At 72.5% G+C, this 55268-nt stretch carries 53 protein-coding genes, 1 pseudogene and 1 riboswitch (2 of these 55 running past the window's edge); of the genes and pseudogenes, 28 read left to right on the plus strand and 26 right to left on the minus strand.

The window, feature by feature from the left end; translation table 11 throughout:
• Together cdgB and ACZ7LV_RS20800 are read left to right on the plus strand one after the other, a co-directional pair.
• Window positions 1-370 carry the final stretch of a diguanylate cyclase CdgB gene (gene cdgB, locus ACZ7LV_RS20795; protein ID WP_471941147.1) on the plus strand. The gene continues 1292 nt to the left of window position 1, outside the view, so only the last 370 of its 1662 coding nucleotides appear in the window; its start codon lies beyond the left edge, outside the window; it ends in the stop codon at window positions 368-370.
• A gap of 120 nt (window positions 371-490) precedes the next feature.
• Window positions 491-1432, plus strand: coding sequence for a CBM35 domain-containing protein (locus ACZ7LV_RS20800; RefSeq protein ID WP_471941149.1), 942 nt, complete (start codon window positions 491-493; stop codon window positions 1430-1432).
• 13 nt (window positions 1433-1445) lie between these two features.
• On the opposite strand, the gene ACZ7LV_RS20805 is transcribed toward ACZ7LV_RS20800, so the two are convergent.
• From ACZ7LV_RS20805 to ACZ7LV_RS20815, 3 genes are all read right to left on the minus strand, one after another.
• Window positions 1446-2375 (minus strand): 1-phosphofructokinase family hexose kinase, encoded by a 930-nt coding sequence (locus tag ACZ7LV_RS20805; protein ID WP_471941150.1) that lies wholly within the window; start codon window positions 2373-2375, stop codon window positions 1446-1448.
• Between the two features lie 127 nt (window positions 2376-2502).
• Window positions 2503-3714 (minus strand): N-acetylglucosamine-6-phosphate deacetylase, encoded by a 1212-nt coding sequence (gene nagA / locus ACZ7LV_RS20810; protein ID WP_471941152.1) that lies wholly within the window; start codon window positions 3712-3714, stop codon window positions 2503-2505.
• Window positions 3714-4658 carry an ROK family protein gene (locus ACZ7LV_RS20815; RefSeq protein WP_471941154.1) on the minus strand — a complete coding sequence of 315 codons (945 nt, stop codon included), beginning with the start codon at window positions 4656-4658 and terminating at the stop codon, window positions 3714-3716. Before ACZ7LV_RS20815 ends, nagA begins: the two co-directional genes overlap by 1 nt.
• A gap of 148 nt (window positions 4659-4806) precedes the next feature.
• Here ACZ7LV_RS20815 and ACZ7LV_RS20820 point away from each other — a divergent pair, with 148 nt between their 5' ends.
• The 3 genes from ACZ7LV_RS20820 to otsB are packed head-to-tail and all read left to right on the plus strand — an operon-like array spanning window position 4807 to window position 7206.
• Complete coding sequence (locus tag ACZ7LV_RS20820) at window positions 4807-6045, plus strand: ABC transporter substrate-binding protein (RefSeq protein ID WP_471941156.1); 1239 nt, start codon at window positions 4807-4809, stop codon at window positions 6043-6045.
• A gap of 35 nt (window positions 6046-6080) precedes the next feature.
• Window positions 6081-6314 (plus strand): DUF3263 domain-containing protein, encoded by a 234-nt coding sequence (locus ACZ7LV_RS20825; protein ID WP_471941158.1) that lies wholly within the window; start codon window positions 6081-6083, stop codon window positions 6312-6314.
• A gap of 31 nt (window positions 6315-6345) precedes the next feature.
• Window positions 6346-7206 (plus strand): trehalose-phosphatase, encoded by an 861-nt coding sequence (gene otsB / locus ACZ7LV_RS20830; RefSeq protein ID WP_471941159.1) that lies wholly within the window; start codon window positions 6346-6348, stop codon window positions 7204-7206.
• Window positions 7207-7252: 46 nt separating this feature from the next.
• Here the strand turns inward: otsB and ACZ7LV_RS20835 are convergent, their stop codons facing one another.
• Complete coding sequence (locus tag ACZ7LV_RS20835; RefSeq protein WP_471941161.1) at window positions 7253-8653, minus strand: alpha,alpha-trehalose-phosphate synthase (UDP-forming); 1401 nt, start codon at window positions 8651-8653, stop codon at window positions 7253-7255.
• Window positions 8654-8736: 83 nt separating this feature from the next.
• Window positions 8737-9681, minus strand: coding sequence for a glucosyl-3-phosphoglycerate synthase (locus tag ACZ7LV_RS20840; RefSeq protein ID WP_471941163.1), 945 nt, complete (start codon window positions 9679-9681; stop codon window positions 8737-8739).
• Between the two features lie 172 nt (window positions 9682-9853).
• A riboswitch (SAM riboswitch) is annotated at window positions 9854-10009 on the plus strand.
• 18 nt (window positions 10010-10027) lie between these two features.
• Here ACZ7LV_RS20840 and thrC point away from each other — a divergent pair.
• The 4 genes from thrC (at window position 10028) to groL (ending at window position 14242) form a co-directional block, all read left to right on the plus strand.
• Window positions 10028-11317 (plus strand): threonine synthase, encoded by a 1290-nt coding sequence (gene thrC, locus ACZ7LV_RS20845; protein ID WP_471941165.1) that lies wholly within the window; start codon window positions 10028-10030, stop codon window positions 11315-11317.
• Between the two features lie 48 nt (window positions 11318-11365).
• Window positions 11366-11641 carry a MoaD/ThiS family protein gene (locus ACZ7LV_RS20850; RefSeq protein ID WP_471941167.1) on the plus strand — a complete coding sequence of 92 codons (276 nt, stop codon included), beginning with the start codon at window positions 11366-11368 and terminating at the stop codon, window positions 11639-11641.
• 454 nt (window positions 11642-12095) lie between these two features.
• Window positions 12096-12299: a cold-shock protein gene (locus tag ACZ7LV_RS20855; RefSeq protein ID WP_219092312.1), complete on the plus strand. Its 204-nt coding sequence runs from the start codon at window positions 12096-12098 to the stop codon at window positions 12297-12299.
• A 320-nt stretch (window positions 12300-12619) separates the two neighbouring features.
• Window positions 12620-14242 (plus strand): chaperonin GroEL, encoded by a 1623-nt coding sequence (gene groL / locus ACZ7LV_RS20860; protein WP_471941168.1) that lies wholly within the window; start codon window positions 12620-12622, stop codon window positions 14240-14242.
• Window positions 14243-14321: 79 nt separating this feature from the next.
• Here the strand turns inward: groL and ACZ7LV_RS20865 are convergent, their stop codons facing one another.
• Window positions 14322-14525, minus strand: coding sequence for a hypothetical protein (locus tag ACZ7LV_RS20865; protein ID WP_471941170.1), 204 nt, complete (start codon window positions 14523-14525; stop codon window positions 14322-14324).
• Between the two features lie 240 nt (window positions 14526-14765).
• On the opposite strand from ACZ7LV_RS20865, the gene ACZ7LV_RS20870 reads away from it, so the two are divergent.
• A complete protein-coding gene (locus ACZ7LV_RS20870) occupies window positions 14766-15896 on the plus strand; it encodes an NADH:flavin oxidoreductase (RefSeq protein ID WP_471941171.1) in 1131 nt (376 codons plus the stop codon).
• Window positions 15897-16108: 212 nt separating this feature from the next.
• A complete protein-coding gene (locus tag ACZ7LV_RS20875; protein ID WP_471941172.1) occupies window positions 16109-17593 on the plus strand; it encodes an MFS transporter in 1485 nt (494 codons plus the stop codon).
• Between the two features lie 10 nt (window positions 17594-17603).
• On the opposite strand, the gene ACZ7LV_RS20880 is transcribed toward ACZ7LV_RS20875, so the two are convergent.
• The 3 genes from ACZ7LV_RS20880 to ACZ7LV_RS20890 form a co-directional block, all read right to left on the minus strand.
• Window positions 17604-18173 carry a hypothetical protein gene (locus tag ACZ7LV_RS20880; protein WP_471941174.1) on the minus strand — a complete coding sequence of 190 codons (570 nt, stop codon included), beginning with the start codon at window positions 18171-18173 and terminating at the stop codon, window positions 17604-17606.
• Window positions 18174-18306: 133 nt separating this feature from the next.
• Complete coding sequence (gene murQ, locus ACZ7LV_RS20885) at window positions 18307-19242, minus strand: N-acetylmuramic acid 6-phosphate etherase (protein WP_471941175.1); 936 nt, start codon at window positions 19240-19242, stop codon at window positions 18307-18309.
• Window positions 19243-19330: 88 nt separating this feature from the next.
• Window positions 19331-20305, minus strand: a complete 975-nt coding sequence (locus ACZ7LV_RS20890) for a MurR/RpiR family transcriptional regulator (protein ID WP_471941177.1) — start codon at window positions 20303-20305, stop codon at window positions 19331-19333.
• A 55-nt stretch (window positions 20306-20360) separates the two neighbouring features.
• Between ACZ7LV_RS20890 and ACZ7LV_RS20895 the strand changes: the two genes are divergently transcribed.
• Both ACZ7LV_RS20895 and ACZ7LV_RS20900 read left to right on the plus strand, forming a co-directional pair.
• Window positions 20361-20744, plus strand: coding sequence for a hypothetical protein (locus ACZ7LV_RS20895; protein ID WP_401682320.1), 384 nt, complete (start codon window positions 20361-20363; stop codon window positions 20742-20744).
• On the plus strand, window positions 20741-21001 hold the full coding sequence (locus ACZ7LV_RS20900) for a DUF4031 domain-containing protein (protein ID WP_471941178.1): 261 nt from the start codon (window positions 20741-20743) through the stop codon (window positions 20999-21001). Before ACZ7LV_RS20895 ends, ACZ7LV_RS20900 begins: the two co-directional genes overlap by 4 nt.
• 45 nt (window positions 21002-21046) lie before the next feature.
• Here ACZ7LV_RS20900 and ACZ7LV_RS20905 read toward each other — a convergent pair whose 3' ends face one another.
• Window positions 21047-22138, minus strand: coding sequence for a GNAT family N-acetyltransferase (locus ACZ7LV_RS20905; RefSeq protein WP_471941179.1), 1092 nt, complete (start codon window positions 22136-22138; stop codon window positions 21047-21049).
• Between the two features lie 28 nt (window positions 22139-22166).
• The gene (locus ACZ7LV_RS20910; protein ID WP_471941181.1) at window positions 22167-22811 is read right to left on the minus strand and encodes an HD domain-containing protein; all 645 of its coding nucleotides are present in this window, start codon (window positions 22809-22811) and stop codon (window positions 22167-22169) included.
• Between the two features lie 36 nt (window positions 22812-22847).
• On the opposite strand from ACZ7LV_RS20910, the gene ACZ7LV_RS20915 reads away from it, so the two are divergent.
• Together ACZ7LV_RS20915 and ACZ7LV_RS20920 are read left to right on the plus strand one after the other, a co-directional pair.
• Window positions 22848-23525, plus strand: a complete 678-nt coding sequence (locus ACZ7LV_RS20915; RefSeq protein WP_471941183.1) for a maleylpyruvate isomerase family mycothiol-dependent enzyme — start codon at window positions 22848-22850, stop codon at window positions 23523-23525.
• A gap of 132 nt (window positions 23526-23657) precedes the next feature.
• The gene (locus ACZ7LV_RS20920) at window positions 23658-24350 is read left to right on the plus strand and encodes a copper homeostasis protein CutC (RefSeq protein ID WP_471941184.1); all 693 of its coding nucleotides are present in this window, start codon (window positions 23658-23660) and stop codon (window positions 24348-24350) included.
• A 13-nt stretch (window positions 24351-24363) separates the two neighbouring features.
• On the opposite strand, the gene ACZ7LV_RS20925 is transcribed toward ACZ7LV_RS20920, so the two are convergent.
• Window positions 24364-26403 carry a HelD family protein gene (locus tag ACZ7LV_RS20925; protein ID WP_471941186.1) on the minus strand — a complete coding sequence of 680 codons (2040 nt, stop codon included), beginning with the start codon at window positions 26401-26403 and terminating at the stop codon, window positions 24364-24366.
• A 300-nt stretch (window positions 26404-26703) separates the two neighbouring features.
• Between ACZ7LV_RS20925 and ACZ7LV_RS20930 the strand changes: the two genes are divergently transcribed.
• Window positions 26704-26889, plus strand: coding sequence for a hypothetical protein (locus tag ACZ7LV_RS20930; protein WP_365451729.1), 186 nt, complete (start codon window positions 26704-26706; stop codon window positions 26887-26889).
• Between the two features lie 17 nt (window positions 26890-26906).
• Window positions 26907-27998: pseudogene (locus ACZ7LV_RS20935) on the plus strand (glycosyltransferase 87 family protein); the annotation flags it as partial.
• A 20-nt stretch (window positions 27999-28018) separates the two neighbouring features.
• Here ACZ7LV_RS20935 and ACZ7LV_RS20940 read toward each other — a convergent pair.
• The gene (locus ACZ7LV_RS20940) at window positions 28019-29662 is read right to left on the minus strand and encodes a DNA repair helicase XPB (RefSeq protein WP_471941187.1); all 1644 of its coding nucleotides are present in this window, start codon (window positions 29660-29662) and stop codon (window positions 28019-28021) included.
• Between the two features lie 59 nt (window positions 29663-29721).
• On the opposite strand from ACZ7LV_RS20940, the gene istB reads away from it, so the two are divergent.
• On the plus strand, window positions 29722-30933 hold the full coding sequence (gene istB / locus ACZ7LV_RS20945; RefSeq protein ID WP_471941189.1) for an IS21-like element helper ATPase IstB: 1212 nt from the start codon (window positions 29722-29724) through the stop codon (window positions 30931-30933).
• Here istB and ACZ7LV_RS20950 read toward each other — a convergent pair.
• The 3 genes from ACZ7LV_RS20950 to ACZ7LV_RS20960 all read right to left on the minus strand — a co-directional run bounded on the left by ACZ7LV_RS20950 (window position 30911) and on the right by ACZ7LV_RS20960 (window position 34104).
• Window positions 30911-31129, minus strand: coding sequence for a hypothetical protein (locus tag ACZ7LV_RS20950; RefSeq protein ID WP_471941191.1), 219 nt, complete (start codon window positions 31127-31129; stop codon window positions 30911-30913). The two genes, istB and ACZ7LV_RS20950, sit on opposite strands and share 23 nt — an antisense overlap.
• An 83-nt stretch (window positions 31130-31212) precedes the next feature.
• Window positions 31213-31341: a hypothetical protein gene (locus tag ACZ7LV_RS20955; RefSeq protein ID WP_365451735.1), complete on the minus strand. Its 129-nt coding sequence runs from the start codon at window positions 31339-31341 to the stop codon at window positions 31213-31215.
• Between the two features lie 198 nt (window positions 31342-31539).
• Window positions 31540-34104, minus strand: a complete 2565-nt coding sequence (locus ACZ7LV_RS20960) for a helicase C-terminal domain-containing protein (RefSeq protein WP_471941192.1) — start codon at window positions 34102-34104, stop codon at window positions 31540-31542.
• Between the two features lie 153 nt (window positions 34105-34257).
• Between ACZ7LV_RS20960 and ACZ7LV_RS20965 the strand changes: the two genes are divergently transcribed.
• Together ACZ7LV_RS20965 and ACZ7LV_RS20970 are read left to right on the plus strand one after the other, a co-directional pair.
• Window positions 34258-35262, plus strand: a complete 1005-nt coding sequence (locus tag ACZ7LV_RS20965) for a hypothetical protein (RefSeq protein ID WP_471941194.1) — start codon at window positions 34258-34260, stop codon at window positions 35260-35262.
• 285 nt (window positions 35263-35547) lie between these two features.
• A complete protein-coding gene (locus ACZ7LV_RS20970) occupies window positions 35548-36174 on the plus strand; it encodes an HAD family hydrolase (RefSeq protein ID WP_471941196.1) in 627 nt (208 codons plus the stop codon).
• On the opposite strand, the gene ACZ7LV_RS20975 is transcribed toward ACZ7LV_RS20970, so the two are convergent.
• Complete coding sequence (locus ACZ7LV_RS20975) at window positions 36150-36401, minus strand: hypothetical protein (RefSeq protein WP_471941197.1); 252 nt, start codon at window positions 36399-36401, stop codon at window positions 36150-36152. The genes ACZ7LV_RS20970 and ACZ7LV_RS20975 overlap by 25 nt on opposite strands.
• A 164-nt stretch (window positions 36402-36565) precedes the next feature.
• On the opposite strand from ACZ7LV_RS20975, the gene ACZ7LV_RS20980 reads away from it, so the two are divergent.
• Window positions 36566-36949: a cold-shock protein gene (locus tag ACZ7LV_RS20980; RefSeq protein WP_015659627.1), complete on the plus strand. Its 384-nt coding sequence runs from the start codon at window positions 36566-36568 to the stop codon at window positions 36947-36949.
• 6 nt (window positions 36950-36955) lie between these two features.
• On the opposite strand, the gene ACZ7LV_RS20985 is transcribed toward ACZ7LV_RS20980, so the two are convergent.
• From ACZ7LV_RS20985 to ACZ7LV_RS21000, 4 genes are all read right to left on the minus strand, one after another.
• Window positions 36956-37798, minus strand: coding sequence for a 1,4-dihydroxy-6-naphthoate synthase (locus tag ACZ7LV_RS20985; protein ID WP_471941199.1), 843 nt, complete (start codon window positions 37796-37798; stop codon window positions 36956-36958).
• A complete protein-coding gene (locus tag ACZ7LV_RS20990; protein ID WP_471941201.1) occupies window positions 37795-38541 on the minus strand; it encodes a futalosine hydrolase in 747 nt (248 codons plus the stop codon). The genes ACZ7LV_RS20985 and ACZ7LV_RS20990 overlap by 4 nt, the downstream gene beginning before the upstream one ends.
• Complete coding sequence (locus tag ACZ7LV_RS20995; RefSeq protein WP_401682273.1) at window positions 38511-38981, minus strand: DUF2771 domain-containing protein; 471 nt, start codon at window positions 38979-38981, stop codon at window positions 38511-38513. The genes ACZ7LV_RS20990 and ACZ7LV_RS20995 overlap by 31 nt, the downstream gene beginning before the upstream one ends.
• A 62-nt stretch (window positions 38982-39043) precedes the next feature.
• A complete protein-coding gene (locus ACZ7LV_RS21000) occupies window positions 39044-40468 on the minus strand; it encodes an MFS transporter (protein WP_471941203.1) in 1425 nt (474 codons plus the stop codon).
• A 301-nt stretch (window positions 40469-40769) separates the two neighbouring features.
• Here ACZ7LV_RS21000 and ACZ7LV_RS21005 point away from each other — a divergent pair, with 301 nt between their 5' ends.
• The 4 genes from ACZ7LV_RS21005 (at window position 40770) to ACZ7LV_RS21020 (ending at window position 47100) form a co-directional block, all read left to right on the plus strand.
• Complete coding sequence (locus ACZ7LV_RS21005; RefSeq protein ID WP_471941204.1) at window positions 40770-41696, plus strand: DUF3027 domain-containing protein; 927 nt, start codon at window positions 40770-40772, stop codon at window positions 41694-41696.
• Window positions 41697-41823: 127 nt separating this feature from the next.
• Entirely contained in the window at window positions 41824-44985 is a 3162-nt protein-coding gene (locus tag ACZ7LV_RS21010) for a sacsin N-terminal ATP-binding-like domain-containing protein (RefSeq protein ID WP_471941205.1), read from the plus strand.
• A 200-nt stretch (window positions 44986-45185) separates the two neighbouring features.
• Window positions 45186-46058 carry a calcium-binding protein gene (locus ACZ7LV_RS21015; RefSeq protein ID WP_471941206.1) on the plus strand — a complete coding sequence of 291 codons (873 nt, stop codon included), beginning with the start codon at window positions 45186-45188 and terminating at the stop codon, window positions 46056-46058.
• Between the two features lie 139 nt (window positions 46059-46197).
• Window positions 46198-47100: a hypothetical protein gene (locus ACZ7LV_RS21020; RefSeq protein ID WP_471941208.1), complete on the plus strand. Its 903-nt coding sequence runs from the start codon at window positions 46198-46200 to the stop codon at window positions 47098-47100.
• Window positions 47101-47103: 3 nt separating this feature from the next.
• Here the strand turns inward: ACZ7LV_RS21020 and ACZ7LV_RS21025 are convergent, their stop codons facing one another.
• The 3 genes from ACZ7LV_RS21025 to ACZ7LV_RS21035 form a co-directional block, all read right to left on the minus strand.
• On the minus strand, window positions 47104-49497 hold the full coding sequence (locus ACZ7LV_RS21025; RefSeq protein ID WP_471941209.1) for an HAD-IC family P-type ATPase: 2394 nt from the start codon (window positions 49495-49497) through the stop codon (window positions 47104-47106).
• Window positions 49498-49607: 110 nt separating this feature from the next.
• Window positions 49608-50465 (minus strand): class I SAM-dependent methyltransferase, encoded by an 858-nt coding sequence (locus tag ACZ7LV_RS21030; protein WP_471941211.1) that lies wholly within the window; start codon window positions 50463-50465, stop codon window positions 49608-49610.
• 195 nt (window positions 50466-50660) lie between these two features.
• Window positions 50661-50951, minus strand: a complete 291-nt coding sequence (locus tag ACZ7LV_RS21035) for a DUF2530 domain-containing protein (protein ID WP_471941212.1) — start codon at window positions 50949-50951, stop codon at window positions 50661-50663.
• A 163-nt stretch (window positions 50952-51114) separates the two neighbouring features.
• Here ACZ7LV_RS21035 and ACZ7LV_RS21040 point away from each other — a divergent pair, with 163 nt between their 5' ends.
• Entirely contained in the window at window positions 51115-52566 is a 1452-nt protein-coding gene (locus tag ACZ7LV_RS21040; protein ID WP_471941213.1) for an NCS2 family permease, read from the plus strand.
• Here ACZ7LV_RS21040 and ACZ7LV_RS21045 read toward each other — a convergent pair.
• The gene (locus tag ACZ7LV_RS21045) at window positions 52559-52747 is read right to left on the minus strand and encodes a ribbon-helix-helix protein, CopG family (RefSeq protein ID WP_471941485.1); all 189 of its coding nucleotides are present in this window, start codon (window positions 52745-52747) and stop codon (window positions 52559-52561) included. The two genes, ACZ7LV_RS21040 and ACZ7LV_RS21045, sit on opposite strands and share 8 nt — an antisense overlap.
• A 148-nt stretch (window positions 52748-52895) precedes the next feature.
• Between ACZ7LV_RS21045 and ACZ7LV_RS21050 the strand changes: the two genes are divergently transcribed.
• Complete coding sequence (locus ACZ7LV_RS21050) at window positions 52896-53333, plus strand: MarR family winged helix-turn-helix transcriptional regulator (protein ID WP_471941214.1); 438 nt, start codon at window positions 52896-52898, stop codon at window positions 53331-53333.
• Between the two features lie 27 nt (window positions 53334-53360).
• Entirely contained in the window at window positions 53361-54767 is a 1407-nt protein-coding gene (locus ACZ7LV_RS21055; RefSeq protein ID WP_471941216.1) for an MFS transporter, read from the plus strand.
• A gap of 20 nt (window positions 54768-54787) precedes the next feature.
• On the opposite strand, the gene ACZ7LV_RS21060 is transcribed toward ACZ7LV_RS21055, so the two are convergent.
• On the minus strand, window positions 54788-55268 hold the 3' portion of the coding sequence (locus tag ACZ7LV_RS21060) for a Uma2 family endonuclease (protein WP_471941217.1). The gene runs 107 nt beyond the window's last position; the window shows 481 of its 588 coding nt (coding positions 108-588); its start codon lies beyond the right edge, outside the window; it ends in the stop codon at window positions 54788-54790.

Consider the following 55268-nt stretch of genomic DNA (forward strand, 5'->3'; position numbering starts at 1 on the left):
CCTCGACGGCTTCAAGTCGATCAACGACCGCTTCGGCCACAACGCGGGCGACGCCGTACTCATCGAGGTCGCCCGGCGGCTCGGCAACGGCGTCCGGGACGGCGACACGGTCGCCCGCCTCGGCGGCGACGAGTTCGTGATCCTCGCCGACGGGCTCGGCCGGGCGGACGCCCAGGACCTGGCCGTACGGCTGCGCAACGAGATCATCCAGCCCATCCGGGCCGAGGGCCGGGCCGTACGGGTAGGGGCCAGTTTCGGCATCGGCTGGGCGCACTGCGGCATGACGGCGGACGAGGTGCTGAAATCCGCCGATGAACGGATGTACGTCGAGAAACGATCTCGTCCCAAACAACATCGACGCGCGGGATGATCCGCAGGTCGACGGGGTGATGCGACCCGGGTCACCCGTTTGGGCCACCGGGAGCGGGTAGGCTCGCCATTCTCACCACACGTACGCATCCGTTCCGCACCTGTTGAGGAGTACCAAGGGATGACGCCCGGCAACAACGGCGCGAGCACGCCCGAGGACGACGACCCGTTCGGCTACCTCTACGCCGACGGTCAGGCCAACGGCGCCCAGCCCCCGTCCGGCGGCTACGGCTACCCGAACTCGGTCAGCAGGGTGCGTACGGTCGGCGAGCGGCCGTACGCTCAGCAGGCCTACGGTCAGCCGAACGTGCCGCCGCAGCAGCCCCAGGGCGCCTACGGCCGGCCGAACGCGCACTACGCGGCACCCGAGACGTTCCCGGGCAGCGCGCAGACCACCCAGTCGCCGATGCCCGGACACGGCTCCGGCGGGGGCGGCCGCGGTCGCGGACCCAACACCAAGGGCCTGCTGATCGGCGCGATCGCCGTGGTCGCCGCGGTCGTCATCGGCATCGGCGTGGCCATGCTGGGCGGCGACGACGACAAGCAGGCCGGTGAGGACCCCGTCGCCACGCCGTCCACCTCGCAGAGCGCGGAGTCGACCCCGTCCGGCGAGAGCAGCGCCGACAGCGAGGCCGAGCTGCCGACGATCGACGCCAAGGCCCTCCAGCTCGGCGGCGGCGCCACCACGGCGTCCGACATCCAGGGCGCCAAGGCCGACGGCGGCGTCTACGTGACGGGCTTCAACGCCGTCGGAGCCTCGGTCACCTGGACCGTCAACGGCATCCCCGACTCCGGCAAGTACACCCTGTACGTCGGCTACGGCGTGCCCGGAAAGGACGCCGACGCCACCCTCACGATCAACGGCACCGCCTCGTCCGCGCCGGTCAAGATGAAGAACTACGCGAACGCCGCCGAGGGCGACTACGCCAAGGGCTGGACGCGCACGTACAACTACATCGAGCTCAACAAGGGCACGAACACCGTCAAGATCTCCTGCGAGCAGGGCAACCAGTGCGACGCCAACCTCGACCAGGTGTGGCTCGTCAAGGACTGGGTCGAGTAGCGGCCCCCGGTGCTCAGGCCGCGCTGACCTCCCCGGTCACCGCGACCCGCGCCAGCAGTTCCTCGTAGGTCCCCCGGTCGAACTCGCCCGCGACCGGGGCGCGCACCGTGGCCGTCGCGAGTGCGACCGCGCGGCCCAGCCGCTCCGGCCACGGCCGGTGCTCCACCAGCCCGGCCAGCAGGCCCGCCGTGACGGAGTCGCCGGCTCCGGTCGGGTTGCCGTGGACGCGGGTCGGTGGGGTGGCGCGCCAGGTGCCCTCCGGGGTGGCGGCCAGCAGGCCCTCCGGGCCCAGGGAGGCGACGACCGCGTGGGCGCCGCGCCGGCGGGCGGCCTGTGCGCCGCGCAACGGCTCGTGCGAGCCGGTGAGTTCGGCCAGTTCCTCGCTGTTGGGCTTGACCACGTCGGGCCGGGCGGCGACCCCGCGGCGCAGCGGCTCGCCGCTGGTGTCCAGCAGCACGGGCACGCCGGCCGCGCGGGCGGTGCGTATCAGGCCCGCGTACGCGCCGACCGGCACCCCCGGCGGCAGGCTGCCGCACAGGGCGACCGCCGAGGCCGGCGCGAGCAGGTCCTCGTAGGCCTCCTGGAAGGCGGACCACTCGGGCGGCGTGATGGCCGGGCCGGGTTCGTTGAGCTGGGTGGTGTCACCGGTGCGCTCGTCGACCACCGCGATCGTGCGCCGGGTCGCGCCGACGATCGGGACCAGCGCGTCGACCACGCCGGACGTGACCGCGAGCCGCTCCTGGACGATCCGGCCGGTGCCGCCCCCGGCGAACCCGGTGACCGTCACCTCGTGGCCGAGCGCGGCCAGCACCCGGGCCACGTTGAGGCCCTTGCCGCCCGGCCGTTCGGTGACCTCCGAGACGCGGTGGGTGGCGTGGGGCCGCAGGGACCGTACGCGGTAGGTGATGTCGAGAGCGGTGTTCAGCGTGACCGTGAGGATCACCCGTGCCGACCTCCCCCGAGGATGTGTCTCTCGTTTTCCGGAGGGTCGATCATGCCAAAGAGACGGCGGGCCGCCCAGTCCCCGGGTCGGCCACCGTCTCCCGGGCGGCTCTCTACTGGCGGAACATTCAGTCCAGTTGGGGACCGACCACCCATTCTCCGCGGCGCATCACGCCCTTGAGGTCGAAGTCCGCGTCCAGGATCACCAGGTCGGCGTCCTTGCCGGGCTCCAGGGAGCCGATCCGGTCGTCCATCCCGAGCAGCCGCGCCGGGTTGGCGGACAGGGCCCGTACGACGTCCTCGACCGGGATCCGGTCGATCGTCACCGCCCGCTTGAAGGCGCGGTCCAGGGTGAGCGTGGAGCCGGCGATGGAGCCGCCCTCGACCAGCCGGGCGACGCCCTCGCTGACCTCGACCTCCAGCGGACCCAGCATGTAGCGGCCGTCGCCGAAGCCGGCCGCGTCCATCGCGTCCGTGATGAACGCGACCCGCTCCGCGCCCGCGTGACGGAACGCCAGCTCCAGGGCGGCCGGGTGCAGATGCGTGCCGTCGTTGATCAGCTCGACCGTGACGCGCTCGTCCTCCAGCAGGGCGGCGATCGGGCCGGGGGAGCGGTGGCCGAGCGTGGGCATCGCGTTGAAGAGATGCGTGGCGACCGTGGCGCCCGCGTCGATCGCCTCGACCGTCTGCTCGTAGGTCGCGTCCGTGTGCCCCACCGCCGCGATCACGCCGTGCTCCACGAGCAGCCGTACGGAGTCGATGCCGCCCGGCAGTTCGGTGGCGAGGGTCAGCATCCTGGCCTGGCCGCGGGCCGCGTCGATCAGCTTGCGCACGTCCGCAGGCTGCGGGTCGCGCAGCAGCTCCTCCGAGTGGGCGCCCTTGCGGCAGGGCGAGATGAACGGGCCCTCGAAGTGGATGCCGGCGATCTCGCCCTGCTCGGCCAGCTCGGACAGCAGGCCGGCGCGGTGGGCGAGGAAGTCCATGTCGCCGGTGACGGTGGAGGCGACCAGGGTGGTCGTGCCGTGCAGGCGGTGGGTGCGGATGCCCTGGAGGACCTCGTCGACGGTGCCGGAGGTGAAGGAGGCTCCGCCGCCGCCGTGGTTGTGGAGGTCCACGAAGCCGGGGACGATCCAGTGGCCGGTGAGGTCGACCCCGTGGACGCCGGGTGCGGAGGTGGCGGCCACACGGGTGCCCTCGATGACCACCTGTCCGTTCTCGACGGTTCCGGTGGGAAGGACCACGTGGGCACCGGTCAGCACCAGGGGTGCTCCGGCCGTCCCGGGCTGCGGGGGCGTGGTGGCTGGTCGCGCAGTTCCCCGCGCCCCTGTGGGGGTTGCCATCAGGGTGTTGCCTCCTTGCGGTCGGTGAGGTCGAGGAGATCCCAGGCCAGCAGGCCGGCTCCCAGGCATCCCGCGGTGTCCCCGAGGGCCGCGGGGATGATCGTGGGCAGCTTCTGGAAGGTGACGCGCCGCTGGACCGCGTCGCGCAGTGGTGTGAACAAGGTTTCCCCCGCCTCCGCCAGCCCGCCACCGATGACGAGCGTGCGCGGGTCCAGCAGGGTGAGGGCGGTGACCAGGCCGTCGGCCAGGGCGTCGACGGCCTGCTGCCAGACGCGCGCGGCGCGGGGGTCGCCGGACTCGACGGCCTTCGCGCAGTCCGCGGCGTCCGCCTCGGGGGCGCCGGTCGCGGCGGCCCATGCCTCGCTGACCGCCGACGCCGAGGCGAACCGCTCCAGGCAGCCGTGCTGGCCGCAGGGGCAGGGGGTGCCGCCGGGGCGTACGACGACATGGCCGATCTCGCCCGCGAAGCCGTGCGCGCCCGACTCCACCCGGCCGTCGATGCCGATGGCGCCCGCTATCCCGGTGCCGAGCGCCACGAACAGGAAGCGGTCGGCGCCCTGTCCGGCGCCGATGCGGCCCTCGGCGAGGCCGCCGGTGCGCACGTCGTGGCCGAGGGCGACGGGCAGGCCTCCGAGCCGCTCGCTGACCAGCGCGCGCAGGGGCACGTCACGCCAGCCGAGGTTGGCCGCGTAGGCGGCGACGCCCCGCTGTTCGTCGACGATGCCGGGCACGGCGACCCCGGCGGCGACGGCGGGGGCGCCGAGGTGCCGGTCGCCGTGCTCGCGCAGCTCCGCGGCGAAGTCGAGGATGCCGTCGACGACGGCCTCGGGCCCGCGGGCGCGGCCGGTGGCGCGGCGTGCCTGGTGCAGGAGGGTGCCGTCCGCCCCGACCAGGGCGGCCTTCATCCCGGTGCCGCCCACATCGAGGGCGATGACGTGTCTCACGGGGGACAGTGTGGCCCGTGTACCCGGAAGAGGTCTAGTCCACTTGCGTGGTGTAGACCTTAATCCGTAATTCGGACGACGTGAACGACGTATGGACAGGGTGGGTTACAGCGTGCAGCGGCGGCGCAGAAAAGGAATGATCGCGGTGATGTCCGCACTGGGCATGACAGCGGTGCTGGGTGGCTGCGGCCTCACCGGAGGTTCCGACGACGTCACGCTGAGACTCGTGGCCGCGGACTACGGCGACAACGCGGCGAACAGCTCGAAGAAGTACTGGGCGCAGCTGGTCGACGCCTACGAGGCCGACCATCCCGGCGTCCGGGTCGAGGTCAGCGTCTACTCCTGGAGCGACGTCGACCGCGAGGTCAAGGAGATGGTCGACGCCGGCAAGGCGCCCGACATGGCGCAGATCGGGGCGTACGCCGACTACGCGGCCGACGATCTGCTCTACACCGCGGACGACCTGCTCTCCATACCCGTCCAGGCCGGCTTCTCCTCCGCCTTCGCGGGGGCCGGGCAGGTCAACGGGGTGCAGTACGGCATGCCGTTCGCCGCCTCCACCCGGCTGCTCTTCTACAACAAGGAGCTCTTCGAGGAGGCCGGCGTCACGCCGCCGACCACCTGGCAGGAGCTGGCCGACGCCGCCGAGGCGCTGAAGGCGGACGGTGTGAAGTACCCGTACGCGCTGCCCCTCGGCTCGGAGGAGGCGCAGGCCGAGACCATGCTGTGGCTCCTCAGCGGGGGCGGCGGCTACACCGACCCGGTCGGCCGGTACACCATCGACTCCGCGGAGAACGTCGCGACCTTCACCTGGCTGCGCGACGAACTGGTCGGCGAGCAGCTCACCGGCCCGGTCGCCCCGGACGAGCTCGACCGCGCCGACGCCTTCGCCGCCTTCGCCAAGGGCGAGGTCGGCATGCTGAACGGCCATCCGTCGCTGATGAAGATGGCCGAGAAGCGGGGCGTGCGGTACGGCATGGTGCCGTTGCCCGGCGTGGAGGGCGAGTCCAAGGCCACCATGGGCGTCGCCGACTGGATGCTCGCCTTCAATCAGAACGGCCACAAGGAACAGGTCGGCGACTTCCTCGACTTCGTCTACAGCGAGCGGAACGTCCTCGACTTCTCCCGCCGGTACGACCTGCTGCCGGTCACCAACCCCGCCTCCGAGGCGATGAGCGGGGCGGCCCAGGACCGGGACCTGAAGCCCTTCCTGGACGAGCTCGACCTCGCCGAGATCTACCCCGTGGGCAAGACGTCCTGGGCGTCGATCAGCGCGGAGGTCAAGAACCGGATCGGCACCGCCGTGGCGCCGGGCGGCAGCCCGGCGGCGATCCTCGGCCAGTTGCAGTCGACGGCCACGACGGCGGAGAGCTCGGCGACGGGGTGACGCCGCTGTCGGTGGGGGCGGCTACCGTGCGGGGCATGGACCAGGAGCAGCTCGCGCGACGGGAACAGGACATCCTCGCCCTGGAGCGCCGGGGCTTCACGGGCCCCGGCGCCAAGGAGCGCGCGATACGCGAGGAGCTCGGCCTGGCCCCGGTCCGCTACTACCAGCTGCTCAACGCCCTGCTCGACGACCCGCGCGCGCTGGCCCACGACCCGGTGACGGTCAACCGGCTGCGGCGGATACGGGAGCGGCGCCGGGCGGAGCGCTAGGGTCCGCCCGGCCGGTCGATAGGGTCGCCCCATGGGCAGCCACGAGACCGAGACCGGCAAGACTCTTCCGACGCCCGCCACCTCCGCCGGGCGGGCCGGGCTCGACGCGATCCTCGCGCGGCCCGGCAAGGCGGTGATCGCGCTCGACTTCGACGGGACCCTCGCCCCGATCGTGCCCGACCCCGAGCAGGCCCGCGCCCACCCGGACGCCGTACCGGCGCTCGCCGCCCTGGCGCCCCGGGTCGCCGCCGTCGCGGTGGTCACCGGCCGCCCGGCCGCCGTCGCCGTGCGCCACGGCGGCTTCGCGGGCGTCGCCGGTCTGGAGCACCTCGTCGTCCTCGGTCACTACGGCGCCGAGCGCTGGGACGCGGTCAGCGGCGAGGTCAGCGCCCCCGCCCCGCACCCCGGCGTCGCCGCCGTCCGTGCCGAACTGCCCGGACTGCTCGACGGGTCCGGCGTCGGACCGGGCACGTGGACCGAGGACAAGGGCCACGCGATCGCCGTCCACACCCGCCGCGCCGACGACCCGCAGGCCGCCTTCGAGGTCCTGCGCCCCGCCCTGACGGACCTCGCCACCCGGCACGGCCTGATCGTCGAGCCCGGCCGCATGGTCCTGGAACTGCGCCCGCCGGGCATGGACAAGGGCATGGCCCTGCTCGACCACGTGCGCGGACTCGGCGCCGAGTCCGTCCTCTACGCCGGAGACGACCTCGGCGACCTCCCGGCCTACGCGGCGGTCGACACCCTCCGCGCCGAGGGCACCCCGGGCCTGCTGGTCTGCAGCGGCAGCGACGAGGTGACCGAGCTGCGCGAGCGCGCGGACCTGGTGGTCGCGGGTCCGCAGGGCGTCGTGGAACTCCTCGCGGGACTCGCGACCCACCTCAAGGCGTGAGCACACCGGGCGGCAGGACCGGCGCGGTCCACGGGCCGACCGGAGCTCAGTGCCCCGACTGGTCCCGCAGGGCGTGGAGTTGGTCGAGGAACCACTGGGACGGAGGCAGCGCGGTGGCGGTCGCCGCGAGCCGCTTGGCCCGCTCGGTGCGTTCGGCAGGGCGCATCGTCAAGGCCTCGTGGAGCGCGGCGGCCGTGCCGGTGACGTCGTACGGGTTCACCTCGATCGCGTCCTCGCCCAGCTCCTCGAAGGCACCCGCCTCCCGGGACAGCACCAGCGCGCACCCCTCGTCGGAGACGACGGGCACCTCCTTGGCGACCAGGTTCATGCCGTCACGGATCGGGTTCACCAGCGCCACGTCCGCGAGCCGGTAGGCGGCCAGGGAGCGGGCGAAGTCGTCCTTCACGTGCAGCACGACCGGCGTCCAGCCCGGGGTCCCGTACCGCTCGTTGATCTCGTCGGCCACCCGCCGCACCTCGGCCGTGTAGTCGCGGTAGACGGCGAGGTCCTGCCGCGAGGGGTAGGCGAAGGCGACGTGGACCACCCGTTCACGCCATTCGGGGTGGTCGTCGAGGAGCTGCCGGTAGGCGAGCAGCCCCCGCGCGATGTTCTTGGACAGCTCCGTCCGGTCGACGCGGACGATCGTCCTGCGGCCCTCGCCGATCTCCGTGCGCAGCGCGGTCATCCGCTCCTCCACGTCGGCCTCGTGGGCGCGCTCGCGCAGGAAGTCGGCGTCGGCCCCGAGGCCGTGCACACCGATCCGGGTGTCGCCGAGCCCGCCGGCGAACGCCTCGCAGCACGCCGTGAAGGCGTCCGCCCACCGCCGGGTGAGGAAGCCGAGCCGGTCCGCGCCGAGCATGCCCCGCAGCACCTGCCCGGCGATGTCGTCCGGCAGCATCCGGAAGTACTCCGGCGGCGCCCACGGGGTGTGCGAGAAGTGGCTGATCCGCACGTCCGGCCGCAGTTCGCGCAGCATCCCCGGCACCAGCGTCAGGTGGTAGTCCTGCACCAGCACGGCCGCCCCCTCGGCGGCCTCCTCGGCCAGCGCCTTCGCGAACGACCGGTTGTACGCCTCGTACGACGCCCACTGCCGCCGGAACTCCGCGTCGAAGACCGGCTCCAGCGGCGTCTGGTACAGCATGTGGTGGACGAACCACAGCACGGAGTTGGCGATGCCGTTGTACGCGTCGGCGTGCACGTCGGCCGCGATGTCCAGCATCCGCACGCCGGACTCCCCGACACCGCGCCGCACCGCCTCGCGGTCGCCGTCGCCGAGGGCGGAGCACACCCACAGCGCCCCCGCGTCGGGACCGATCGCGGAGAGGCCGGAGACGAGCCCGCCGCCACCGCGTCTGGCGTGCAGCGAGCCGTCGTCGCGTACCTCGTACGAGACCGGGCCCCGGTTGGAGGCGACCAGTACCTGCGCGGGACCGAACGTCGAAGCCATACGCCTCAACCTAGCCCTCTCCTGATCCGCTCAAACGTACGGTTCGAGCCCGAAACGGGACCGTATACAGCCGTATCCCACGGTCAGGCCACTTTCCGGGCCGCGTACTCCGCGATCTCCACCATCGGCGGCCGCTCCTCCGTGTCCACGGAGTAGGTGCGCGGCTCGAAGCCGTCCTCCACCCGTTCGAACTGGGTGAGGCTCGGGCGGACGAGGTGGCCGCGGGCCAGCCGCAGCTGGGCCGTGCGGTAGATCGCCGCCGCCATCCGGCCCAGCGCCTGACCGTCCTGGTGCCGGTGCTTGCGCACCCCGACGTCCACCTGGGCGAGGGCGTCGAGCCCGACCAGATGCAGGGAGTCGACCAGCATGCCGAGCTCCACGCCGTACCCGACCGGGAACGGCAGCTGCTCCAGCAGCGAGCGCCGGGCCGCGTACTCGCCGCCGAGCGGCTGCACGAAGCCGGCCAGCTGCGGCCAGTGCAGGTTCAGCAGCGGACGGGCCACCAGCTCGGTCACCCGGCCGCCCTGCCCGGCCGCGCCGCCCAGGGGGCGGTCGTACATGCCCTTCACGAGGGCGATGTCCGGGTCGGTGAGCAGCGGGCCGACGATGCCCGTGACGAAGTCCGAGGTGAACTCCCTCAGGTCCGCGTCGATGAAGCAGACGATGTCGCCCCGGGTGACGAGCAGGGAGCGCCACAGCACCTCGCCCTTGCCGGGAACGGCCGGGAGGCGGGTGAGTATCGCGTCGCGATGGGCCACCCGGGCGCCCGCCGCCGCGGCCACCTCGGAGGTGCGGTCGGTCGAGCCGGAGTCGACCACGACGATCTCGTCGACCAGCGGGACCCGCTCCACGAGGTCGCGACGGATCGCGGCGACGATGTCACCGACGGTCTCCTCCTCGTCCAGCGCGGGCAGCACGACACTGATCGACTGGCCCGTGCCGCGCTTCGCGGCCAGGATCGTCTGGAGCGGGCGGTCGGCCAGCGACCAGGAGCGGGTGCTCAGCCAGCGCTCGACTTCCTCCAGCACAGTCCGGTGCTCCTCTGCGTTCTCTCGTGGGCGGACGCGTTCTCTGTGATCCATCTCGCGGTTCGGACGACTATCTCAACTGTCCTGGCCTTCGGTTACAGTCTTGAACAACGCTGGTGTCCGCCGCATGTCGGGGGTCGTCGGCGCGCACCACGGCACAACAACCACATACAGCTCATCCAGAGGGGCAGAGGGAAACGGCCCGTTGAAGCCCCGGCAACCCTCCAGTCGGTTCTCGTAGATCGTTCTCGATCGTTCCGCGAGGCTCCCGGCTAGGGAAGGTGCCAATTCCGTCTCACGGCGAGATGCGTCGTGAGGAAGATGAGGAGAAAGGGCCTCGCCTCACATGGCTGTGCAGACTGTCGAAAGCAGCACCGGCAATCCCACCGTCGATCTCGGTCCCGCCGCGGCGCTGTCCTGCCGCGAATGCGGCCACCGCGTTCCGCTCGGCCCGGTCTTCGCGTGCGAGGAGTGTTTCGGCCCGCTGGAGATCGCCTACGACTTCTCCGCGTACGACGCCGAGGAGCTCCGCAAGCGCATCGAGGCGGGTCCGTCGAACATCTGGCGTTACGCGCCGCTGCTGCCCGTCCCCGCCGACGTGGCCGGCAAGCCGAATCTGAACCCCGGCTGGACCCCGCTGGTCCAGGCCGACCGCCTCGCCGGCGAACTCGGCGTCGAGCCCGGCAAGCTGTTCGTCAAGGACGACTCCGGCAACCCGACCCACTCCTTCAAGGACCGGGTGGTCGCCCAGGCGCTGGAGGCCGCGCGTGCCTTCGGCTTCACGACCCTCTCCTGCTCCTCCACCGGCAACCTCGCCGGCGCCGTCGGTGCCGCCGCCGCCCGGGCCGGCTTCCGCTCCTGCGTGTTCATCCCGCACGACCTGGAGCAGGGCAAGGTCGTCATGGCCGCGGTCTACGGTGGCGAACTCGTCGGCATCGAGGGCAACTACGACGACGTGAACCGCTTCTGCTCCGAGCTGATCGGCGACCCGGCCGGCGAGGGCTGGGGCTTCGTCAACGTCAACCTGCGCCCGTACTACGCGGAGGGGTCCAAGACCCTGGCGTACGAGATCTGCGAGCAGCTCGGCTGGCGGCTCCCCGACCAGATCGTGGTGCCGATCGCCTCCGGCTCCCAGCTCACGAAGATCGACAAGGGGCTGCAGGAGCTGATCAGGCTCGGGCTGGTCGAGGACCGGCCCTACCGGATCTTCGGGGCGCAGGCGGAGGGCTGCTCGCCGGTGTCGACCGCCTTCAAGTCCGGGCACGACGTCGTCCGGCCGCAGAAGCCGCACACCATCGCCAAGTCGCTGGCCATCGGCAACCCGGCCGACGGGCCGTACGTGCTGGACATCGCGCGGCGCACCGGCGGCGCGGTCGAGGACGTGACGGACGAGCAGGTCGTGGACGCGATCAAGCTGCTCGCGCGGACCGAGGGGATCTTCGCGGAGACCGCGGGCGGGGTGACCGTCGGGGTGACGCGCAAGCTGGTCGAACTCGGCGTGCTGGACCCGTCGCTGACGACCGTCGTGCTGAACACCGGGGACGGCCTGAAGACGTTGGACGCGGTGGCGGGCACGGGCCTGACGGCCACCATCCGGCCCAGCCTGGAGTCGTTCCGCGAAGCCGGCCTCGTCTGACCCCCGCCCCGCCCCCTTAGGTCCGCCATCCCACCGGAGGTTTCCCCCGTGAGCGTCAGCGTCCGCATCCCCACCATCCTGCGCACCTACACCGGTGGCCAGGCCGAGGTCCCCGCCGAGGGGGCGAACCTCGGCGAGGTGATCGCCGATCTGGAGAAGAACCACACCGGCATCGCCGCCCGGGTCCTGGACGACCAGGGCAAGCTGCGGCGGTTCGTCAACGTGTACGTCAACGACGACGACGTCCGCTTCGAGCAGGGTCTGGAGACGGCCACTCCGGACGGTGCCGGCGTGTCCATCATTCCGGCGGTCGCCGGCGGCTGACCGTCCGCTGGACAGGCCCCTGCGTTACCGTGAGTAACCTCGGTTACGCGATGTTCATCGAATTGCCCCCTCCGTGAGAGAAGCGGAGGGGGCAATTCAGTGTGGTTGAGCGCGGTAGAGTTGGGGAACGCGTCGCGGCTCCACATGCCGAACGCATATGAGTTCCGGCTCCGATGCGATGAGAAGTAGCCAAAGTGTGTGGCTCTTTTGCGTCTTTCACTCCTTTTGTGGAGCCCGACTTGCCCTGAATTCGGGTGAATTCTCCCTAAATTACCGACCGTTGGCGCCCAGATTTCTCGTCCGATTGACCTGTTGCAGACGGCAGTTGGACAGATACATTCAGCCGCGGTCGACGCGTTCCGGCGCACGCCCCTCACAGCAAATGGCGGGCGAGGTCTGACCCGGATCCGCGAAGTGTGGATCTGTGCAAGGGCCAGTAATAGGGGAGTTAGGCATGGCTCAGGGCACCGTCAAATGGTTCAACGCGGAGAAGGGGTACGGCTTCATCGCGGTCGACGGTGGTGCGGACGTCTTCGTCCACTACAGCGCGATCCAGATGGACGGCTACCGGACCCTCGAAGAGGGCCAGCGGGTCGAGTTCGAGATCTCGCAGGGCCAGAAGGGCCCGCAGGCCGACATGGTTCGTCTCACCGCTTAAGCGCGCGACCACCGTATGTGACGTTTCTGTTCGAAGGGCCCGTGCCTCCCCGGGGGCGCGGGCCCTTCGGCGTGCGCGGCCGGGGGCGTGTTCGCGGGCGGCGCAGACCTCGCCCGGATCCCGGGAGGCGCTTGCACTCGGCAGGGGCGAGTGCTAATCATTGGCGTTAGCACTCTGAAGGTGAGAGTGACAAAAGAAGGACCGGGTCGGTGAGGCCGCAAGCCGGGTGGGGCAAGGAACCACAAGGCAGGCGAGCCGTCCGTCGCGGGCGCGGGCGCGGTCCGAAGGAATCACCCCCAGTCCTGGAGGGACCACTTCACATGGCCAAGATCATCGCGTTCGACGAGGAGGCGCGGCGCGGCCTCGAGCGCGGCATGAACCAGCTCGCGGACGCCGTGAAGGTGACGCTCGGCCCCAAGGGCCGCAACGTCGTCCTCGAGAAGAAGTGGGGCGCCCCCACGATCACCAACGATGGTGTCTCCATCGCCAAGGAGATCGAGCTCGAGGACCCGTACGAGAAGATCGGCGCCGAGCTGGTCAAGGAAGTCGCCAAGAAGACGGACGACGTCGCCGGCGACGGTACGACCACCGCCACCGTTCTCGCCCAGGCGCTGGTCCGTGAGGGCCTGCGCAACGTGGCCGCCGGTGCCAACCCGATGGCCCTCAAGCGCGGTATCGAGAAGGCCGTCGAGGCCGTCTCCGGCGCGCTGCTCGACCAGGCCAAGGAGGTCGAGACCAAGGAGCAGATCGCCTCCACGGCCTCCATCTCCGCCGCCGACACCCAGATCGGCGAGCTCATCGCCGAGGCGATGGACAAGGTCGGCAAGGAAGGCGTCATCACCGTCGAGGAGTCCCAGACCTTCGGTCTGGAGCTGGAGCTCACCGAGGGTATGCGCTTCGACAAGGGCTACATCTCGGCGTACTTCGCCACCGACATGGAGCGCATGGAGGCGTCGCTCGAGGACCCCTACATCCTCATCGCCAACTCCAAGGTCTCCAACGTCAAGGACCTGCTCCCGCTCCTGGAGAAGGTCATGCAGTCGGGCAAGCCGCTGCTGATCATCGCCGAGGACGTCGAGGGCGAGGCCCTGTCGACCCTGGTCGTCAACAAGATCCGTGGCACCTTCAAGTCCGTCGCCGTCAAGGCCCCGGGCTTCGGTGACCGCCGCAAGGCCATGCTCGGCGACATCGCCATCCTCACGGGCGGCGAGGTCATCTCCGAGGAGGTCGGCCTCAAGCTGGAGAACGCGTCCCTGGACCTCCTGGGCCGCGCCCGCAAGGTCGTCATCACCAAGGACGAGACCACCATCGTCGACGGTGCCGGCTCCGCCGACCAGGTCGCGGGTCGCGTCAACCAGATCCGCGCCGAGATCGAGAACAGCGACTCGGACTACGACCGCGAGAAGCTCCAGGAGCGTCTGGCGAAGCTGGCCGGCGGCGTGGCCGTCATCAAGGCCGGTGCCGCCACCGAGGTCGAGCTCAAGGAGCGCAAGCACCGCATCGAGGACGCCGTTCGCAACGCGAAGGCGGCCGTCGAGGAGGGCATCGTCGCCGGTGGTGGCGTGGCCCTGCTCCAGGCCTCCCAGGTGTTCGAGAAGCTGGAGCTCGAAGGTGACGAGGCGACCGGCGCCAACGCCGTGAAGCTCGCGCTGGAGGCCCCGCTCAAGCAGATCGCCGTCAACGGTGGTCTCGAGGGTGGCGTCGTCGTCGAGAAGGTGCGCAACCTGACGGTCGGCCACGGCCTGAACGCCGCGACCGGCGAGTACGTCGACATGATCGCCGAGGGCATCATCGACCCGGCGAAGGTGACCCGCTCTGCCCTGCAGAACGCCGCCTCCATCGCCGCGCTCTTCCTCACCACCGAGGCCGTCATCGCCGACAAGCCGGAGAAGGCCGCGGCCCCGGCCGGCGGCGGCATGCCGGGCGGTGACATGGACTTCTGATCCCTTCGAGGATCGGATCCGTCCGTCAGTACCGAGGGCGGCACCCCCTGGAAACAGGGGGTGCCGCCCTCGGGCGTTCTCAGGGCGTGGGGGCGTAGTACGAGGCGACGGCGGGCCGGCCGGTCCAGTTCGGCCCCGCCGCCGGGTCGGCACCCAGGTAGTGGAACGGCAGTCGCGTCGCCCGCCCACCGCAGTGCAGGGCCCCGCCCAGTGCGGTGAGGTCGTCGCCTCGGTCGCGACCTGGACGCCGGAACGGCCGTACGGCCTGATCACCTACGTCCACGGGCTGCACCATCGGCGACCAGCTCGGACTGCCCGCCCGCCCGGACTCCGCCCCGACGGGGGCCGGTGGGTGTCCCGGGTCACACGGGGACGCGCGGGGTGGGGCGGAATGGCAAGCGGTGGTGTGCCGTTGTCGCGGGAGTGTGCTTCTATGCATACGCATTATTCGCACGCGCATGGATCTGCTGTGCAGCACCCACGTGTGCCCGACCGCCGACCGGCAATCCCGAGGAGCCCCCACGTGACCGTCACCGCCTCCCCCCACACCTCCCGAGCGGCCCAGGTCCTCGCCCGTCCCTTCACCGTGGGCGGCCTGACCGTCCCCAACCGGATCGTGATGGCGCCGATGACCCGCAAGTTCTCACCGGGCGGCGTCCCCGGTGCGGACGTGGTGTCGTACTACGCACGGCGTGCCGGTGCGGGCGTGGGCCTGATCGTCACCGAGGGCACCTACGTAGGGCACGAGTCGGCCGGGGAGAGCGACGACGTGCCGCGCTTCCACGGCGAGGAGCAGCTCGCGGGGTGGGCGAAGGTCGCCGACGAGGTGCACGCGGCCGGCGGGAAGATCGTGCCGCAGCTGTGGCACATCGGCATGGTGCGCCGTCAGGGTCAGCCGCCGTACCCCGACGCTCCGGCCGTCGGCCCCTCGGGGGTGCGCACGGACGGCACCGAGGGCACCGGCCGGGTCATGACCCAGCGGGACCTGGACGACGTCGCCGGGGCCTTCGCCGAGGCGGCCGCCGCGGCCGAGCGGATCGGCTTCGACGGCGTCGAGCTGCACGGGGCGCACGGCTACCTCCTCGACCAGTTCCTGTGGGCCGGCACCAACCGGCGCACGGACGCCTACGGGGGCGACCCGGTGGCCCGCGTGAAGTTCGCGGCGGAGGTGGTGGCCGCCGTACGCGAGTCGGTCTCGGCGGACTTCCCGATCCTCTTCCGCTACTCGCAGTGGAAGCAGGACGCCTACGACGCGCGGCTCGCCGAGACCCCGCAGGAACTGGAGGCCCTCCTCGCCCCGCTGGTGGCGGCCGGCGTCGACGGCTTCCACGCCTCGACGCGCCGCTACTGGCTGCCGGAGTTCGAGGGCTCGGACCTCAATCTCGCCGGCTGGACCAAGAAGCTCACCGGCAAGGCCACCGTCACGGTCGGGTCGGTCGGCCTGGACGGGGAGTTCCTGAGGGCGTTCGCCGGTGAGGGGGCCGGAGTGGGCAGCATCGACAACCTGCTGGACCGGTTGGAGCGGGACGAGTTCGACCTGGTGGCCGTGGGGCGGGCGCTGCTCCAGGATCCGCTGTGGGCCCGGAAGGTGCTGGCGGGGCGGTTCGACGAGCTGACGGCGTGGGACGCGGGGGCGCTCGGCTCGCTGAGCTGAGCGGGCGCCTGCCGCGCGGCGCGCACGCGTGCGGCGACGCCTGCGTGTGCGGCGACGCCTGCGTGTGCGGCGGCGGATCAGGGGCGGTACCTGGGGTGATCCGGGTACCGCCCCTCTTTGCGTGACCTTGACCTGGTTTTCTTGAGTAAGTCAATCAACTGACTTAAGGTTGCCTAAGTCAAGTACTTCGCATGCCGTCACGGAGGCCAGCCATGCCCGACACCCCTGCCCACCCCGTCCCGACCGGGGGATCCGCCCCGCCGAGGTCGAACGCCGTGGTGGCGGTGCTGGCCTTCGCGGGAATCGTCGTGTCCCTGATGCAGACGCTGGTCATCCCGATCGTGCCGGAGCTGCCGCGGCTGCTGAACGCGTCCTCGTCGAACACCGCCTGGGCCGTCACGGCCACACTGCTCGCCGCCGCCGTGGCCACCCCCGTGATGGGCCGGCTCGGCGACATGTACGGCAAGCGGCGGTTGCTGCTGGTCAGCGTGGTGATGCTGGTGGCCGGCTCGGTGACCGCCGCCATCAGCGACACCCTCGGCCCGATGATCGTCGGCCGGGTCCTCCAGGGCCTGGCCTCGGGTGTGATCCCGCTCGGCATCAGCATCATGCGCGACGAACTCCCCGCCGAACGCCTCGGCTCCGCCACCGCTCTGATGAGCGCCTCCCTGGGCGTCGGTGGCGCCCTCGGTCTGCCCGCGGCCGCGCTGATCGCCGACAACTTCGACTGGCACACCCTGTTCTGGACCTCGGCCGTGCTGGGCGTCGTGGCCGGCGGTCTGGTGCTCGCCCTCGTCCCCGAGTCCCAGGTCCGCACCGGTGGCCGCTTCGACCTGGTCGGCGCCCTCGGCATGGCGACCGGCCTGGTCTGCCTGCTGCTCGGCATCTCCAAGGGCGCCGACTGGGGCTGGACCAGCGCCACCACCCTCGGCCTGCTCGGGGTGGCCGTCGTGGTCCTTCTCGTCTGGGGCCGGTGGGAACTGCGCGTCGGACAGCCGCTGGTCGACCTGCGCGCCACGGTCCGTCGTCAGGTCCTGGTCACGAACCTGGCCTCGGTGGCCGTCGGTTTCGCGATGTTCGCCATGTCGCTGGTCATCCCGCAGATGCTGCAACTGCCGTCGGCGACGGGCTACGGGCTCGGCCAGTCGATGCTCGCGGCGGGCCTGGTCATGGCCCCGTCCGGCCTGGTCATGATGGCCACGGCGCCGGTGTCGGCGGCCGTCTCCAAGGCGAAGGGCCCCAAGGTCACCCTGATGATCGGCGCCCTGATCGTCGCGGCGGGCTACGTCCTCAACATCGCCCTCATGGACCAGGTGTGGCACTTCGTCCTGGTCTCCTGCGTCATCGGCGCCGGCATCGGGTTCACCTACGGCTCGATGCCCGCGCTCATCATGAGCGCCGTACCGGCGTCGGAGACGGCCGCGGCGAACAGCCTCAACACGCTGATGCGGTCCATCGGTACGTCGGTGGCGAGTGCCGTCGCGGGCGTGATCCTGGCCCAGATGACGACGACGTTCGGCTCGTTCGCGCTGCCTTCGCGGGACGGATTCCGCACGGTGCTGGCGATCGGTGCCGGGGCCGCGCTCCTCGCGTTCGTGGTCGCGACCTTCCTGCCGCGTCAGATCCCCGGCGGACGCGCGTCCCTGGGAACACCCCCGGCGGCGCCGAAGCCGCTGACGGAGTCCGCCAAGGCGTGAGCGCCCTCGCTCACAGATTCCCCATCGGCTCGATGTCGACCCGTACCGGGGTGCCCCAGACCCGGAGCACCTCGTAGTCGGTGAACTCGTGCACGAGCCGGTACGCCGTCGCGGGCCGCGAACCCCGCCGCTGGGCCGCCAGATACAGCTCGGCCTCGCGGCGGTCCCGGCGCGGGGTCCCGCACAACTGCCACTCCTGCCCGTTCCACAGCTCCGGCAGCCACCGCTGCTGGGGCTGTGGCCGGTCCTCGCGCACGCCGTACCGGGACGGCGTGGACCCGGTGGCCGGGGCGGGGGCGGCGGGCCCGTTGAACTCGGCCCTGCGGGCGGTCCGGCGCCGGGTCTCGCACAGCAGGCACCGGTCGGGCGCGCTCTCGTCGACGGGCCCCGTCGGATGCTCCGCGCAGCGCGTGCTGGGAGCGGCGCCGGTGACGCTCTCCTCCAGCAGCTCCAGAGCCCGCCGCAGATCGGCCCTGACCTCGTGCAACCGCGTATCCGGGGTGTCCCCGCCGAGAGCCTCGCCGTGCTCGCCGAGCAACCGAAGAGCGCGCCCCAGGGCGGTGAGCTGAGCGTGATTCATGGGCGGTCGCCTGTGATCCTTCCCGGTGGTCCGTCCCGCATGACGCGGACCTGCGATGGTACGAGGCAAGGGTGACCGGACACGAGCCCGTGGCGTCCGCCGGGCGATCGGGCGAGGAGACCCGGACCGGGGGTCAGCGCGCCGCAGCCGTGAGCGCCGCGCGCAGGTGGCCGCCGGACTCCTCCAGAAGACGGGCCGCCGTGCCGCCGTCCACCCCGCCGGCGATCGCCAGGATGGCCGCCTTGACCTCGCCGTCGGTGGCGGCGAGGGCCTGCTCGATCTCCTCGTCCGACGCCCCCGTGGCCAGGGCGACGATACGGCGGGAGCGGGCGCGCAGCTTCTCGTTGGAGGCGCGCACGTCGACCATGAGGTTCCCGTACGTCTTGCCCAGGCGGATCATCGTGATCGTCGAGAGCATGTTCAGGACCAACTTCTGCGCCGTGCCGGCCTTCAGCCGGGTGGAGCCGGTGAGCAGTTCGGGGCCGACGACGATCTCGATGCCGTGGTCGGCGGCGGCGGCCAGGGCGCTGTGCGCGTTGCAGGAGAGGCCGACGGTCAGGGCGCCGTGCGCCCGGGCGTGCTCGACGGCGGCCACGGCGTACGGGGTGCGGCCGGAGGCGGAGATCCCGACCACGGTGTCGTCGGGGGTCAGCCGCAGCGCGTCCAGGTCCTGCCGTGCCAGCTCCCCCGAGTCCTCGGCGCCCTCGACGGAGGTGACCATGGCCTCGGGGCCGCCCGCGATCAGGCCCACGACCCTGGTGGGGTCGGTGTTGAAGGTGGGCGGGCACTCGGAGGCGTCCAGCACGCCGAGGCGGCCGGCGGTGCCGGCGCCGGCGTAGACGAGCCGGCCGCCGCGGGCCATCCGGGCGGCGATGTCGTCGATCGCCGCCGCGATCCGGGGCAGCCGCTCGGCGACGGCGGCGGGCACCAGGGTGTCCTCGCCGTTCATCAGCCGCGCGATCTCCAGGGTGGGCAGCCGGTCGATCTCGGCCAGCTCGGGCCGGAACGCCTCGGTGGTCAGGGTCTCCAACTGCGCTTGCACATCACGGGGGCCGGAGGTGGAGGTCATGGGGAAGCGGCTCTTTTCGATGTCTGGTCGGCGACTTCTCGGTAAGGGCCGGACGGGCCGGCGGAGCGCGGGCCCGGCGGGGTCGGCGTCACGCCTGCCGGGGCCCGCTGCGGTGCCGGTGGGCCAGCGCCTCGTACGACGCCGACAGCGCCGGTGCCGCCCGCTCGTACGTGCGCTGCGCCACCCCCACGAACAGGCAGTCCACGACCAGCAGCTGACTGGTCCGGGACGACATCGCCGCCGGCCGCAGCTCGCTCTCGCGGGCGGTGGAGGTCGTCAGGACGTGGTCGGCGTACTGCGTCACGGCCCCGTCCGGACGGCCGGTGATCGCCACGGTCGTGGCCCCGCCCTCGAAGGCCACCCGCAGCGGCTCGATGACGTCCGTCGTCGAGCCCGAGTGGGTGATGGCGATGGCGACGTCCCCGGCGCGCAGTTGCACGGCGTTGGTCACGGCGAGGTGCGGATCGCTGTGGGCGTGGGCTATGAGCCCTATGCGCAGCAGCTTCTGGGTGAGGTCCTGGGCGACCAGTCCGGAGGCGCCGATGCCGTACACGTCGGTGCGCCGGGCGGCGGCGAGCGCGGTGACCGCCGCGCCGAGCTGCGCGGTGTCGAGCCCGGCCGCCGTGTCGGCCAGGGTCTGCTGTTCGTCGTAGGCGAGCTTGGCGACGACGTCGGCGATAGGGTCGTCCACGGCGATGTCGGTCGTGATGGCGGGCGCGCGCCCGGACTGCTGCTGGGCGGCCAGGCCGGCGAGGGCGAGGCGCAGATCCCGGTAGCCGGGGTAGCCGAGGAGGCGGGCGGTGCGTACGACGGTCGCCTCGCTGGTGCCGGTGAGCTCGGCGAGGCCGGTGACCGTGAGGGCCGCGCAGCCGGCCGGGTCGCTCGCCACGGCCTCGGCGACGCGCTGCATGGAGCGGGTCATGGAGGGGGCCAGGGTGCGCACCTTCGCGGCGAGGGCGGCGGGCGCGGGCGGACTCGTGCGGGAAGCCGCGCCGGGCCCGGAGGCAGCGCCGGGCCGGGCCCGGCCGCCGCTGCCGAAAGTTTCCTTCACTTCACGGGTCACAGGTGAAAGATATTTTCGGCTCGGCGTTGTGGTCAAGAGTGCGCACAATGGGGGCATGGATCCCATCAGCCCCCTGGAGCAGGCGCTGCACGCCGCCCGCGCCCTCGTGCTGGCCGACCTCGTCGCGGGCCAGGTCGCCGAGGCGGACGTCGTCTCGCTGGTCGAGGAGTCCGTCGTACAGCGGCGCTGGTGGGTGGAACAGTGGCCGGACGGCGCGGAGTACGTCGCCGGGCTGATCGCCCAGGACGTGCAGGACGCCCTGCTCGACCGCTACGGGCGCTGGCCCCTGTGCCCGGTCTGCGGCTCCGGCGACCCGCACGCCCTGGACGTGGAACCCGAGCTCGGACCCGACCCGCACTGGGTGTGCCACAAGGCCGGGGTCAAGGTCGCGGCGGTCGGCTCCCTGGGGACGGGTCCGGGCGGGGCCGCCGCCTCGTGACGATCTACATCGACCCGCCGACCTGGCCCGGCCACGGACGCATGTGGTCCCACCTCGTCAGCGACCTGTCCTACGACGAGCTGCACGCGTTCGCCGAGACGCTGGGCGTCCCCCGCCGCGCCTTCGAGCGGGACCACTACGACATCCCGTCGCACCGTTACGCCGACGCGGTCACCGCCGGCGCGGTGGAGGTCAGCAGCCGGGAAGTGGTACGCCTGCTGCACGGGTCCGGACTGCGCAGGCCGAAGGGCCGGTAGAGCGTACGGGGGGGACCGTACGGCCGGCGGACCGTACGGCCGTGCTCAGTTCCGCCGCAGCTCGTAGGCGAACAGCTCGTCCTCGCCCTCGCTCACCCGGACGAACCCGGCCCGCTCCAGTACCCGTTGCGACGGCACGTTGTCCAACTCCACCAAGGCGAACAGGGACCGTACGTCCTCCCGGGCCAGGGCCCCATCCGCCAGGGCGCGCAGGGCCTCCGTGGCGTAGCCGTGGCCGCGGGCCCCCTCGGCGAGGTCGTAGCCGATCTCGGCGCGGGCGTCCTCGTCCGGAGCGCCGTGGAAGCCCATGCCGCCGATCGCGCGGCCGTCCTCGTGGCGCACCAGGACGAACAGCCCGAACTCGGGGCGGTGCACGCCCGCCTCGTACGCCTTCGCCGTCATCACCGCCGCCTCGCGGGTGCCCTCGAAGGGGCCGCCCTCGACCCACACGAACCCGCCGTCACCGCCCGCGGCGAGGTCCGCGGCGGCGAGCGGGGTGACGCCCTCCAGGGTGAGCCGGTCGGCGGGGACGACGAGGTTGTTGCTCCAGCGCCAGTCGGTGACCGGGGCGCGGCCCGGCAGGTCGCCGCGGCCGGTGGCCCACAGGAGGGTGCGCCAGGGGTCGGCGGCGGGCTGGACGTGCGGGAAGATCGTGCCGAGGACGTACGTGCACAGTCCGGCCGGCGGTTCGTGCGCGAGGCCGAGTCCCTGGGCGATGTCGTGGGTGTGGAGCAGGACCTCCGCGACGCCCATCGCGGCGAAGCCCTCGCGGTTCGCGCTGCGGAAGGGGTACGGGTGGAAGGCGCGCACCTCGCGGGGCGTGGTGCGGATCGCGGCCGTGAGCAACGCGCCCGTCGTCTCGATGACGTGCAGGACGCCCTCGTTGTCGGCGGGGTCGAGGCCGTCCTCGTCGCCGTCGAGCGTGATCTCGAACGGCACGTAGGCGTCCCGGGCGCGTCCGGCCAGTTGCCCCGCGTACGCCAGCAGACAGCTCGCCACGTGCTCGGCCGTCCTGCGGCAACTCCACGTCGTACGGCCCGCGTCGACCGCGCGCCAGTCGCGGTCCGTCGCCGTCCGCAGCACCGCGACGGCGTCCGCGACGGCCCGCTGCACCATGTCCCCACCCGTGTCTGCCATGCGGCGCAGAGTAGGCGAGGACACACCCTCAGGACGACAGGATTTCCAGCTCGGAGCCGACGTTGTAACGGGCCGTCGCCTCCCAGTGCTCCGCGCCGTGCGGGGTGCGGTACAGCCGGGGCAGGGCGAGCAGGTCGCGCAGGACGGCGGAGCGGCCCGCGCGGAAGGCGTCCGACGGGACGAAGCCGTACTCCTCGCGGACGGCGGCCGTGTAGGCGGCGTACACCGACGGGGGCGAGCCGAGGATCGCGAGATCGGCGTCGCACAGGACCTGGCCGTTGGGGTCGTCGTCGGCCGCCGCGTGCCCCGCGGTGAGGCGGACCAGGCGGGCGACCTCGGCGGTGGCCGCCTCGGCCAGGCCGGCCTCGGAAAGGGCGCGTTCGGCGAGCCGGGCCGAGCGCTCCTCGTTCTCGGAGCGGTCCGGGAGGTAGACCGCGTCGTGGAACCAGGCGGCGAGTCGGACGAGGTCGGGATCGTCGGCGTACTCCTCCAGCGCGTCGACGTGGTCGAGGACCGCGGTGAGGTGGGTCAGCGTGTGGTAGTGCCGCTGCGGTTCCTGCCAGCGGGCGATCAGGTTGTCGGCGTACGGAACCGGGTCGGGACCGCCCTCGGGGCCCCGGACGGCCTCCAGCGCTCGACGGAAGCGGACGCGAAGCGTGCTGGGTTCGGGCATACCGTCAATTGTGGCCCCAGGCCCTAGCTTGGGGGCATGACTTCAGCTGACATGCACGGCGCGGTACGGGACCCGGAGCTGCCGGGGAGGCTGTTGGTGGTGGAGCGGGATCAGCTGATCCCGTGGCTGCGAGGGCGGACGGAGGGGGACTTCGCGCGGCCCGTGGAGGCGTGTCCGGGGTGGACGGTGCGGGATGTGCTGGCGCACAGCTCGTCGGTGCTCGTGCGCGCGGTCGAGGGGCGGTTCGAGGAGGGGGTGTTCTCGCCCGAGTCGAACGACCGGGACATCGCCGAGCGCGCCGGCTGGACCGACGCGCAGGTCGTCGACGAGCTGGAGCGCGGGATGACCGAGGCGGGGCCGGTGGTCGCGCAGGCGGGCGGCGCGCTGGACGGGCTCGCACTCGGGGAGTGGGTGCACGCGGGAGACGTGCGCGCGGCGCTCGGGGAGCCGGAGGCGTACGCCGGGAAGGGGCTGCCGTACGCGCTCGAACTGCTGGCGCGCATCACGCGGGAGCGCGGGCACGTGGCGCTGCACGCCGACCTCGACGACCTGGACGAGCCGCTGCGGCTCGGCGAGGTGAGCGGGGACCGGCCGCCGGGGCGCTTCATCGGTGACGCGTCGACGCTGGTGCGGCTGTACTCGGGGCGGTCGGTGGACGCGGCCGGGTTCGAGCTGGCCGGGGTGCAGGTGGGTGAGCTGAACCTGTTCGGCTGAGCGGTGCGGCGGCGCGCCGGCTTCCGGCCGTTGTCGGCGCGACGCCGTCTCGCGGGCGCGATCCCCGCGGGCGTACCCTGATATTGGACTAGACCTGTAGCCGCTTCGGGGAATGCCCAAGAAAGGGGTGCCATGAGCACGCGTGCAGTCCTGGAGGTGATCGCCCTCGACGCCGAGGACGCGATCGCCGCCCAGGCCGGAGGCGCGGATCGCCTCGAACTGGTCACCGACATGGCGGCGGACGGACTCACGCCGTCCGTCGAGACCTTCGTCGCGATCCGGGCCGCCGTCGACATTCCGCTGCGCGTGATGCTGCGACTGGCGGACGGGTTCGCGGCCGGTGAGGTGCCGCGGCTCGTCGAGGTGGCCGGACGGATGCGGGAGGCCGGGGCCGAGGAGTTCGTGCTCGGGTTCCTCGACGCCCACGGCGGGGTGGACCTGGACGCCGTGGAGGGGGTGGTCGGCGTGCTGGAGGGATGCCGGTGGACGTTCCACCGCGCCATCGACCGGGCGGCGGACCGGGACGCGCTGCGCAAGACGCTGGACGGCCTGCCCGGCCTGGACACCTACCTGACGGCGGGGGCGGCCGCCGGCGTGGACGAGGGGCTGCCCGTGCTGCTCGCCGAGGCGGGGCGGCGCGGCGAGCCCGGGTACGAGCAGCAGATCCTGGTCGGCGGCGGCCTGCGGCTGGAGCACGTGCCGCGACTGGTGGCCGCCGGGGCCGACGCCTTCCACATCGGCGGCGCGGCCCGGCCGCACGGCTGGGAGAGCCCGGTCTCGACGGCGGCGGTCGCCGAGTGGCGGGGAGTCCTCGACGCCGGGTGACCCGTGCCGTGCCTCAGGTGAGCTGCGGTGGCAGAGGTGCCGTGTGTGTCACCGTCAGTCCCGACACGGCTCGTGTCAGGGCCACGTACAGGCGGCGCAGGCCGGTGCGTTCGTCCGGCTCGCCGTCGACCACGGCCCGGGGTTCGTCGAGGACGACGTAGTCGTACTCCAGGCCCTTGGCCAGGGAGGCGGGGACCAGGGTCAGCCGGGTCTCGTACGACGTCTCCTGGCCGGGGGCGAGGTGGTCGATCCCCGCCGCGGCGAGCGCCTGCGCGAGCGCCGGGATCCGCGCGTCCGCGGCGATCAGGCCGATGGACCCCTCGTGCCGGAGCGCCTCCGCGCAGGCCGCCACCACGTCCGCGTCGCCCCCGACCGGCCGCACCTCGAACGTCCCGGGGTTCTCCCGCACCGACGCCACCGGCGTCAGGCCGGGCGCGATGTGCGGCAGCAGCCGGGACGCGTACGCGATGACGTCCGTCGGGACCCGGAAACCGGCCGTCAGCTCCTCCACCACCGCGTCGTCCTTGCCCAGGTGCGCCAGCGCCTCCTGCCAGTTGCGCGTCGCCCACGGCGTGGTGCCCTGCGCCAGGTCGCCGAGCACGGTCGCGGAGCCGGTGGTGCAGCGGCGGCCGACCGCCCGGTACTGCATGGGGGAGAGGTCCTGCGCCTCGTCGAGGACGACATGGCCGAGGGACGGGGTCCGGTCGATGAGGTCCTTCGCCTCGTCGATCAGCACCGCGTCCGCCGCCGACCACTTCGCCGCCTTCACCGACCGCACCGCCCGCGCCCACAGGACCGTCTTGCGCTCGCCCTCGTCGAGCACCCCCCGCGCGTGCTCGGCCAGGAAGTCCGCGTCGGTCAGCAGCCGCAGCACCAGCTTCGCCGGATCCACCGCCGGCCAGATCTCCTTGACGGCCGCCTTCACCGCGCTGTTGCGGGCCACCGCGTCCTGCACCCGGTCGTCCGGCGCCTCACCCGACCGTTCCATCTGCACCAGCACGGCGTGCGCGATCCGCTGCGGCAGCGCCTCGCGTGCGGCGCCGTACCGGATGCCCCGGTCCAGCAACTCCCGCACCATCTCCTCGACCTCGTACGCCGGCACCCGCCACCGACGGGACCCGCGCACCACGACGACCGGCTCCGTGGGCATCGTCACGTGCGCGTACAGCGCCCGGCGGACGACCTCCGCCATCCGCGCGTCCCCCTTGACCAGCGCCGCCGCCGCGTCGTCCGTGCCGCGCACCTCCACGTGCGCCACCAGGTCGTCGACCGTCGCCTGCCGGGCCGACAACTCGCCCAGCGCGGGGAGTACTTGCTCGATGTAGTGGAGGAAGGAGCGGTTCGGGCCGATCACCAGGGTGCCGGTGCGGGCCAGCCGGTCGCGGTGCGCGTAGAGCAGGTAGGCCACGCGGTGCAGGCCGACCGCGGTCTTCCCGGTGCCGGGCCCGCCCTGCACGCAGACCGTGCCGCCGAGCCCGCTGCGCACGATCTCGTCCTGCTCCGGCTGGATGGTGGCGACGATGTCGCGCATCGGCCCGACACGCGGGCGCTCGATCTCCTGCTGGAGCAGCCTGCTGGCCCGCGCCGCCTCGGCCGGGTCGGACAGGTGCTCGTCCTCGTAGGCCGTCAACTCCCCGCCGGTGTAACCGAACCGGCGGCGCAGTCCGATGTCCATCGGGTCCTTCTTGGACGCCCGGTAGAACGGTTGCGAGACCGGCGCGCGCCAGTCGATCACCATCGGGTCGCCGTCCGCGTCGTGCACGTGCCGGCGGCCGACGTAGAAGCGTTCCCCACCCGCGCCCTCGGCCCGCTCCGCGCCCGGAGCGTGCAGATAGTCCAGTCGGCCGAAGAACAGCGGGGTGTGGCTGAGGTCGGCGAGGGCCTTGATGCGCTCGCCGATCTGGCGTTCCAGGATCTGGGCGTTGACCCAGTTCGCGGTGACGTCGCCGATGTCGAGCGACTCGACGTCCTCCCGCATGGCCCGCAGCGCGGCACGGGACGCGGACAGATGGGAGCGCTCACGGGCGAGCGGATCGGCGGCGGGCGTGGACACGGCGGTGCCTCCGGAGAGCTAGGGATGCGATGCGGGGTGCCCCCGGTTTCCGTCCGGGTGGCGGCGCTCCCCGAGGGAGGCGGGCAAGAGCGGAGATTCTAGGTGAGCGGCGGAGGACGGGCCAACGCATTTCTCCCGCCCGGCTCCGCGCCCTCGCACCCGCACGGCCCCTAGGGGACGGGGCCTCGCGCCTCCTCCCCCCTCGGCTCCACCGCTCCCTCTCAGGGGCTACCCCGGGGCCGCGAAGGTTCGGTCCCGAGACCGATGCCGCTTCCGGGGTGCGAAATCCACCATGGACATATGAGTGCAGCGACTTTCACCCCGGCCCCCGCCCCGCACCGCCCCTCCGGCGCGACGGCCCTCACCGGCAGTCACCGGCATCGCCTCGGCGAAGCCCTGCGTGCCGTGCGGGTGTTCGCGGGCGCCGCGTTCGATGTGGTCATCCTCGGCGAGTACGGCGAGGAGGCGGGCGTCCGCCGCAAGTGAGCGTCTAGTGTCACGACGTGACGAGACGACCACGCTCGGCAGCGCCCGTGACACTCCTGGCCGTCTCCGCGGCGGCCTTCGCCGTCCTGTGCGTCGTGCACCGCCCGGCCATGGCCGACGCCCTGGTGTACCGGGCCGAGGGCGCGGCCGTCCTGCACGGCCATGACCTCTACGGCTTCACCGTCACCCGGTGGCGCCTCCCCGCCACCTATCCGCCCTTCGCCGCACTCCTGTTCACCCCCGCCGCCTGGATCCCCGTAGCGGCTCTCAAGGTCGCCTTCCTCGCGGCGAACATGCTGCTCACCGCCTGGTTGGTGCACCTCTCCGCCCGGCTGGCCGGCCGCCCGCTGCGCCTTCCCGCCCTGTGCGCGCTCACCGCGCTCGCCCTCTGGCTGGAGCCGGTGTTCCAGACCCTGCTCTACGGCCAGATCAACCTCGCCCTCGCCTGCCTGGTCCTGTGGGACCTGACCCGACGGGCCGGCGCTCCCGGCAAGGGCGTGGCCGTGGGCATCGCCGCCGGCATCAAACTGACCCCGGCCGTCTTCCTCGCGTACCTGCTGCTGCGCGGGAGATACCGGGAGGCCGCCGCCGCGACGGCCGCCCTCGCGGCGACCGTGGCCGTCGGCGCGCTGGTGCTCCCCGCCGCCAGCGCGGACTTCTGGCTGCGCCGCCTCTACGAGACCCACCGGGTGGGCAAGCCCTGGATCATCGACAACCAGTCGCTCCAGGGCCTGCTAGCCCGCGCCCTCGGCGACCCGGCGCCGGGTTCCGCCTGGCTGGCGCCCGCGCTGGTGGTCGCAGTCGCCGCCCTGTGGCTGGTCCACCGCACGCCGGACGACCGTCACGCCCTGCTCCTGACGGCCGTCACCGCGCTGCTGGTCTCACCGATCAGCTGGTCCCACCACTGGGTGTGGTGCGTCCCCGTCATCGCCGTGCTGCTGGCCGACGGCCGCAGCCGGCTGGCCCTCGCCGTGGCCTTCCTGTTCACGGCGCGCACCATGTGGCTCGTACCGCACCACGGCGACCTGGACCTTCAGCTCCCCTGGTGGCAGCAGCCGCTGGCCTCGCCCTACCCGCTGCTGGGCCTGGCGGCGCTGACCGCGGCCGCCCTGCGCACGCTGCTGGGGCGTCAGCTCCCGGCGAGCAGTTCGTCGGCGTCCATGATCCGGTACGCGTACCCCTGCTCCGCCAGGAACCGCTGGCGGTGGGCCGCGAAGTCCTGGTCGATCGTGTCGCGGGCGACGACCGAGTAGAAGTGCGCCTGGTGGCCGTCGGCCTTCGGGCGCAGCACCCGGCCCAGCCGCTGGGCCTCCTCCTGCCGCGAGCCGAAGGTCCCGGACACCTGGATGGCGACGGTCGCCTCCGGCAGGTCGATGGAGAAGTTGGCGACCTTGGAGACGACCAGCACGCTGATCTCGCCCTCGCGGAAGGCGTCGAAGAGCTTCTCGCGCTGGGCGTTGGACGTCTCGCCCTTGATCACCGGCGCGCCGAGATGCTCCCCCAACTCGTCGAGCTGGTCGATGTACTGCCCGATGACCAGGATCTGCTGCCCGGCGAACCGGCGCACGATCGCCTCCGTCACCTTGCGCTTGGTCTGGGTGGTCGAGCAGAAGCGGTACTTCTCCTCGGGCTCCGCCGTGGCGTACGCCAGCCGCTCGGAGTCCGTGAGGTTGACCCGGACCTCCACGCAGTCCGCGGGCGCGATGTAGCCCTGCGCCTCGATCTCCTTCCACGGCGCGTCGAACCGCTTCGGCCCGATCAGCGAGAACACGTCGGACTCCCGGCCGTCCTCCCGCACCAGCGTCGCGGTCAGGCCCAGCCGCCGCCGCGCCTGGAGGTCGGCCGTGAACTTGAAGACGGGTGCGGGCAGCAGATGCACCTCGTCGTAGACGATGAGCCCCCAGTCACGGGAGTCGAACAGCTCCAGGTGCGGGTAGACACCCTTCCGCCGGGTCGTCAGCACCTGGTAGGTGGCGATGGTGACGGGCCGGATCTCCTTCTTCGTCCCGCTGTACTCGCCGATCTCCTCCTCGGTCAGCGAGGTCCGCTTCACCAGCTCGTGCTTCCACTGCCGGGCCGAGACGGTGTTGGTCACGAGGATGAGCGTGGTGGACTTCGCCTGCGCCATGGACCCGGCGCCGACCAGCGTCTTGCCGGCACCGCAGGGCAGGACGACGACCCCGGACCCGCCGTGCCAGAAGTTCTCGACGGCCTGCTTCTGGTACGGCCGCAGCGCCCAGCCGTCCTCGTCCAGCTCGATGGGGTGCGCCTCGCCGTCGACGTACCCGGCGAGGTCCTCGGCGGGCCAGCCCAGCTTCAGCAGCACCTGCTTGATCTGGCCGCGCTCGGAGGGGTGCACGGCCACGGTGTCCGGGTCGATGCGCGTGCCCACCAGCGGCGCGATCCGCTTCGAGCGCAGCACCTCCTCCAGCACCGGGCGGTCGGTGGTGGTGAGCACCAGCCCGTGCGCGGGGTGCTTGCTCAGCGTCAGGCGTCCGTAGCGGTCCATCGTCTCGGCGATGTCCACGAGCAACGCGTGCGGCACCGGGTAGCGGCTGTACTCCACCAGCGCGTCCACGACCTGTTCGGCGTCGTGGCCCGCGGCACGCGCGTTCCACAGGCCGAGCGGGGTCACGCGGTAGGTGTGGATGTGCTCCGGCGCGCGCTCCAGCTCGGCGAACGGCGCGATCACGCGACGGCAGTCGTCGGCGCGCTCGTGGTCGACCTCCAGCAGGAGGGTCTTGTCGGACTGGACGATGAGTGGACCGTTCACGTACGTGCATTCCTTCCGCGCGGGCCAAACGTCCAGTGTGCCTGATCGTTGTGCACGGCGTGCAGGACATCACCAGTGCCTCGTCCCCGCCGTCCACCACGCTCGGCTACGCGCTGTTCGCCACACGCTGGCTGCAGGCTCCGCTGTACTTCGGCCTCGTGGCCGCGCAGGGGGTGTACGTCTACAAATTCTTCAACGAACTCTGGGCCTTAATTCTCCGGTGCGTGACCGGACAGGCGACAGAGACCTACGTCATGCTCGCCGTGCTCAAGCTCGTCGACGTCGTCATGATCGCCAATCTGCTGATCATGGTGATCGTCGGCGGCTACGAGACGTTCGTGTCCCGCATCGGCCTCCAGGGCCACCGCGACCAGCCGGAATGGCTGTCCCACGTGAACTCCAACGTGCTGAAGGTCAAGCTGGCCACCGCCATCGTGGGCATCTCCTCGGTGCATCTGCTCCAGATGTTCGTGGACGTCCACCACACCCCCCGGCACTCCCTGCTGTGGGGCACGGTGATCCACATGGCGTTCATCGCCTCGGCGGCGATCCTGGCGTACATGTCGGGGCCGATGGCGGCGCAGGCCGAGCGCGCCCACCACTCCGCCCACCAGCCACCGCAGGAGCGGAGCACCGGGGGCGGACCGCCCGAGAAGGCCGTCATCCCGGCCCAGCGCGACCAGGCGCCGAGCGCCGAGGAACGGCTGCGGGCCGCCGGGTTCCCCGCCCGCCGGCTGCTCGAGGACTTCGACGCCGAGCACCTGAGGTCCTTCGACCGCGAGGCCGTGGCCCGGCTCGGCAAGCTGGACTTCGTCACCGCCCGCCGCAACGTCGTCTTCGCCGGGCCGCCCGGCACGGGCAAGACGCATCTCGCACTGGGCCTCGGGGTGCGCGCCTGCCAGGCGGGGCACCGGGTGCTGTTCGCGACCGCCGGCGAGTGGGCGGCGCGGCTGACGGGGGCGCACGCCGACGGCCGGCTCACCGACGAACTGCGCCGCCTCGACGCCTACGCGCTGCTGATCGTGGACGAGGTCGGCTACCTGCCGTTCGACCCCGACACCTCGCAGCTCTTCTTCCGGCTGGTCGCGCACCGCTACGAGCGGGGTTCGCTGATCGTGACCGCCGACCGCCCCCCGGCGCGGTGGGACGAGGTGTTCGCCGGCCCCGCCGCCCCGGCGATGGTGGACCGGCTGGCCCACCACGCCGAGATCGTCCGCCTCGACGGGGACAGCTACCGGACGCGCCGGGCTACCTCGGAATGGGCAGGGTGAGGTTGTTGACCAGCGGCTGGGCGAACACGTGCCCGTCGATGTTGACGAGCGGCTCGCCGGCCTGCGCGACGGGCAGCGGCAGCGGCGCCGCCGAGGCCTCGGGCGCGAGCGCGGCGACCAGGGCGGCCACGGTCACCACGGCGGCGGCGGAGACGGCGATGGCGGAGTGGGCGCGGGCGGGGAGCTTGGAACGCATGGGGCGGTCAAGGCCTTTCCGGAGATCTGGCGGGGCGGGCCGGGCCCGGGACGCGGGACCCGGCCCGAGGGACGCGCGGCGCGTCAGATCTGCGGCGTCTCCAGCACCAGTCCGGCGACGTCGATCGCGATGGCAGCGGCCTGGGTGGTGAGGGCGCCGAGCATCACGGCGGTGGTGGTCAGCACGGCGGCGACACGACGGGCAGCTCGCATGGGTGTTTCCTTTCGGATGTGCTCGCCCGGGTCCCCTGCGTGGGCCGGCCCGGGCTTGATCAGGACTCCCGGTGGCTGCCCGGCGCACGGCACGGCGATGCGGGAGGTTCCCCAAGCTCCCTCATGGGTGGGAAGTGTCCGGCGTGGCGTGCATGGATCGCGGCGTACCCCCGCAGGGGTGAGGGCCTAGGACAGGCCCTAGTCCTCCGCCAGTTCCGCCACGCCCGTGATCCGGTGCAGGGGATAGGTGCGGACCTCGTCCGCGGTGTGGTCGTAGGCCGTCACGAACCCGCCCTCCACCCGCACCGGGGCGATCACCCGCTGGCTGGCGGCGCCCTCGGCGTTGACGTACCCGATCCACAGGGTCTGACCGGTCAGCACGGCGGCCTGCATGGTGGCCAGGGTCTCGGCGGAGCCGGTGCGCGGCAGACCGCGGCCGGCGGCGGGCTCCGGGGACTTCCGCGGCGTCGTCGAGGCCAGGTCGCCCGCCCGGATCGCGCGGATCGCGGCGGCGAGCAGCGTCGCGTCGGGCGCGGGCGGGCCCTCGGGGACCGGCTCGGGCGGGGTGCGCGGCGGGGTGCGGTGGGCGTGCGCCCGCGTGATCAGCACGTCGCCCTCGGCGGATTCGGCGGCGGGCGCGAAGCCCATCGCGCGCAGCCCCTCCAGCAGGGCCGCCGGGTCGGCCTGCGCGGCCAGCACGGTCGGCGCGAGACGGCGCAGCCGCAGTCCGGCGGACCGCTTGTCGGCGAGGATCTCGCTCAGCATCGCGTCGTCGTCGCAGCGCACGTAGGCGGAGGCGGCGCCCACGCGCAGATGCCCGTGTCTGCGCGCCACGTCGTCGATCAGGTACGCCAGAGGCTGCGGCACCGGCGTCCGGGAGTGCTCGGTGAGGAAGGCGTGCAGGTCGGAGGCGGCGCGGCCGGCGTCCAGGGCGCGGCGTACCGAGGCGGGGGTGAAGCGGTAGACGGTCGCGCCGCCCTTGGACTCCACGTCCGCGAGCACGCCCAGCGTGTCGGCGAGGTGCCGCTGCAGGGGGCCCGGCGCCACCGCCGTCAGATCCGCCTGGAGCAGCACGTGGTCCAGCGGCTCGGGCAGCAGCGGGGCGAGCAGCCGGGCGGCCGTCGCGGAGGCGACGGACTGCTCGGCCGGGGCGAGGGGCGTCAGACGCGGGGCGGGACGGTGGTGCACGGGCAGCTTGTCGCCGGGGCCCTCGGGCTCCTCGGCGGGCGTGTGCACCGGCGCGTACGCCCCGAGCAGCGCCCGCCCGTGCGCGGAGAGCGCCCCTCGTCCGGTCACGCCCAGCAACTCGGCCTCGGACAGCGCCCACCGGGCGAGCCGCACCCGCAGGTCGGCGTCGGGGCCGGTGTCCCGCTGCGGATCACGTTGCGGGTCCCGCTGCTGGTCGCGCCGCAGCGGACGCTCCCACCGCAGTCGCGCCAGCACCGACTCGCCCGTCGGGGCCGCTCCTTCCGGCAGCTCCGCCAGCAGGCCCAGCACCCGGTGCCGCACCTCCTGGGCGGCCGAGCGGTCGAGGCCCGGACCCAGGGCGGCCAGCGCACGGTCCTTGGTGTCCCGGCCGCCCACGAGCCCGGCCGTCCGGGTCCCCGTCAGCCAGGTCTCGGCCAGCCGGACCCAGCGCGTGCCGGCGGGCTGCTCCAGCCACTCGTCGTAGGCGGGGGTCGCCGCGTACCGCTCGTCGGCCTCGCCGTCCGAGGCGATCAGGCCCGCGGCGTAGGCCAGTTCGACCCAGAACGCCGCGACCGGTTCGGACACGTCGAGCGCGACGGCGGTCCGCTTCAGGTCACGGACGCTGAGGCCGCCCGCCCGCAGTACGGCGGGGCCGCCCTCGTCCCAGTCCTTCAGCAGCTCCTCGACGGTCGCCAGCGTGGTGTACGCCTGCCCGGCCGCCGTGGCGTCCACAACCTGTGGACGGTGCGTGGCCGCCGCCTCCACGGGCGGGGCCAGCGGCTCCGGCACCCGGTGCGCCCGGCCGGCCCGCAGATGCAGGGCGACCTCGCGGGGGAGCACGACCGTGCCGGGTGCCGTCGGGAGCAGCAGCCCGCGGTCCAGCAGCCAGCGCAGCCGGGGCGCCGGATCGGCGGTGACCTGGCCGTACGGCGGGCCCCACACGAGCCGTTCCAGCACCTCCACCGAATCGGCCGGGGCCTCGTCGAGCAGCGCGGACATCCGGGTGCGGTCGGTGAACAGACCGGCGAGCGCGGCCGTCGCGGAGACGGCGTCGTGCGTGGAGGGCAGCCCGGCGGCCGTGACGAGGTCCTGGATCCGGCCCGGCGACATCCCCGCCGTCGCCTCCTGGACGGTCGGGCCCAGTCCGGTCGGGGACGGATGCTGCGGGGTCGGGGCGAGCAGTTCACGTGCCGTGCGCACCAGGCGCAGCCGGTCGTCGGGACCCCACACCAGGGCCTGTTCGCGCAGGATGGCCAGGCCGCGGGGCAGGGCGGCGGTCACGAGGGGGTCGCCGTCGTCGCCGGCCATGAGCCCGAGCAGTTCCGGGTAGGTCGCCGGGTCGGCCGCGACGGCCAGCGCCTCGGCGGTCTGGAGGGCGAAGCGGTCCAGGCGTTCCAGGGCGCGGACCACCGAGGCGCGGGTGCCGGCGCGGGTCGCGAGCTGGGTCAGGTCGGTGGGGACGGGCGTGATGAGATCGGGCCGGGCGCGCAGGAGCGCGGACAGCGAGTCGTCGTCCCGCGCGCGAAGCGCCTCCGCGAGGGAACGCGGGGCCGCCGGCTTCTCCTCGGTGCTCATCCGGTCCACGGTAGCGGGTCGGAGGTCGGCCGGGGCCGACCGCCGGTGCCCCGGCAGGTGCGGCGGCGGCCGCCCGTGGCCTCGGGCGTGCCGCCCTGCGCTACCGTCGTGCGCTACGGGGGAAACCGGCACACCCGCCCCGGAGGGGACAGCGTGGGGATCGAGAGCGACAAGGTCGTCTACGAGTATCTGAGCCGCGTCGGTGACGTGGCGCAGCAGCGGCAGCTTCCCTCCGCGACCCGGATGCGCCTGGTCTCCCAACTACGCGACGAGATCGGTCGACGCCGTGCCAGGTCCGTCGTCGACAGCCCCGCCGCCGTCCGCCGCATCCTGTCCCGCCTCGGCAGCCCGGACGACGTCGTCGACGCGGCCGGGAACGGCACGGTGGAGATCCGGGCCGCCGAGGTGCCCGAGCCGGGGGCGGGGCCGGAGGCGAAGGCCAGGGGGTTGCGCAGGGTCGTGCCGCGGCCCCGGCCCGCCGAACGGGAGGAGCCGCCCCCGGCGACCGCGGCTCCCGCCCCACCGCATCGCGCGGGCGAGGACGAACTCGGCGACAGCGCCGCCCAGCCCGACTGGTGGCGCGTGGACAGCAGCCCTTTCGGCATCGGTGACAGTGTGCCCGGGTTCACCGGGGGCGTGGAGATCCCGGAGCTGCTGAGGCCGCCGGAGAGGGAGACGGCGAAGGAGCCCGAGAAGGGGACGGGGCCTGGGAAGGGGAAGGGCGTCGTGGCGGGGCCGGTGGAGGACAGCGCGCCGGCGGCCGAGGGGGAGTCCGGCGTCGGCGGGGCCGCGGCGCGGCGACGGTTCCTGCCGTCGCCCGGGCAGTGGAACAACCCGCTTCTGCTGCTCGCCGCCGCTCTGCTGGTCGCCGGTGCGGTGCTCGGCAGTCTGCTGCCGCTCGCCGTCGGCTGGCTCATCGCGTATGCCTCGCGGCGGCTGACCAGGTGGGAGATGAAGTGGGCGGTGATGGTCCTGCCCGGTGCGGCTGTCGTCGCCGGATTCGGGTGGCTGTGGGGCAGGCTCGACGGGCGCTGGGGTGCGCCGGTCGCCGAGGGGCAGATGAACGCGGCGCTCTCGGAGACGTGGCCGTGGGTGGTGCGGGGGGCGGCGGTGGCGTCGGCGCTGTTTCTGGTGTGGCGGTCACAGCGGAAGGGGTGAGCCGGGTTTCGGTGCGGCGCCGTCGTGGCTTGTCGCGCAGTTCCCCGCGCCCCTGAGGTGGTGGGGGGTGCGGTGTGTGGTGTGGTGCGGCGCCGTCGTGGCTTGTCGCGCAGTTCCCCGCGCCCCTGAGGGAGTGGGGGGTTGCGGTCGTTGGTGTAGTGCGGCGCCGTCGTGGCTGGTCGCGCAGTTCCCCGCGCCCCTAGGGGGGCGTCCCTGGGGGCGTGTCTCGGGAGGGGGTCGTACCCCGGTCATTCGGGTGGGTGGGGGCTCGGGACAATGGGGGGCATGACCTCGCGCCCGTTCACCGTCGGCTTCGACCTCGACATGACGCTCATCGACTCCCGCCCCGGCATCCACGCCTGCTACACGGCGCTGGCCGCGCGCACGGGGACGTACATCGACGCCGATCTCGCGATCACCCGGCTGGGCCCGCCGCTGGAGGAGGAGCTGCGGCACTGGTTCCCGGCGGACGAGGTCGCCGCGATCGCCGACGTCTACCGGGCGATGTACCCGGACATCGCCATCGCCGCCACCCCGGCCATGCCCGGCGCGCACGACGCGATGGCGGCGGTACGGGCGGCCGGGGGCCGCACGGTCGTGGTCACCGCCAAGTTCGAGCCCAACGCCAAGCTGCACCTCGCCCACCTCGGCATCGAGCCCGACGCCGTGGTCGGCGACCTCTGGGCGGAGGCGAAGGCGGCGGCGCTGCGCGAGCACGGCGCGACGGTGTACGTCGGCGACCACACCGGCGACGTCCGTGGCGCCCGCGCCGCCGGAGCGCTGTCGGTGACGGTGGCGACCGGCCCGTGCGACCCCGAGGAACTGCGGCTGGCGGGCGCCGACGCCGTGCTGACCGGCCTCGGCGAGTTCCCGGACTGGCTTTCGGCCTATCTCGACGCTCCGCGCGCCTGACGTCGGCCCGCCGCGATCGCCTGGAGCATCCCCGCTCCGGCGATCAGGAAGCCGACCCCCATGAGCATGCTCAATCCGAACATGTACGTCGGAAAAGGCGTCGTACCGAGGAACAGCGGAGCCACTGTGACCAGAGTGGCCACGGCTCCGAGGAGGAAGACGACGGCACCGGCACGGATCAGTCGGTCACCGGGCCCGGTGGAATTCGGTTGGGTTTTGTCACGCACCGGACCAGGGTAGTTCCCAGCGCGAAGGAACAACCGGGCGACGTCTTGTCACCGGCCTGAAGACCATTAGCCTTGGTACCGGCGGGTCACGGACGACCCGCCCAAGTGCTATCAAGAGCCGTTTCAGAAGCAGTTTTCCGACGAGTACGAGGACGAGGACAGACGTGCCTACCGGCAAGGTCAAGTGGTTCAACAGCGAGAAGGGCTTCGGCTTTCTCTCCCGTGACGACGGCGGTGACGTCTTCGTCCATTCCTCGGTTCTCCCCGCCGGAGTCGAGACGCTCAAGCCGGGCCAGCGCGTGGAGTTCGGGGTCGTCGCCGGGCAGCGCGGCGACCAGGCCCTCTCGGTGACGATCCTGGACCCGACCCCGTCGGTCGCGGCCGCCCAGCGCAAGAAGCCGGACGAACTCGCCTCCATCGTGCAGGATCTGACCACGCTCCTGGAGAACATCACGCCGATGCTCGAAAAGGGCCGTTACCCCGACAAAACCTCCGGCAAGCAGATCGCCGGTCTGCTGCGCGCGGTCGCCGACCAGCTCGACGTATAAACGCTTCTACGGGAAATCCAGCGCATCCGGGCCGAGGGGCGGAACGAGCCCCTCGGCCGCCGCACGTGTGAGCAGACCGCGTACGGCCGCATAGCCGTCCTCACCGAGACCCGCGGTGAATTCGTTGACGTAGAGGCCGATGTGCTGCTCGGCGACGGCCGGGTCCATCTCCTGGGCGTGCGCCATGACGTACGGGCGGGACGCCTCGGGGTTCTCCCAGGCCAGGTGCACGGACGTGCGGATGGCGTCGGCGAGCCGCGTCAGCCGGTCCGCCCCCAGCGACCGCTTGGCGATGATCGCGCCCAGCGGGATCGGCAGCCCGGTGGTGCCCTCCCAGTGCTCGCCCATGTCGGCGAGCTTGTGCAGGCCGTAGTTCTGGTACGTGAAGCGCGCCTCGTGGATCACCAGGCCCGCGTCGACCTTCCCGTCCCGCACCGCCGGCATGATCTCGTGGAACGGCATGACCACGATCTCGCCGACCCCGCCGGAGAGCGTATCGGCGGCCCACAGCCGGAACAGCAGGTACGCCGTCGACCTCTCGCTCGGGACCGCGACCGTACGGCCGGTGAGGTCGGTGCCCGGCTCCCGGGTCAGCACCAGCGGGCCGCAGCCCCGGCCCAGCGCGCCGCCGCACGGCAGCAGGGTGTAGGTGTCGAGGACGTAGGGCAGCACAGCGTAGGACACCTTCAGCACGTCCAACTCGCCGCGCTCGGCCATCCCGTTGGTGATGTCGATGTCCGCGAAGCTCACGTCGAGCCCCGGCACGCCGGGGACCCGGCCGTGGGCGAGGGCGTCGAAGACGAAGGTGTCGTTGGGGCAGGGCGAGTACGCGATGTGCAGTCGGCTCATGCCGTTCTCCAACTCTCCAGTACGGGGGCGAGCTTCCCGAAGCCGTCCGAGAGCGCTGCGAGTGCCTCGCCGATCCGCCAGGCGGCGCGGTCGCGCGGGCCGACGGGGTTGGAGATCGCGCGCAGCTCCAGGACGGGCGTGCCGTGCGCGGCGGCGGCCTCGGCGACCCCGAAGCCCTCCATGGCCTCGGCGAGGGCACGCGGGTGGCGTGCCCGCAGGACGGCGGCGCGGGCGGCGGTGCCGGTCACCGTGGAGACGGTGAGGATCGCGCCGGTCCGGGCTCCGGTGGCGGTCGCCGCGTCCCGTATGAGTGCTTGCGGCGGACGGTGGGTGACGGTGCCGAATCCCAGTTCGGTGACCGGGAGGAAGCCCTCGGCGGTCTCCGCCCCCAGGTCGGCGGCGGTGATCTCGTCGGCGACGACCAGCGACCCGACGGGTGCCGGCGGGGCGAAGCCGCCCGCGATGCCGGCCGAGACGACCAGGGCGTAGGGGCGGTCGCGCAGGGCGGCGGCGGTGAGGGCGGTCGCCGTCCGGGCCGCGGCCAGGGCGGGGCCCACACCGGCGGCCAGCAGGTCCGGTCCGCCCGGGAGGCGGTGCACGGCGCCCGCGCCGGGCAGCGGGACCTCGGTGGCGGCGCCCGGGAACGCCCGTGCCACCGCGTCCCGTTCGGCGGGCACCGCGGTGGCTACGAGGATCCTTGCGGTGGACGTGGTCAGGCGTCCTTCTTCAGCTTGAACGACCACAGGCCGGTGACGTCCTGCTCGCCCTCCTTGATGGAGACCAGCGTGGAGTTGCCCTGGGCGCCGTACTGCGCGTTGAAGAACACGCTGCCCGGGATGGTCCGGTAGGTCTTGGTGCTGGCGTCGGTGAGCGGCTGGCCGTTCATCAGGATCGTCCAGCCCTGGTCCGCGATCTTCGGGTCGACCCCGAAGCGGACGGTCTCGTCGGGGTCGACGGAGATGGTCTTGATGCCGGTGTCCTTCAGGCACCCGGCCAGCTCCGTGGTCTTCAGGGCGGCACCGTCGTCGTAGCAGCTCGCCTCGGCGCTGACCGAGCTGGAACCGACGGTGATCGTCGACATGGGCGACGGCTTGTCGCACGCCGACAGGACGAGCAGTCCGGCGGAAACGGCGCCGGCGGCGGCGACGGCGCGGCGGCGTCGCACAGCGGATTGCGTGGTCATGGGCGAAGGCTATCGGGCAGGCCCGGCCGCCTCCCCATGCGGGGTACGGGGCGTGCCGTGGGTTAGGCCACTCGCGGTCGGCTGCGCCCGCCGTGACGCGCGGAGCTGAGCAGGCCGCGGACGGTGGTCAGCCAGCCGGCGGCGAGCACGACGGCGGCCACCGACATGCCGAGGGTGCCGTTCAGCGGCAGGGCGATGCCGATCGCGCCGCCCAGCACCCACGACATCTGGAGCAGGGTCTCCGAGCGGGCGAACGCCGAGGTGCGCACCGGTTCCGGCACGTCCCGCTGGATCAGCGCGTCCAGCGACAGCTTGGCCAGCGCCTGCGCGAACCCGGCCACCGCCGCCAGGCAGGCCACCAGGAAGGCGCTGAAGAACAGCGCCGCCGTGACCGCGACGGCCAGCTCCACCGCGACGACCGTCACGATGATCAGCTCCGGCGCGCGCGCCTTCAGCCACGCCCCGACCGCCGTGCCGAGCGCGTTGCCGACCCCGGCGGCGACCGCCACCATGCCCAGTGACACGGCGGCGCTCTGTCCGGCCAGCGGGTGCTCACGGAGCAGGAACGCCAGGAAGAAGATCAGGAACCCGGCCAGGCAGCGGATCGCCGCGTTGACGCCGAGGGCGTGGGTGACCGCGATGCCGACCGTGCGCAGACCCGGCCGCTTCACGGGCTTGCGGTGCGGGCCGTGCAGATGTGCCTCGTCCGCGGCGAGCAGCGCCGTGTCCTCGCCCTTCGCCGAGTCGACCGTGTGCGGCAGGGTGAAGGAGAGAACCGTTCCGGCAATGAAGATGACGAAGGCGCCGTAGAGCGGCCAGCGCGGGCCGAGCGCCTGGAGCCCCGCCCCGATCGGCGCGGCGACGCCGGTGGCCAGCAGGCCGCCGAGCGTGACCCGGGAATTGGCCTTCACCAGGGAGAACCGAGGTGGCAGCAGCCGGGGCACGACGGCGCTTCTGACCACGCCGTACGCCTTCGAGGCGACCAGCACGCCGAGCGCCGCCGGATACAGCTCGATGCCACCGGTGATCACCGCGCCCGACAGCACCAGCGCGAGCAGCGCCCGCGCCAGCATCGCGCCCGCCATCGCCGCGCGCCGGCCGTGCGGGACGCGGTCGAGCAGGGGGCCGATCACGGGGGCGAGGAGGGTGAACGGCGCCATCGTGATCGCCAGATAGAGCGCCACACGGCCGCGCGCCTCGTCGGTGGGGACCGAGAAGAAGACGGTGGAGGCGAGGGCGATCGTGATCATGACGTCGCCCGCGCCGTTCACGGCGTGCAGTTCGATCAGTTTGCCGAGGCCGGACTCGCCGGCGCCGTGCGCGTGCGTGGCCTTGCGGATTCCGCGGGCGGTGCCGGTCACCGGGAAGTGCAGAGCACGGGCGAACGAGCGGAGCCGGCCGCCCGTACGGCCCGCTCCGCCGCCTCGGTTGTGCCCCTTGACTCCGCCGGTCCCGGAGGTGCCTTGGGGCGACCTTGCGGTTGCCACGACGTTCATAGTGCCCTGAGATGGGCGTCAGTAGTGCGGTTCCGGCGCGTATGGACGCGCACTTAGTGGCGATCATGTCCCGTCGGTGTAGGCCCAGCGGCGGTGAAGGGGTAGCGTGCGTAGCGCGCCGTGGCGAACGTTCTCGGCCGCGCGCCTCTCGGCCATCCCGCAGAATGGATGACACAGGTGCGCCCGAGCGCGACAGGGCGCGGACGTCGACGCGGTCCCCAGGTCCGCTCCGTCCGGCCCGTCGCCTTCAGGCTGGCGCACCGAGCGACGGCGTAGGAGAGAAGCGATACCTGTGAGCGCAGCGACAACGCGAAGCCGCACCACCGACCGCCTGTGCGCCGAGGCAGTGGACCTAGCCCGCGCCGCGGCCGAGGAGGCCGCCGCGCCCGGGGTGGTCGGGGAGCACTCGGGTCTGGTCTCCGAGGGCGACCGCGTTGTCACGCACTTCTTCGAGTGCAAGGAACTCGGGTACCGCGGCTGGCGCTGGGCGGTGACCGTGGCACGGGCGTCTCGCGCGAAGGTGGTGACGCTGGACGAGGTGGTGCTGCTGCCCGGTCCGGACGCGCTGCTCGCGCCCGAGTGGGTGCCGTGGAGCGAGCGGCTGCGGCCCGGCGACATGGGGCCGGGCGACCTGCTCCCCACGGACGCCGAGGATCTGCGCCTGGAGCCGGGCTGGACCGGCGAGGAGGTGCCGCTGCCGAGTTCCGCGGTCTCCGAGGACATGGCCGAGCTGGTCGAGGCGGAGGACGCGGAGGTCGCCGGCGGACCCCCGGCCACCCTGCCGGCGGTGCCGACCCGGGGCTCCATCGCGGCGGTCGCGGAGGAACTGGGCATGCGGCGCGCCCGGGTGCTGTCGCGGTACGGCCTGCATGTGGCGGCCGACCGCTGGGAGGATTCGTACGGGCCGAAGACCCCGATGGCGCAGGCGGCTCCCGCCTCGTGTGTGACCTGTGGCTTCCTGGCGCCGATCGGCGGGTCGCTGGGGCAGGCCTTCGGGGTCTGCGCGAACGAGTTCTCCCCGGCCGACGGCCGGGTGGTGTCGCTGGCGTACGGGTGCGGTGGGCACTCCGAGGCCGCGGTGATGCCGAAGCCGCCGCAGCCGGCACCGCCGGTGATCGACGAGACGCGGGTGGATCCGTTCCCGCTGCGGCCCGCGCGCGACTCGGGGTCCGTGCCGGACGTCTCCGACGAGGCCACGGCGGAGCTGGGGCACTCGTAGCTCCGGGGAACCCGCCTCAGGGGCCGAGCGGGCTTGCTCCCCGGCGCCCGGCGGGCCGGGAGTCGTGCCGGTCATCGCTGTCCGTCGGGCGCGATACCTTCTCCTCACGGCGATGAGGAGAGTCAACGTGAGCAAGTTCGTGCGGCCCGCTGCCGAGGGTGCCGATCCGTTCGGGACCGCCCGGCTGCGGCGCGGTGTCCTGGACGCGTGGGCCACCAGCCCGGCCCGTTTCCGCGAGGACGCCAACGCCGAGGAGGACCTCGTCCTCGGCGGCTACCGGGACCGGCTCGTCGTCGAGCTGGCGCAGAACGCCGCCGACGCGGCCGCCCGCGCCCGCGTCCCGGGCCGGCTGCGTCTCACGCTGCGCGACGACGTCCTCGTCGCCGCCAACACCGGCGCCCCGCTGGACGCGGCCGGCGTCGAGTCGCTGGCCACCCTGCGGGCCTCCGCCAAGCGGGACACCCCCTCGATCGGCCGGTTCGGCGTCGGCTTCGCGGCCGTCCTCGCCGTCACCGACGAGCCCGCCGTCGTGGGCCGGCACGGCGGTGTCCGCTGGTCCCTCGCCGAGGCCCGCGACCTCGCCGCCGAGACGGCCCGCCACAGCCCCGGCCTGGGCGACGAGATCCGGCGCCGGGACGGCCACGTACCGCTGCTGCGGCTGCCGTTCGCCGCCGAGGGCACCGCCCCCGACCGGTACGACACCGTCGTCATCCTGCCCCTGCGCGACACGGCGGCCGCCGCTCTGGCCGAGCGCCTCCTGCAAGCCGTCGACGACTCCCTGCTGCTCTCCCTGCCGGGGCTGGAGGAGGTCGTCGTCGAGATCGGCGCCGACGCGCCCCGCACCCTGCGCCGCCGCGCCGAGGACGCGCTGACCGTCGTGGAGGACTCGCGGGACGGCACCCGCCGGTGGCGCACGGCCGCCGCGCACGGCGCGCTCACGCCCGAACTGCTGGCCGACCGGCCGGTCGAGGAGCGGCTGCGCCCGCACTGGTCGGTCACCTGGGCCGTGCCCGTGGACGGCGACGGCACCCCCGCCCGCCCGCGCACCAGCCCCGTCGTGCACGCCCCCACGCCCAGCGACGAGCCCCTGGGCGTGCCCGCGCTGCTGATCGCGTCGTTCCCGCTGGACACCACCCGGCGGCACGCGGCCCCCGGGCCGCTGACCGACTTCCTGGTCGCGAAGGCCGCCGACGCCTACGCCGAACTGCTCGCCGACTGGCGGCCGGTGACCGAGGGGATCATCGACCTCGTGCCCGGACCGCTGGGCAAGGGCGAGCTGGACGGGGCGCTGCGGCAGGCCATCCTGGAGCGGCTGCCCCGCACGTCGTTCCTGCCCCCGGCGCCGGCTCCGGCCCCGGCCGGGGCGGACGCCGACGAGGACCTGCCCGAGACGCTCCGGCCGCGCGACGCCGAGGTCGTCGAGGGCGCCGGCGCCGACACCGTGCGGGTGCTCGCGGAGGTGCTGCCCACCCTGCTGCCCGCCGGTCTGGAACGCCGGGTGGAGCTGCGGACGCTGGGCGTCGCCCGGGTCCGGCTGACCGACGCCGTCGACCGGCTGGCCGGGCTGGAGAAGGAGCCCGAATGGTGGCGGCGGCTCTACGACAGCCTCGCGGGCGTCGACCCCGACCGGCTCACCGGCCTGCCCGTGCCGCTCGCTGGGGGCACGTCCCAGGCTTTCGGCTCCGGGGGAGGCCGGACCACCATCGGGCCCCGCCACGTGCTGCTGCCCAGCCCCGGCGCGGTCAGCGTCGACCCCGCGACCCTCACCCGGCTCGGCCTCAAGGTCGCCCACCCGGACGCCGCGCACCCGCTCCTGGAGAAGCTCGGCGCGCTGCCCGCGACACCCCGCGCGGTCCTCACCACCCCGCAGGTGCGAGCCGCGGTCGCGGCCTCCCTGGAGGACGAGGGCGCGCTGTCCTGGGAGGAGGACGCGCCGGACGCCGAGGAACTGGCGGAGACCGTCCTCACGCTGGTCCGCGACGCCGGTCTGGAACCGGGGGACGAGCCGTGGCTCGGCGCCCTCGCCCTCCCGGACGAGGACGGGGAACCGGCGCCGGCCGGGGAGCTGGTCTTCCCCGGCAGCCCCTTCGCCCAGATCATGCGCGAGGGCGAGCTCGCCTACGTGGACGCGGAGTTCGCCGAGCGCTTCGGCGAGCAGCCGCTGGCCGCGTGCGGGGTGCTGGTCAACTTCACCCTGGTGCGCAGCACCGACGTCGTCCTCGACCCGGACGAACTGGAGCCCCGCGAGGGGGAGTACGCCGAGCCGGACGACGCCGGGCTGCTGGACGCGGTGGACGTCTGGTGCGAGGACATCCTCGACCGTTTCCCCGACTCCCCGGTGCCGCCGGTCGCCACCGAGCTGGTCGCGGTGCGGGACCTGGACCTCGTGGACGACGACAAGTGGCCGCAGGCCCTGGCGCTGCTCGCGCAGCCGCCGCTGCGGGACGCGCTCACCCAGCCGGTGCGGATCCTGCTGCCCGACGGCACCCATGAGGTCGTACGGCCCTACACGGCCTGGTGGTTGCGCGGGCATCCGGTGCTGGACGGCCGCCGTCCGGCGGGTCTGCTCGCCGCGGGCGGCGACCCGCTGCTGCGGGGCCTGTACGACGAGGCGGACGCGACCGGGTTCGACGACGAGCAGGTGCTGCGGGCGCTGGGCGTGCGCACCTCGGTGGCGGCCCTCTTGGACGAACCGGGCGGCGGCGCCGAGCTGCTGGACCGGCTCGCCGACCCCGAGCGGCCGGTCACCGGTGCCCAACTGCACGCCCTCTACGGGGCGCTGGCCGAGCTGGACCCCGAGCAGGTGACCCTGCCCGACGACCTGCGCGCCGTCGTCGACGGCCGGGTCGAGGTCGTGGACGCGACCGGCGCGGTGGTGGTCGACTCGCCGGACCTGCTGCCCTTCACCGAGGGCGTGCCGCTGTTGCCGGTCCCGCCGGCGCGGGCGGCCGAGCTGGCGGAGCTGTTCCAGGTGCGGCGGCTGAGCGAGTCCGTCACCGGCGAGGTCGACTCCGAGGGCACCGAGCACGACGTACCCGAGTCGGTGCGCGTCCTCCTGGGCGCGCGGACCCCGTCCTCGTACGTCGAGCACGACGAACTCGTCGTCGACGGCGTCGAGATCGACTGGCGCGTCACCACCGACGGCGTCCTGCACGCGGCGACCCTGGAGGGGGTCGCGGCGGGCCTCGCCTGGGCGGCGGGCCAGTGGCCGCGCCGCTTCGAGGTGGCCGCCCTCCTGGAGGACCCGTCCCGCACGGAGGAACTGGCCCGGGACCGCTGGTTCGACTGAGGGGCGCCCGCCCGTCGAGGGCGCCCGACCGTGAAAGTCCGAACACATTTTCCTCACCGGTCCTACAACCATCCGCCCCCGCGGCGGGTCTGATCGCGTGAGTCAACAGACTCCACGATGACTTGGGCCTCGTCGCGCTCACGCGCCGCCGCAGGGAACGAAGGGCAGCGAGGCCCCTCTCCTCCATGGGGAACACACACATGCGCATACGAGCCACCGTGGCCGCCGTCTCCGGCGCCCTGGCCCTGTCCGCCCTGACCGCGCCGATCGCGCAGGCCGACGCGGACGGCGTCGAACTGGACCGTCCGAGCATCGCCGAGCGCTTCGGCACTCCGTCCGCCAAGTCGTCCGCGCGCGTCGGCGTGCAGGCGGTGCCCACCATCAACGCGGTGACGATCAACTCCAACACGAGCATGGTCGTCGGCACCGGCGCCAAGACGATCAAGGTGTACGTGAAGGCCAGCCACCCGAGCGGCATCTCGGACGCCTACATCGACCTGTGGCACGGCAGCGACCCCGAGTACGACATCGACGGCTACTTCCCGCCGAACGAGGAGGTCGCCTCCTGCACGGCCAGCAGCGCCACGACGTCGACCTGCAAGCTCACCCTCACCGCCACGCCCGGCACGACCGGCGACCTGGTGGGCAAGCTGTACAGCAACATCCTCGCCGGCACCTGGAACGTCTCCGTCGGTGTCGTGGCCAACAACAACGATGTCTTCTACACCGACTTCTACAAGACCCACAAGGTCCAGCGCGCCTCCGCGCTCACGGTCAACGCCAATCCGGAGCCGGTGAAGAAGGGCGGCACCCTCACCGTCACGGGCAAGCTGACCCGCGCCGACTGGCCGAGCCGCAAGTACGTCGGTTTCAGCGGCCAGAAGGTCGCCCTGCAGTTCCGCAAGTCCGGCCCCACCTCGTACGCGAACGTCAAGGGCATCACCGCCGCCACCGGCGGTGCGCTGAAGACCACCTACAAGGCGTCCTACGACGGCTACTGGCGCTTCAACTACTCGGGCATCGCGAGCACCGCGGCGATCAGCATCGCGGGTGACTACGTCGACGTGAAGTAGGCGACGGCTCGCCCGGGTGGGACCGGTACTCCACGAAATCCGCCAACTTCCCCCACCCGGGCAACCGTTCCCCGCACTCGCCTATCTGATCAGGAGAGCCAACAGGCTCCGAGATCACTCGCGACCACCTGGGGAACGCATGCGCATACGTGCCACTGTCGCCGCCGTCACCGGCGCCCTGGCCCTCTCCGCCCTCGCCGTACCGGCCACGCACGCCGCCGGCGGCGACGGCTTCGACCACCGCGAGGCGTTCGCGAAGATCAGCCGGGCCGCGCACAAGGGCGACCGTGCCCCCGGCGGGCCGTACGACATGGACGTCACCTTCTCGGACTTCAAGATCGCCAAGGCGCTCAAGCTCGGCTCGGGGACGCATTACTCCACGACGGTCACCTACAAGCTGACCCACGCCGCCGGGATCAACGTGAAGGCCGCGGACTTCCTGACGAACCCGGTCCTCTACCGCGGTGAGATCGACGCCCCGACCAGCGTCACCCTCGTCGGCGTCCGGCCCGCCACCTGCGCGGTCACCACCGCGACCACCGCCACCTGCACGGGCAAGATCGACTTCTACCCGCGCGAGGACCTGCTCAACTCCGACGCCGGCACCTGGAAGGCGGGCGCCGTCGCCGTCGCGCTCAACGGTCAGGACCCCGAGGGCCTGGAGTTCGACATCACCAAGGTCGGCTACGCCGAGCAGGGCGACCTCGGGACCACGCTGGTGCAGCGGGCCACCACGCTCTCCGTGGACGCCACCCCCGAGCCGGTGAAGAAGGGCAAGACCCTCACCATCACGGGCAAGCTCTCCCTCGCCAACTGGGAGACCGGCAAGTACGTCGGCTACGTGAACCAGTCGGTGGCCCTGCAGTACCGCAAGAAGGACGTCACGACGTACTCCAACGTCAAGGGCATCAAGACCAACAGCAAGGGCGAGCTGAGGACGACGGTCACGGCGTCGGCGGACGGCTACTACCGCTTCACGTTCAAGGGCAAGACGACCGTCCCGGCCGTCAACGCGACCGGCGACTACGTCGACGTCCAGTAGGCCCTAGGCGGGAAAACGGCGGTCGACCCCTCTCCAGAGGAACTCCAGGGCGACCGCCGCACCCGCGGCCATTCCCACCGCGATCCACGGCACGGTCATCCCCACCAGCTTCAGGGCGAAGAAGTCCTGCAGCCAGGGCACCACCAGTACCACCACGAACAGCGCGCCCATCGTCGCCACCAGCGCGACCCGCCACCAGGTGTAGGGCCGGGCGACGATCGCGAGCACCCACATCGCGATCAGGAACAGCGTCAGCGTCGCCGCGCTCGTCTCCGCCGCCAGCGCCCCCGGCCCGGTGTAGTACCGCTGGGCGATCAGATACGTGGCGAACGTGGCCACCGCGGCCAGCACTCCGCCCGGGACGGCGTACCGCATCACCCGAGGCACGAAGTTCGGCCTCGCCCGTTCCTTGTTGGGCGCGAGGGCGAGGAAGAAGGCCGGGACACCGATCGTCAGAGTGGACAGCAGCGTCAGATGGCGCGGCAGGAACGGGTACTCGACCTGCCAGCACACCACCAGGATCGCCAGCAGCACCGAGTACACCGTCTTGACCAGGAACAGGGTCGCCACGCGCGTGATGTTGCCGATGACGCGGCGGCCCTCCGCCACCACCGACGGCAGCGTGGCGAAGCTGTTGTTCAGCAGCACGATCTGCGCCACCGCCCGGGTCGCCTCCGAGCCCGAGCCCATCGCGACCCCGATGTCGGCGTCCTTCAGGGCGAGCACGTCGTTCACGCCGTCGCCGGTCATCGCGACCGTGTGCCCGCGGGACTGGAGCGCCCCGACCATGTCCCGCTTCTGCTGCGGGGTGACCCGCCCGAACACCGTGCCCTCGTCCAGGGCCCCGGCCATCTCGTCCCGGCCTGCGGGCAGGCCACGCGCGTCCACCGTGGCACCGGTCAGCCCCAGCTTGCCGGCGACGGCCCCGACCGACACCGCGTTGTCGCCGGAGATGACCTTGGCGGCGACGCCCTGGTCGGCGAAGTAGCGCAGGGTGTCGGCGGCGTCGGGGCGCAGCCGCTGTTCGAGCACGACGAGGGCGGCGGGCTTGGCGTCCCGGGTGATCCCGGGGGAGTCCAGCTCGCCCGAGACGCGGGCCAGCAGCAGCACCCGCAGCCCCTGCTCGTTCAGCCGGTCGGTCTCGGCGAGGGCGGGGTCGTCCTCGCCGAGCAGGACGTCGGGCGCGCCGAGGAGCCACGTACTGGACTCGCCGTTGCCCTCGCTGAAGGCGGCGCCGCTGTACTTGCGGGCGGAGGAGAAGGGCAGCGCCTCGACGCAGCGCCAGTCCTCGCTGTCCGGGTAGGCGTCGATGATCGCCCGGAGGGAGGAGTTGGGGCGCGGGTCGGACTCGCCGAGGGCGCCGAGCACCTGCCGTACGTAGGCCTCGTCGTTGCCGTCCAGGGTGCGCAGCTCGGTGACGTCCATGCCGCCCTCGGTGAGGGTGCCGGTCTTGTCGAGGCAGACGGTGTCGACGCGGGCCAGCCCCTCGATCGCGGGCAGTTCCTGGACCAGGCACTGCTTGCGGCCGAGCCGGATCACGCCGATCGCGAAGGCGACGGAGGTGAGCAGCACGAGGCCCTCGGGGACCATGGGGACGATGCCGCCGACGGTGCGGGCGACGGAGTCCTTGAAGTCGGTCTCCTTCACCACCAGCTGGCTGATGATCAGGCCGATGGCGGTCGGCACCATCATCCAGGTCACGTACTTGAGGATCGTGGAGATCCCCGAGCGCAGCTCGGACTGGACGAGGGTGAAGCGGGACGCCTCCTCGGCGAGCTGGGCGGCGTACGCCTCCCGCCCCACCTTGGTCGCCTGGAACGCCCCGACCCCGGCGACCACGAAGCTGCCGGACATGACCTCGTCCCCCGGCTGCTTGACGACCGGGTCGGCCTCGCCGGTGAGCAGTGACTCGTCGATCTCCAGTCCGTCGGCCTCGACGCACGTCCCGTCGACCACGACCTTGTCGCCCGGCCCGATCTCGATCAGGTCGTCCAGCACGATCTGCGCGGTGCCGACCTCGGTGGCCACCCCGTCGCGCCGCACGGTCGGCCGCACCTCGCCGATCAGGGCCAGCGAGTCCAGGGTCTTCTTCGCGCGCCACTCCTGGAGGATGCCGATGCCGGTGTTCGCGAGGATGACGAATCCGAACAGGCTGTCCTGGATGGGCGCGACGACCAGCATGATCGCCCAGAGCACACCGATGATCGCGTTGAAGCGGGTGAAGACGTTGGCGCGGATGATGTCGGCCATCGACCGGCTGCTGCGCACCGGCACGTCGTTGACCTGTCCCCGGGTGACCCGCTCGGCGACCTCGGCGGCGGTCAGCCCGGTCGTGCGGGAGGGCACGCGCGAGGGGTGCACGGGGTCGAGACCGGCGCCCGCGTCGATGTGCGTCATGCATTCGACGGTACGTGCGGAACTACGGCTTCACCTGCCGAGTGCGGGGAAGATCCGACCTGGGGAGGACCGCCATGGTTCCGTGGTCGTACGGCAGTCGTACGGGGCCCCTACGGCGCGGTGCCCGCGCTTCGCCGTGCGGTGAACAGCAGGTACTCCCACTCCATGACGGTCGGTCCGCTGCCCGCCGCCCTGTCGTGCCGCCGGGCGAGGTCCGCCAGGTCGCGGTCGAGGGCGTCGAGGCGTTCCGGGTCCTCCGCGTGTGCCCGGTAGACGGCGAGCACGGGACCGTAGCGCTCCTTGAAGTAGTCCCGGAACCCCTCGGGCGTCTCGAAGCGGTCGACGAGGACGGTCCGGCGCTCGGCGCTCACGTCCGTCACCCGGTCACTCAGCAGCGCCCGCACATGGTCGGGGTCGCCCCACAGCGGGGCCGGCTGCGCGCCGGGCGGAGGGGGCGGCGCGTACGGCTTGAGCGCGGTCAGCAGTTGTCCCAGGAAGCCCTCGGGTGTCCAGCTCAGCAGCCCGACGGTGCCGCCCGGCCGGCAGACGCGGACCAGTTCGTCGGCGGCGGCCTGGTGGTGCGGGGCGAACATGACGCCGACGCAGGAGAGCACGGTGTCGAAGTCGGCGTCCGCGAAGGGCAGGGACTCGGCGTCGGCCTCCCGCCACCTCAGGTCCACGCCGCTCCTGTCGGCCATGAGGCGTCCGGCCTCCAGGAGTTCGGGGGTCAGATCGCAGGCCACCACGTCCGCGCCGGCCAGGGCCGCCGGGATCGCGGCGTTGCCGGTGCCGGCGGCGACGTCCAGCACCCGGTCGCCGGCCTTCACCCCGCACGCCTCGACGAGCAGCGCCCCCAGCCCCGGGATGATCTCGGCGGCGACGGAGGGGTAGTCGCCCGAGGCCCAGATCGCCCGGTGCTTGGCCTTCAGGGTCCGGTCCGCCTCGGCGGAGTCGCTCTGCTGTGCCATGGCGCTGCTCCTCACCGGGTCGGCCACGGCCGGGCGTCGCCGCCGTGACGCTCGGCGGCTGCCGGTTCGGCCCCGCCGTCGCGGCCCGTCGTCCGGGCCCCGCCGTTCCGCCCGCCGTTCTCCGCCTGCCGTTTCAGCCTGGCACGAGGTGGACGTCGCGACGACCGGGGGGAGCGCCGGGCCGCTCGCGCGGGCTCAGTCCGCCGGGGCCGCGGGCGAGGGGCCGGCGGTCGTCGCCCGCGCGGACCGCGCCTGCTTGATGGCGGCGTCGCGCCGGCGCACGTACCAGATGCCGATGAAGCCCAGGCCGCCGCCGGCCAGGCAGGTCCACAGCCACCAGGTGTGGCCGTGCTCGTCGAACCAGCCGTAGAAGGGCAGCTGGACGAGGAAGAGGGCGAACCAGACGATCGTGCCGCCGATGATGGTGCCGACCACGGGGCCCTCCAGGGGCTCCGGCGCCTCGTGCTTGGGGGTCCACTTCGCCATGGACACAGCTTACGAGGCCGTCGGGCGGGTCCGGTCGGCGCGGGGGCGGTGCGGCCGGCCGGGGACGGCACACGGGTCTACGCGCGGAGATGGAACTTCGACCCTCATATGTTCATACTGAAACCGTTTACCTTTGACCGGTTCTGCTCGTAGGAAAGTATCAATGCCCACCTCGGCCTCCCCCAAGGCTCCCGCGCCCGAGCAGCCGGGCGGCGCGCCCGCGTACGGCGCCCTCGACCGCTACTTCAAGATCTCGGAACGCGGCAGCTCGCTCTCCCGCGAGGTCCGGGGCGGTTTCGCCACCTTCTTCGCGATGGCCTACATCATCGTGCTGAACCCGATCATCCTCGGCAGCGCGAAGGACATGTACGGCAACCAGCTCGACAACGGTCAGCTGGTCACCGCCACGGCGGTGACGGCCGCCTTCACCACCCTGCTGATGGGTGTCATCGGCAACGTGCCGATCGCGCTCGCCGCCGGTCTCGGGGTGAACTCGGTCGTCGCCCTCCAGCTCGCCCCCCGGATGTCCTGGCCGGACGCCATGGGCATGGTGGTGCTGGCCGGCTTCGTGGTGATGCTGCTGGTCGCCACCGGTCTGCGCGAGCGCGTGATGAACGCCGTGCCCTACGGCCTGCGCAAGGCCATCGCCATCGGTATCGGCCTGTTCATCATGCTGATCGGTCTCGTGGACGCCGGCTTCGTCGCCCGTATCCCGGACGCCGCCCAGACCACCGTCCCGCTCCAGCTCGGCGCCACCGGTCACCTCAACGGCTGGCCGGTGCTGATCTTCGTGCTCGGCGTGCTGCTGACGCTGGCGCTGATCGTGCGCAAGGTCTCCGGCGCGATCCTGATCTCGATCGTGGCGATGACCGTACTCGCCGTGATCATCAACGCGATCGCCGACGTCCCGTCCTGGGGCCTGACCACGCCCACGTGGCCCGGCAACCCGGTGGCCACCCCCGACTTCGGTCTGCTCGGCCAGGTCAGCCTGTTCGGCGGCTTCGCCAAGGTCGGGGTGCTGACCGGCATCCTGTTCGTCTTCACGGTCCTGCTGTCGTGCTTCTTCGACGCGATGGGCACGATCATGGGCGTCAGCGACGAGGCCAAGCTGACCGACGCCGAGGGCCAGATGCCCGGCATCAACAAGGTGCTCTTCGTCGACGGCATCGCCGTCGCCGCCGGCGGCGCCAGCTCCTCCTCGGCCACCACCTGCTTCGTGGAGTCCACGGCGGGCGTCGGCGAAGGGGCCCGTACCGGTTTCGCGAACGTCGTCACGGGTGCGCTGTTCGCCGTCGCGCTCTTCCTGACGCCGGTCGCCACGATGGTGCCGTCCCAGGCGGCCACGCCCGCGCTGCTCGCGGTCGGCTTCCTGATCATGGCCGGATCCATCCGGGAGATCGACTGGGCGGACTACACGATCGCCATCCCGGCCTTCGTGACGATGCTGATGATGCCGTTCACCTACTCGATCACCAACGGCATCGGGATGGGCTTCATCACCTTCGTGGTGCTGCGGCTCGCGGCGGGCCGGGGCCGGGAGGTCCCGGCGGCGATGTACGTGGTGTCGGCGGTCTTCGCCTTCTACTACCTGATGCCGGCACTGGGTCTCACGTGACCCCGTAGAACCGCTCCGTCTCCTCGACGGCGGCCTGGAACCGCTCGTCGAAGTCCTCGCGGACGAGCGTCCGGACGACATAGTCCTGGACGCTCATTCCGCGTTGCGCCGCCCGGTGTCGCAGGCGTTCGAGCAGGTCACCGTCTATTCGCAGGCTGAGCACACTGGTCCCCATGGGGATGAGGGTCGGGGGCGCCGCCGGGCGGCGTGTCACGTTCCGCGGCCGGATCACTCGTATGGGTGAAGCTGGGGTTTCGTGAGGCGTCTCACGGGCATCCAGGTGTGTCCCAGGTGTTCCTTAGCGAGGGTAATGAGTTAAGCTAAAGAACATGCCGGACCTTACCCATGGCGACGACGCTGCCGCCGTGAACTCCCTGCGATCCGCCGTGATGCGACTGTCCCGTCGGCTCAAGCACCAGCGGGTCGACGAGTCGCTGAGCCCGACCGAGATGTCGGTCCTGGGCACCCTGGCGCGCTGCGGCACCGCCACCCCGGGCGAGCTCGCCCGGAAGGAGCACGTGCAGCCGCCGTCCATGACACGCATCGTGGCTCTGCTGGAGGCCAAGGGGCTGGTGCGGCTGGAGCCGCACCCCGAGGACCGGCGCCAGAAGGTCGTCACGCAGACGGAGCGCGCCAAGGTGATGCTCGAAGAGAGCCGCCGCAAGCGGAACGCGTTCCTGGCCTCGCTGGTCGAGGACCTCGACGAGGACGAGTGGGCCAAACTGCGCGCCGCCGCCCCCGTGCTGGAGAAGCTCGCGCATCTGTGACCGCACCGCCGGAGGAGGCGAACCCTTTTGAGTACGGGATCCGGAGCAGATTCCGCCCCCGCACCGACCACCCACGACCCCCAGCCCGTTCCTCAGCCAGTCCCTCGGCCCGTCCCCGATCCGCCGGACCTCGCGGCCGAGGGCACCCGTAAGTCCTCGATGTTCAGCTCGCTGAAGATCCGGAACTACCGTCTCTTCTTCCTCGGCCAGGTGGTCTCCAACACCGGCACCTGGATGCAGCGCATCGCACAGGACTGGCTGGTCCTCAGCCTCACCGGCTCCGCGACGGCCGTCGGCTTCACGACGGCGCTCCAGTTCCTGCCGATGCTGTTCTTCGGCCTCTACGGCGGCGTCCTGGTCGACCGCCTCCCCAAGCGCCCCACCCTGATGGTCACCCAGACGGCGATGGCGCTCACGGGCCTGGCCCTCGCCGCGCTGACGCTGACCGGCCATGTGGAGGTCTGGCACGTGTACGTCGCCGCCTTCGCGGTCGGCCTCGCCACGGTCCTCGACAACCCGGCCCGCCAGTCCTTCGTGAGCGAGATGGTCGGCCCCGACCAGCTCCAGAACGCCGTCAGCCTGAACTCCGCGAACTTCCAGTCCGCCCGCATGGTCGGCCCCGCCGTGGCCGGCGTGCTGATCACCGGCGTCGGCACGGGCTGGGCGTTCCTCTTCAACGGCCTGTCCTACGTCGCCCCGCTCGTCGGCCTGCTGCTGATGCGCGGGCGGGAACTGCACCCCGTGCGGCGCGCCCCGCGCGGCAAGGGGCAGCTGCGGGAGGGCCTGCGTTACGTCGCGGGGCGCCCGGAGCTGATCTGGCCGATCGTCCTGGTCGGCTTCATAGGGACGTTCGCCTTCAACTTCCCCGTCTATCTCTCGGCCTTCGCCGACGACGTCTTCCACGCCGGGGCGGGCACCTACAGCCTCTTCAACACGCTGATGGCGGTCGGCTCGGTGACCGGCGCACTGCTCGCCGCGCGCCGGGGCACGGCCCGGATGCGGCTGCTGGCCGCGGCGGCGCTGGTCTTCGGCACCGTCGAGATGGTGGCCGCCGCGACCCCGTCGCTGTGGCTGTTCGCCCTGCTGATGATCCCGCTCGGCGTCTTCGGGATGACGGTCAACGTCACCGCCAACACCGGCATCCAGATGGCCACCGACCCGGCGATGCGGGGTCGTGTCATGGCCCTCTACATGATGGTCTTCCTGGGCGGCTCCCCGGTCGGCGCACCGATCGTCGGCTGGATCACGGACACCTACGGCGCCCGCGTCGGCCTCGCGACCGGCGGCGCGGTCGCGGCCCTGGCCGCCACGGCCATCGGCCTGATCCTGGCCCGCGTCGGCGGTCTGCGACTGTCGTTGGGCTGGCATCAGGGCCACCCGAGGGTCCGGTTCGTCCCCCGGGAGGTGAAGGAGGAACTGGCGGCGGTGGCGTGATCCGGCGAAAGGGGGCGTGGTCAGTCGCGGGGGAACTCGTCGGTCTTGAGGACGAGGTCGACCACCGTGCCGGTCAGGTCGATCTCGTCACCGAAGTCGAAGCCGAGCTCGCCCCGGTACTCCCCGTCCTTGGGCTGGGTGTAGAGGTGCCAGCGGCCGGTGTACGGATCGACGACGAGGTACACCGGGACCTCGGCGGCCGCGTACGCGTCCTTCTTGGGGCCGTAGTCGTTGGCGGCGGTCTTCTTGGAGATCACCTCGGCGACGAACTCGACGTCCTGGTGGCGCCAGAGTCCGCCGGGTTGCTTCTCGGCGTCCTCGGCCATCACCGTCACGTCGGAGGCGAAGCCGTTGAGGTGGCCCGGGTAGTCGATCCGGACATCGGACTTCACGCGCTTGCGCGGATACCTGGTGCGCAGTTGCTCGACGAGGTCCAGGATGATCTCCCAGTGCGTGTCACGCTGCGGCGCCATGAAGATGTTCCCCTCGACGATCTCGACC

The organism is Streptomyces sp. NPDC107562 (genome assembly GCF_055657325.1).

What these genes read in the sequence shown, in the direction of transcription:
- ACZ7LV_RS20800 (WP_471941149.1), top strand. Translation starts at nt 491, where the DNA reads ATGACGCCCGGCAACAACGGCGCGAGCACGCCCGAGGACGACGACCCG.
- nagA (WP_471941152.1), bottom strand. Translation starts at nt 3,714, where the DNA reads ATGGCAACCCCCACAGGGGCGCGGGGAACTGCGCGACCAGCCACCACG.
- ACZ7LV_RS20820 (WP_471941156.1), top strand. Translation starts at nt 4,807, where the DNA reads ATGTCCGCACTGGGCATGACAGCGGTGCTGGGTGGCTGCGGCCTCACC.
- ACZ7LV_RS20825 (WP_471941158.1), top strand. Translation starts at nt 6,081, where the DNA reads ATGGACCAGGAGCAGCTCGCGCGACGGGAACAGGACATCCTCGCCCTG.
- otsB (WP_471941159.1), top strand. Translation starts at nt 6,346, where the DNA reads ATGGGCAGCCACGAGACCGAGACCGGCAAGACTCTTCCGACGCCCGCC.
- ACZ7LV_RS20835 (WP_471941161.1), bottom strand. Translation starts at nt 8,653, where the DNA reads ATGGCTTCGACGTTCGGTCCCGCGCAGGTACTGGTCGCCTCCAACCGG.
- thrC (WP_471941165.1), top strand. Translation starts at nt 10,028, where the DNA reads ATGGCTGTGCAGACTGTCGAAAGCAGCACCGGCAATCCCACCGTCGAT.
- ACZ7LV_RS20855 (WP_219092312.1), top strand. Translation starts at nt 12,096, where the DNA reads ATGGCTCAGGGCACCGTCAAATGGTTCAACGCGGAGAAGGGGTACGGC.
- groL (WP_471941168.1), top strand. Translation starts at nt 12,620, where the DNA reads ATGGCCAAGATCATCGCGTTCGACGAGGAGGCGCGGCGCGGCCTCGAG.
- ACZ7LV_RS20875 (WP_471941172.1), top strand. Translation starts at nt 16,109, where the DNA reads ATGCCCGACACCCCTGCCCACCCCGTCCCGACCGGGGGATCCGCCCCG.
- ACZ7LV_RS20880 (WP_471941174.1), bottom strand. Translation starts at nt 18,173, where the DNA reads ATGAATCACGCTCAGCTCACCGCCCTGGGGCGCGCTCTTCGGTTGCTC.
- murQ (WP_471941175.1), bottom strand. Translation starts at nt 19,242, where the DNA reads ATGACCTCCACCTCCGGCCCCCGTGATGTGCAAGCGCAGTTGGAGACC.
- ACZ7LV_RS20895 (WP_401682320.1), top strand. Translation starts at nt 20,361, where the DNA reads ATGGATCCCATCAGCCCCCTGGAGCAGGCGCTGCACGCCGCCCGCGCC.
- ACZ7LV_RS20905 (WP_471941179.1), bottom strand. Translation starts at nt 22,138, where the DNA reads ATGGCAGACACGGGTGGGGACATGGTGCAGCGGGCCGTCGCGGACGCC.
- ACZ7LV_RS20910 (WP_471941181.1), bottom strand. Translation starts at nt 22,811, where the DNA reads ATGCCCGAACCCAGCACGCTTCGCGTCCGCTTCCGTCGAGCGCTGGAG.
- ACZ7LV_RS20915 (WP_471941183.1), top strand. Translation starts at nt 22,848, where the DNA reads ATGACTTCAGCTGACATGCACGGCGCGGTACGGGACCCGGAGCTGCCG.
- ACZ7LV_RS20920 (WP_471941184.1), top strand. Translation starts at nt 23,658, where the DNA reads ATGAGCACGCGTGCAGTCCTGGAGGTGATCGCCCTCGACGCCGAGGAC.
- ACZ7LV_RS20930 (WP_365451729.1), top strand. Translation starts at nt 26,704, where the DNA reads ATGAGTGCAGCGACTTTCACCCCGGCCCCCGCCCCGCACCGCCCCTCC.
- ACZ7LV_RS20950 (WP_471941191.1), bottom strand. Translation starts at nt 31,129, where the DNA reads ATGCGTTCCAAGCTCCCCGCCCGCGCCCACTCCGCCATCGCCGTCTCC.
- ACZ7LV_RS20955 (WP_365451735.1), bottom strand. Translation starts at nt 31,341, where the DNA reads ATGCGAGCTGCCCGTCGTGTCGCCGCCGTGCTGACCACCACCGCCGTG.
- ACZ7LV_RS20960 (WP_471941192.1), bottom strand. Translation starts at nt 34,104, where the DNA reads ATGAGCACCGAGGAGAAGCCGGCGGCCCCGCGTTCCCTCGCGGAGGCG.
- ACZ7LV_RS20970 (WP_471941196.1), top strand. Translation starts at nt 35,548, where the DNA reads ATGACCTCGCGCCCGTTCACCGTCGGCTTCGACCTCGACATGACGCTC.
- ACZ7LV_RS20985 (WP_471941199.1), bottom strand. Translation starts at nt 37,798, where the DNA reads ATGAGCCGACTGCACATCGCGTACTCGCCCTGCCCCAACGACACCTTC.
- ACZ7LV_RS20995 (WP_401682273.1), bottom strand. Translation starts at nt 38,981, where the DNA reads ATGACCACGCAATCCGCTGTGCGACGCCGCCGCGCCGTCGCCGCCGCC.
- ACZ7LV_RS21015 (WP_471941206.1), top strand. Translation starts at nt 45,186, where the DNA reads ATGCGCATACGAGCCACCGTGGCCGCCGTCTCCGGCGCCCTGGCCCTG.
- ACZ7LV_RS21020 (WP_471941208.1), top strand. Translation starts at nt 46,198, where the DNA reads ATGCGCATACGTGCCACTGTCGCCGCCGTCACCGGCGCCCTGGCCCTC.
- ACZ7LV_RS21025 (WP_471941209.1), bottom strand. Translation starts at nt 49,497, where the DNA reads ATGACGCACATCGACGCGGGCGCCGGTCTCGACCCCGTGCACCCCTCG.
- ACZ7LV_RS21030 (WP_471941211.1), bottom strand. Translation starts at nt 50,465, where the DNA reads ATGGCACAGCAGAGCGACTCCGCCGAGGCGGACCGGACCCTGAAGGCC.
- ACZ7LV_RS21035 (WP_471941212.1), bottom strand. Translation starts at nt 50,951, where the DNA reads ATGGCGAAGTGGACCCCCAAGCACGAGGCGCCGGAGCCCCTGGAGGGC.
- ACZ7LV_RS21040 (WP_471941213.1), top strand. Translation starts at nt 51,115, where the DNA reads ATGCCCACCTCGGCCTCCCCCAAGGCTCCCGCGCCCGAGCAGCCGGGC.
- ACZ7LV_RS21050 (WP_471941214.1), top strand. Translation starts at nt 52,896, where the DNA reads ATGCCGGACCTTACCCATGGCGACGACGCTGCCGCCGTGAACTCCCTG.